We start from the raw sequence: 46,634 nt of genomic DNA, 5'->3' as shown, positions 1-46,634 counted from the left end.
CCGAGCAATCTCTACCGACTTTAAGCAGGGGCCGCCGAGCCAGACTTTAGCAATGCCGCCCGGTGCCAAACCTATCCCTATATCGGCTCGGTAGTCGGTGATCCATTTACCGTCAGCTCTGCAAAAGGCCTTCTCAGGTTTGCGCATGATTTCCCGCGCTGATTCGGGAATGACGATGTAAGCCTCGTAGGTTTGAGGTTCTGCCAATGACTGCCAGCGCACGTAAATCAGACGAGGCAGGTCCGCGCCAAGTACGTCACGACCGGCACCTCGGCCGGGACTTTTGGGCCAGCCAGCGGGCTCCCCCTTGTTGTCTTTTGGCGTTAGTACGGATGCGATCCCAGAGCCAGCGCGACGAAACACACGCTCGCGGATATCCACAACGTCCGCTGTTTCAATCCAGACTTCCATGTAATCCGGCGCCCCGAAGCCTAGAGACCAAGGCTCGTCGTGCCTTGATTGCGCAAAACTTTGTATGTTGGCGATCAGCAGCAAACCTAAAAGTAGGCCGGCGTTGATTTTTGTGTGACGTAGGAAATTACTCATAAGGATGCACCACACGTTTTCCGCCATTGGCAGGCCGGTTGATAAACATGATGTTCATATCGCTGCTATCAAAGTCTCTAGCTGCGTTCCAGCAAGCGGAAAGGTGGATGTAGCGACTGCGTAACATCGATCTTTCTTCAACCGTCAGTCCTTCGACCTGTGTGTCGCCAAGGGCGTACGCCTGTAGCTTTTTGTGGATAGATACCAAATCTAAAGGTAGGGCTAGTTTCGGGTCATTGGCATCGATGACGTCAAACGGAACACGGTGTCTAACTGCCAACTCGCGCATGATCCGCAAATACACCAACGAAAGTTCGCCACGAACCGGGCGTTCGATGGAGGCAGCTGCAAAAACCTTTTTCTGTTGTTCTGTATTTGTTCCATTTGACTCCTTTGAATAAGGCAGCAGCCTTTCCCAATACGCCACTTTGATATTGTTGCGCGGACCTTCGACGTCAACGACACCTTTTCCATACCAGGCGAATGCCTCTTTTTCAGCGGAAAGGTAAGCGGCGGTTCGGGTTGCCGCCATGCTCTCACTCACGGTGCTAGTTGTAGGTTTACCTAGCAGGAGTTTTTCATGGGCTATTGGCAAATAACCACCGCCAAGGTCTGAGTGCACGCCGGGCAAAACCAGATCTGTACTACCTAGGCTGTTGAGGGCGAAATTTTCGCGGACTTCGTCTCGCGCGACCAAGTGCACTATCTTTTCAGCACAGCCGTCAGGGAGTCTTAGATTGACTCCAGGGTTTTTGCCATTGGCGACCGTAAAGTCAAAAAAACCAGGCTTGGCGATGGCCGCAACAGTGTCGAACAGGCCAATAAAGTTGATGGCAACTCCTGCTTTTATTCGCCAGTTAAAGCTTCGAGAAAAGATCGGTGATGCGGCGGGTATTGCTTGCGCTAAAACACCTTTCTCACCGTTAAGTACTTCGTTCGCGAAATGCCGAGCCGCTGCAGCACCTCGACTGAAACCAAAAATGTCGAACTCGATTTTTTCTACAACTACGTTCGGGTTTCCTTCTTGGAACAACCGTATTTGCTTCAGAATTTTTGCCGGGGTCTGTTCAACACGGGCAACTACGCCAGTTTCGCCCCTACCCGTGATCAGGCCGTGGTACGAGTCTTCGCCGTTGCTTTTAGTGCCGATACCTTCCACATAGATGCGCAAAAATGCTTTTTCCTCGTCCACGGGAATAGGTTTGGATGAGTGATCTGCATACAAGTCGTAGAGCCTCGCGATATTGCTCACATCATTCCCATAACTATTGTCTGGCGAGCTCCCGTTGCCGTCATACCCATAAGCAGCGCAATACTTCTGTACCTCCTCTGCTGCCTCCTCCAGTTTGGCATCCGGTGCATAACACGCTGCCACGGTCTCGCTGTTAGCTTTGTTGTTACCCGTGCCATCGAAGAACACCCCGATTCGCAACGTAATCCCTTCCTCTTCAACTTCCTCCTCTTCTTCCTCCAGCTCATCCTCTTCCAACGGCGCAGGCACAACAGCCGCCAACAACCCCGCCACCGTCCCCGGCAACAACGCATGCGCCGCCATCCCCGCCACCGGTGAGCCACCGACCTCAACCTCGCTACTGCTGAACACCCCACCCGCATCGATCACGACGTGGTGACCACCGGCCTTCAACGTAATACTGGCGCCCGCGTCCAGCACCAGATTGGCGCCAGCCTTGATATGAACGTGCTCACCAGCCTCAACCACCAACGCTTCGCCAATCCGGTTGTGGCTACTCCCGGCAATTTGCAGATAGTCGCTGGCCTTGAGTTGAACCTTGCGATCCGCCGTGACCGTGCGATGTTCTTCAGCGCCGAGCACCGCGATGCTGTTTCCCTTGATGGTTTCCTGGCGTTCATTCCCCACGTCCAGGCGGCTGTCGTTCCCGACCTTCTGTTCCATATCCCGCTGAGCACGCAGGTAGATCAACTCCTGCCCGGCGCGGTCTTCAATCGACAGTTCGTTGTAGCCACCGGTTTGCGGTGAGCTGTGGCTGCGCAGTACCGTTCGGGTTTTGTTTTCGGGCAAGGGGTAGGGCGCCGGCGTGACCTTGTTGATCAGGCAACCGGTGATCAGCGGGTTGTCAGGATTGCCTTCGAGGTAGGTGACGAGGACTTCCATGCCGATGCGCGGAATAGTCACCGCGCCGAAATGATCCCCCGCCCAACTCGACGCCACCCGCAACCAACAGCTGCTTTTCTCGGTGTTGTGCTCCGCGCGGTCCCAGTGGAATTCGACTTTGACGCGGCCATATTCATCGCAGTAAATCTCTTCGCCGAGGGGCCCGGTGACGCGCGCGGTCTGGCAGACCAGCGCTGGACGTGGTGCCGGCAGTGGAGGCCGATAAAACACGTCCCAGGGAATCGCGCTGAAACTATTGCGGTAGCCCTGGGTAAAACCGTCCTCAGCGTCGGTGATTGACTCTTCAAGCACCTGAGGTTGTTTTCCAGAATGAATGACGCTGAGCAGCAGCCAGAGATCGTTGTACGTTTCACGTGGGTGATCCGTCAGGCTGAAAAAGTGACCACTGCGCAGGCACGGCTGATCGCTTTTGCCCTCCGCTAATTGATAGTCGGTGCGGTGCCGCTCCAGCGCTTGCCGAGCGAGCTGTTTGCCGAGTTTTTCATTCTCGAAAAACAGTGGGTAACGATAGTCCTCAAGCTCGGGGCTGAACTCGGCGATGAAGCGACTTTCCAGCAGCGCGCTTGGGCGTTTCGGGTCGTAGTTTCGGCGAGTGACTTTGCTGGGACGGGTGCTGTAACGCATGGAAAACTGGCTGATGACCGGATGCTCCGCCACCATGCCGGCGTCTTGCAGATAAGGCGTTTCACCCAATTTTGGAAAGGCGGTCTGGTCATCGCTGAACACCAGCACATGACCTTCCCGGGAATGCTGGTGATGCCATGCAATGCCATCCTCGGCGCACAGTCGCCGTACGAACTCAAAATCACTTTCCCCGTATTGGGTGCAGTACTCGCGCTCGGGACTCGTTCTGACGTGAAAGGAAAACGCATCGGCCTGAATGCCGTGCCCCTTGAGTACCCGAGCGATGATTTGCGGCGCCGTCTGGCCCTGGAAAATCCGATGATCATGACTGAACTGCAGGTCGTGTAGCGCTGGTACCAGGTTCATGCGATAGCGCGTCAGGCGTTTGCCGACATCGCCTACGAAAACCCCGTCGATATGGCCATGAATGCCTTCGCCGTTGAGGCCGAACTGGAGAAATGCGGGTTGGTTTAGCAAGCTCTCCAGATCGAAATCCGGGTACTCACTGACCAGTTCGATGTGAATCGAGTACAAGGCGCTGATGGTTTCAGTGCCTTCAAATGCCAGCACTTTAAAATCGTTGCGAACCGTCGGGATCGTAAGGGTGAATTGCGCGGCATTGGCGGGTGCGAACATGCGCTTATCCTTTTGCTTCCGAGTGGCTCGTCCTTAAGCCAAGAGAGAAAAACGCGACGACCGAACCATGTCCGGCTTGAGGAAGTCGTCAAAATGCCGGGCACGCTAACAAGGCCTCCAAAGTATTGATGTAGGAGGGATCCTGAAGCGAAGTATGAAATTTCCGTGATACTGAAAGTTCCATTCTGGAACTTTGTGTTAATTATAAAATGCCATCATTATGATGGCACTTTTCTTGTCGACTGTTGTCACTCATCGATTTATTCATTGCGATCAGTAACATTTCAGAAGGCTCCTACATTCTTCCTTTTATATTTTTGGCATGCTTCACGTCCGCCTCAGGGAGTGCATAGGCAATGAATACGGGATTTATTCAGGATGAGAGGCTGGATGGCTCTATCTCAACGGTTTTCGGCCTGTTGGCCGAACAATAAACAGTTGAGCCGATCTCAGGGATTCCCTTGCTATATATAGGGAAATCTCCTAGGAGTGATAAACACACTTTGTCTTATTGTTTACTCGGGTGCTTGCTAGTGGCCATCATCGTGAGTACGATGCGCCCACTTTGTAAGAGCACGATCTCAATTGGATGAGACTCTTCGCAGCTCTTCGTTACCGTCCCTCGCCGTTGGAATTCCAATGGGCGTATGACCGTAATCCAAACTAAAGGCCATGGATGTCCTACTCAAGCAAACTTTCTGCTCATTACTTTGAACTCGCAAAAGTCTCTGTTTCCAAAGAGAATTTCGCGGGCGAGGATGTTCGCTTCTCGAGCGAATATGAAGCACTGGAAAGTGAGCTGGCCAAAGCCTCGTCCATGCACGAAAGCGGTCAGATCGACTGGCTGAAAATCCGTGAAAACAGCGAAAACCTGCTGCGTACCCAATCCAAGGATTTGCGCGTCGGCGCCTGGCTGACCTGGGCGCTGTACCAGCGCGAATCCTTTCAAGGCCTGCTCGCCGGCCTCGGTTTGCTGCACTACCTGTGCGAAAGCCACTGGGCCGACGTCCACCCGAACAAGGCCCGCACGCGCTCCGCTGCGATCAGTTGGCTGGTGCCGCGTCTTGAGCAGGTGCTGACCGAAAATATCGCGATCAAAGAGCAGTTGCCGATGTTCCGGCGGCTGGTCGAACACCTTGAGGGCCTCGACGCCGCGTGCACCGAGCATCTGGGCGATGACGCGCCGTTGCTGCTGCCGATCTCCCGCCGCCTGAAAAACATGGTGCAACGCGCCGCCGACAACCAGCCGGAGCCCGGCGTGGTCGGTGCTGCGGTGGCTCAGGTCAAACAAGTCGCGACACAACTGTTAACGCCCGGCGCGCCGATCGACAACGAAAAAGAAGCCCACAAGGCCCTGCGCGCCCAGCAGGAAAGCGCCCGTCCGTTGTGTGCCTGGTGGCTCAAGCAAAAAGCCACCGACCTGCGCGCCCTGCGCCTCAATCGCACGTTGCTGTGGTTGCCCATCGACGCCGTCCCTGAACGCAACGCTGAACAGATCACCGTGCTGCGCGGTTTGCCGGCCGACAAGCTCAAGGCCTATCAGGACCGTTACGATCAGGGCAAATACGCCGACCTGCTGGTGGAACTGGAGGCGAGCCTGGCGAAGGCACCGTTCTGGTTCGATGGCCAGCGAATGGTCTGGGAATGTCTCCAGGCATTGAACGCCGACATGGCAATGCGCGAAGTGGAAATCCACTTCGCGCTTTTGGTTCAGCGCCTGCCTGGCATCGTCGAGTTGCGTTTCCATGACGGTGCTCCGTTCGCCGATCCGGCCACCCGTGCCTGGGTCAGCGCCAATGTCATGCCGCACCTGCAAAGCGCCAGTGCGCCGCACAAGGTCGAAGTCGCCGACACCCAGCCGGCCTGGGAACTGGCCCTGGAAGAAGTCCTGCCGATTCTGCGCAAGGACGGCCTCAAGGCTGCCGTGCAAATCCTCAAGCAGGGCCTGCAAAGTGCCCACGGCGGGCGCGTCCGATTCTTCTGGCAGTTCGCCCTCGCGCGGTTGTGCTTCATGGCCAAGAAATACGAACTGGCCAAGACCCAACTCGAAACCCTCGACCAAACATTACAGGACTCAGGCCTGCACGCCTGGGAGCCCGATCTTGCGCTGGAAGTGCTGCATTTACTGCATAGCTGCTGCGAGTTGTTGCCGCAGAACCATGCCGTACGTGAACGCAAGGAAGAGATTTATCGCAGGCTGTGCCACCTCGATCTCGAAGTGGTACTCGAATAGGCCCCAGGGCCACAACCGCAAGGAGAAAAGCCATGGCCAAAGAAGGCTCGGTAGCCCCCAAGGAACGCATCAACGTCACCTTCAAACCTGCCACCGGTGGTGCCCAGGAAGAGATTGAACTGCCGTTGAAACTACTGGCAATCGGTGACTACACCCACCGCAAGGACGAACGCAAGGTCGAAGATCGCAAGCCGATCAGCATCGACAAAATGACTTTCGACGAAGTGCTGGCCAAGCAAGAGCTGAGCCTGACGCTGAGCGTGCCAAATCGTCTTCAGGAAGAAGGCGACACTGAAGAACTGGCCGTGAAACTGCGCGTCAACTCGATGAAGGACTTCAACCCGGCCTCGCTGGTCGAGCAAGTGCCCGAGCTGAAAAAACTGATGGAACTGCGCGACGCACTGGTGGCCCTCAAAGGCCCGCTGGGTAACGCGCCTGCGTTCCGCAAAGCCATCGAAGGCGTACTCGCCGACGACGAATCCCGCGGTCGCGTACTGGGTGAGCTGGGCCTGAACGCCGCAGCCCAGGACGCCTGAGTCTCCATCAGCCAAGGAAGCCAACATGAGCACGAGTGCAGCGCAGCAAAAGAGTAACGAGAACGGCGAATACAGCATTCTCGACAGCATCATCGCCGAAACCCGCCTGACGCCGGACGACGAAGCCTACGACATCGCCAAGCGCGGTGTGTCGGCCTTCATCGAAGAGCTGCTCAAGCCGCAGAACAACGGTGAGCCGGTCAAGAAAGCCATGGTTGACCGCATGATCGCCGAGATCGATGCCAAGCTCAGCCGTCAGATGGACGAGATCCTCCACCACCCGGACTTCCAGTCCCTGGAATCGTCGTGGCGTGGTCTGCAGTTGCTGGTCGACCGCACCAACTTCCGCGAAAACATCAAGATCGAAATCCTCAACGTCTCCAAAGAAGACCTGCTGGACGATTTCGAAGATTCGCCGGAAGTGATGCAGGCCGGCCTGTACAAGCACATCTACACCGCTGAATACGGCCAGTTCGGTGGCCAGCCTGTGGGCGCGATCATCGCTAACTACTTCATGTCCCCAAGCTCGCCAGACGTGAAGCTGATGCAGTACGTGTCCAGCGTTGCCTGCATGTCCCACGCGCCGTTCATTGCCGCGGCCGGCCCGAAATTCTTCGGCCTGGAAAGCTTCACCGGCCTGCCGGACCTGAAGGATCTGAAAGATCACTTCGAAGGCCCGCAATTCGCCAAATGGCAGAGCTTCCGCCAATCGGAAGACTCCCGTTACGTTGGCCTGACCGTGCCGCGTTTCCTGCTGCGTAACCCGTACGACCCGGAAGAAAACCCGGTCAAATCGTTCGTGTACAAAGAAACCGTCGCCAACAGCCACGAGCACTACCTGTGGGGCAACACCGCCTACGCGTTCGGCACCAAGCTGACCGACAGCTTCGCCAAATTCCGCTGGTGCCCGAACATCATCGGCCCGCAGAGCGGTGGTGCGGTTGAAGACCTGCCGTTGCACCACTTCGAAAGCATGGGCGAAATCGAAACCAAGATTCCTACCGAGGTTCTGGTTTCCGACCGTCGTGAATACGAACTGGCCGAGGAAGGCTTCATCTCCCTGACCATGCGCAAAGGCTCCGACAACGCGGCGTTCTTCTCCGCCAGCTCGGTGCAGAAGCCGAAGTTCTTCGGCATCAGCGCAGAAGGCAAGGCCGCAGAGCTTAACTACAAGCTCGGCACCCAACTGCCGTACATGATGATCGTCAACCGCCTGGCTCACTACTTGAAAGTGCTGCAGCGCGAGCAACTCGGTTCGTGGAAAGAACGTACCGACCTCGAGCTGGAACTGAACAAGTGGATCCGCCAGTACGTGGCCGACCAGGAAAACCCAAGCGCCGAAGTCCGTGGCCGTCGTCCGCTGCGCGCTGCCCAGATCATCGTCAGCGATGTCGAAGGCGAGCCTGGCTGGTACCGCGTCAGCCTGAACGTGCGCCCGCACTTCAAGTACATGGGTGCCGATTTCACCCTGTCGCTGGTTGGCAAGCTGGACAAAGAGTAAGCGGAGCCTAACTCATGACTGGATACGGCAGCCTTTTCGAACGCCTGGGTGGCGACGCGGACAAACGCGTCGGCTGGAGCCGCGAGGTCTCCGCCATGGCGTCCGTGGCTGCCCATCTGGCCAAGATGCTCAGCACCCGTGCGGGCAGCGTGCAAACGCTGTCCGACTACGGGCTACCCGATCTCAATGACATGCGTCTGAGCCTGCACGACTCCCTGAGTCAGGCCCGTTTGGCCATCGAAAATTTCATCGAAGCCTACGAGCCACGCCTGAGCAATGTGCGTGTCATCTCCCTGCCGCGTGATCACGATCAGCTTCGCCTGTCCTTCAGCATCGAAGGCCTGCTGGAAGTTGATGGTTTCAAGCGCCAGGTCAGTTTCGCCGCGCGCCTGGATGGCAGCGGTCAAGTCAAGGTCAACTAAGGAGATTCGTATGTCCGGCAAACCAGCAGCACGCGTATCCGACCCCACCGCTTGCCCGCTCCCCGGCCACGGCACCAACCCGATCGCCGCCGGTTCCGGCGATGTGTTCTTCGACGGCCTCGCGGCCGCCCGCCAAGGCGATGCCTCGGCGTGTGGTGGTGCGATGTCGGGCGGGTTGGCGACGACGGTTTTGATTAACGGCAAACCGGCGGCAACGGTGGATTCCGTCGGGACTCATGGCAACAAGGTTACGGCGGGTTCCGGGACGGTGATTATCGGGAATTCGCATTCGCCGGTGCCGTTTGTGGCGCCGTTGCCGGTGGAGATTCAGTGGCCGTTTAACGAGCACTACGTGATCAATTGCCAGGACACCGGGAAGCCGTTGGCTGGAGTTGCATACAGTTTCAAAACAGCCTCGGGAAAAATAATCAGTGGTGTCACAGGCGCCGACGGCAAGACGCAGAAAATTTCGTCATCGGAAGCTGAGACGTATGAGTTGATTATTGAGCAGCAATCCGAAGTTGTAATTGGATAAAACGAGTGAGGGTTTTTGATATGGCGGATACAACAATAGCTTCAAGTCTGACACCAGCGAGTAATCAGGCTGGTAAGTCAGCAGTTGTTCGTCAATTCAAAATCACAGATATACCTGGCGCGATGGATAAGATGAAGTGGCCGGTTGCTGCGAAGCTCATGCGCCATTGGTTCAATGGCAAGCCATGGCCAACCACAGACGGCGCTATGAGCAAAGAGGTCAAAGACCACGCCGCTCTTGCAGACGTCAATTATGTAGAAGATACCATCGTGAAAATGGCTTGGCTGATGCGGTTTGAACCTGCCAAGGCTGTAATTGAAGAGTTGAAGTCTGTTTGGGATAATCCTGCTGGACGAAAAAATATAAGCAAGAAAGTCAAAGATAAGTATCTTGGCTCGACTCCAGGCGTTTACCCTTTCAAGTTTGAAAGTGCAAGAAAGGTTGAAGAGTTCGGATACAGTAATAATCGAGCGGTCAAATTCGGCTTGATAGAGAAAACCGATGAGCTCCGGGCTGCGCTGGCAAATTTTAACCTTCGCGTATTTCCAGAAGGGAAGTTAGTCGTCTCTGTAGATAGCATTCAACTATTTGTTGAGCGTATCGGCTTTTATGCTGAGGATGCCTACGACTTCAATGACGCACCGGAAGATAATTTCAGTCAACCACTGGGTTTTTGGAATTTTGATGGGGTAGCCAACCCTGCCTATGCAGCCACTGCAAATGCCGGCGCGGCGCAGATGAGGTCAGACATCGCGTCGAATCCGTATCTCAGTGCCGAAGACTCTCAAGCTATGTTTAAGGAAATAGACAGTGCGCGCTATTTTTATATTACGAACTCCCACTTTGTGAAGTATCGGGCTGAGTTCGGTAAGGGTGGCGACTTTCAGGTTTTATCTGACGTGCACTATCAGGGTATTCCATTAACAGTTATTAACGTTTGGAATAAATAATGCGCACATTTGGCGTTGGTGTGGTTGCGGAAAATGTGGGTGTTAAAAAATGATCACGTTTAGCAAGAGGTGGTTGTGGTCTATCAGTCTCTCGTTGGTGCTGTTGTTTGCATTGCTTGTTTATTGCGTAAACGCAATGCTTGGATTTCCTGCAAGTACAACTAAGGCCAGCCCTTCAGGAGATTACGTAATTGAGAATGTGCGTGTCGGCAGAATTTTCATGCTTGGCGGTATGGCGTACTTAAGAATTATTGATTCGAAGGATTCAGCCAAAGTATATCGAAGCCCGTTGTACGATACTCAATCGCTAGATATGCGTGCGTACGAGGATGATAACGAGGTCGGTATTACTTGGATCGACTTCAACAAGAAAAGCAAAGTGTTCACGGTTTCCATGCCGCAATGGGAAGAAAGTTGGCTGAATGTCTTTATCAGTAATACGCCGTATGAGGTTATTCCTAATTGAGGCGGATGAATCCCTCTCGATGACTACTTTGGCGCGAATTAAGCTCACTAAGTGAACGACGGCTTATGTCAGCGTGGGAATTTACTCTAAATTATGATCAGGCAACCACACGATGTCCTTTAACCACTACTACCAAAGCGAACTCACCGCACTGCGCCAGTTAGGTCGTCGTTTCGCCGAGCGTAGCCCGGCGTTGGCGCCTTTCCTGGGTCAGGCCGGGCGGGATCCGGACGTGGAGCGGTTGCTGGAAGGTTTTGCATTCCTGACCGGTCGCCTGCGCCAGAAGCTCGACGATGAACTGCCGGAGCTCAGCCACTCCCTGATGCACCTGCTGTGGCCCAACTACATGCGGCCGCTGCCGGCGTTCAGCATTTTGCAGTTCGATCCGTTGAAGCGTTCCGGGCCTGCGTTGATGGTCGAGCGCGACACGCCAGTCGAGAGCGTGCCGATCGATGACGTGCGTTGCCGCTTCCGCACCTGCTACCCGACCGAGGTCTTGCCGCTGGATCTGGCCGCACTGAATTACTCGGTGAAAGGCGACGGTTCGCTGTTGAGTCTGCGCCTGGAGATGAGCGCAGATGGTCACTTGGGCGAGCTGGAGCTGAGTCGTCTGCGTCTGCACTTCGCCGGCGAGCGCTACATCAGCCAGATGCTTTACCTGAGCCTGTTGCGCAACCTGGAAGGCATCGAGCTGATCCCGCTGGACGGCGCCGGCAAGCCCATCAACGGCGTCAACGGCACGCCAATGGCGTTCAAAATGCCCGGCGACCGCGTGCAGCCGGTGGGGTTTGCCGAAGAAGAAGCGTTGATCCCGTATCCGCTGAACACTTTCCGCGGCTATCGCTACTTGCAGGAATACTTCGCCTTCCAGGACAAATTCCTCTTCGTTGATATCAACGGTCTGGACCTGCTCAAAGCCTTGCCGGAAGACACGCTCAAGCAAATGCGCGGCCTCGAATTGCGCTTTGACATTCGCAAGAGCGGCATCATGCGGATGCGTCCGACCCTGGACAACGTGAAGCTTTATTGCACGCCAATCGTCAACCTGTTCAAGCACGACGCCTTGCCGATTCGCCTCGACGGCAAGCAAGACGAATACCTGCTGCTGCCGGCCGAATTCGATTTGCAAAACTGCGGCGTGTTCTCGGTGGAAACCGTGACCGGCTGGAAACCCGGCGGCCTCGGTTATCAGGAGTACGTGCCGTTCGAGTCCTTCGAGCACGACCCGAGTTTCGACGTGCCCAACAGCCGCCCGCATTACAGCATTCGCCAGCGTTCGTCCTCGTTGCACGACGGCCTCGACACTTACCTGAGCTTCGGCATCCGTCACACCGAAGCCCACGAAACCCTGTCGATCGAGCTGATGTGCACCAACCAGAATCTGCCCAAAAAGCTCAAGCTCGGTGACATCAGCATGGCATGCGAGGACACGCCGGAGTTCCTGAGCTTCCGCAACATCACCCCGGCCACGTCGAGCTTCGCGCCGCCGCTGAACCGCGACTTCCTCTGGAAGCTGATCAGCAACATGTCGCTTAACTATCTGTCGCTGGCCGACGTCAATGCGTTGAAGGTGATTCTCGAAACCTACGACCTGCCGCGCTATTACGACCAGCACGCGGAGAAAGTCAGCAAACGCCTGCTCGGCGGGCTCAAGTCGATCAAGCACCAGCATGTCGATCGACTGCACCGAGGGTTGCCGGTTCGCGGGTTGCGCACCGAGCTGACCATCGATCCGGAAGGGTATATCGGCGAGGGCGACCTGTTCGTGTTCGCTTCGGTTCTCAACGAGTTTTTCGCGCTTTACGCCAGTCTCAATTCGTACCACGAGCTGCGGGTAAAAAGTACACAAGGAGAGGTGTACCAATGGACACCACGTATGGGCCTTCAGCCGCTTCTTTAAGCGGACTGACCCGAGGAATACGCGAGTACTCGCTGTTTCAGGCCGTGCTGCTGGTGGTTGACCGGCTGCGCGAGGCCCACCCGCACCTGAGCGAAGACGACCTGTACGACCAGCTGGAATTCCAGGCCAACCCGAGCCTGGGTTTCCCCGGCAGCGACGTCGATCGTGTGGAGTTTTTCCACGAGCAGGGGCAGATGCGCGCGCGCCTGCGCTTCAACCTGATCGGCCTGGTCGGCTCCGGTTCGCCGCTGCCGGCGTTCTACGGCGAGCAGGCGTTAGGCGACAGCGAAGACGGCAACCCGACCCGCCACTTCCTCGACCTGTTTCACCATCGCCTGCAACGGCTGATGCTGCCGATCTGGCGCAAGTACCGCTACCGCGCCAGCTTCCAGAGCGGCGCGCTCGATCCATTTTCGGCGCAGCTGTTTGCCTTGATCGGCCTCGGCGGCGAAGAGATCCGCAAGGCCCAGGAACTCAACTGGAAACGCCTGCTGCCGTACCTCGGTCTGCTCAGTTTGCGGGCGCACTCGGCGGCGCTGATCGAAGCGGTGCTGCGTTACTACTTCAAGCACGCCGAACTGACCATCGAGCAGTGCATCGAGCGTCGTGTGGAAATTCTCGACGAGCAGCGCAATCGGCTGGGCCGCGCCAACAGCCTGCTCGGCGAAGACCTGGTGCTGGGCGAACACGTACGCGACCGCAGCGGCAAATTCCGTATCCACATCCGCGAGCTCGACTGGCAGCGCTTTCACGAATTCCTACCGATCGGTTTCGGCTACCAGCCGCTGTGCGCGCTGGTGCGGTTCACCCTGCGTGACCCACTCGATTACGACATTCGCCTGGTATTGCGCCAGGAAGAAATCCGCGAACTGCGCATCGGTGAGCAGAACGCCTGTCGCCTGGGATGGACCAGTTGGCTGGGCCGCGAAAAAGCGGACGGCGTGGTGACCCTGGGCAGCAAAATTCATTAAGGACAGATGACCAATGATCAACGTAGACCTGCAACAACTTATCCAGGCGCTGGACGCCGAAACCCGTCGTGATCTGGAAAGTTCTGCCGAGCGTTGCGTCGCCCGTGGCGGCAGCAAGATCCTCGTCGAAGACTTGCTGCTGGGCCTGCTGGAGCGCCCGCAAGGCCTGCTCGCACGCGCGCTGCAAGACGCCGAAGTGGATGCCGGTGAGCTGAGCGCCGCCCTGCAATCGCGGGTCGAGCACAGCGCTTCGCGCAACCCGGTGTTCGCCCCGGAACTGGTGCAGTGGCTGCAGGATGCGTTGCTGGTGGCCAACCTTGAACTGGGCCAAAGCCAGGTCGAGCAAGCCGCGTTGATCCTCGCGCTGTTGCGCAACCCGATGCGCTACGCCGGCAGCCGCTACCAGTCGTTGCTGTCCAAACTGAACATCGAGCGCCTGAAAGAATTCGCCCTGTCGCAGAAAGAACAACCGGCGACGGGCAAACCCGCTGTACCCGGCGAATCGCTGCTGCAGCGCTTCACCCACAACCTGACCCAGCAAGCCCGCGACGGCAAACTCGACCCGGTGTTGTGCCGCGATGGCGCGATCCGGCAGATGGTCGACATCCTCGCCCGTCGCCGCAAGAACAACCCGATTGTGGTCGGTGAAGCCGGCGTCGGTAAAACCGCGATCGTCGAAGGCCTGGCTTCGCGCATCGCCGCTGGTGAAGTGCCGCAAGTGTTGAAAGGCGTGGAGTTGCTGTCGCTGGACATGGGCCTGTTGCAGGCCGGCGCCAGCGTCAAAGGTGAATTCGAACGTCGCCTCAAAGGCGTCATCGATGAAGTCAAAGCGTCGCCGAAACCGATCATCCTGTTCATCGACGAAGCCCACACGCTGATCGGCGCGGGCGGCAATGCCGGCGGTTCCGACGCGGCCAACCTGCTCAAGCCAGCCTTGGCCCGTGGCGAGTTGCGCACCATCGCTGCCACCACGTGGGCGGAGTACAAGAAGTACTTCGAAAAAGACCCGGCCCTGGCCCGTCGTTTCCAACCGGTGCAACTGCACGAACCGACCGTCAGCGAAGCGGTGACCATCCTCCGTGGCCTGGCTCAGGTTTACGAGAAGAGCCACGGCATTTACCTGCGCGATGACGCGGTGGTGGCGGCGGCCGAATTGTCCGCCCGTTACCTCGCCGGTCGGCAGCTGCCGGACAAGGCTGTCGACGTGCTCGACACCGCGTGCGCCCGCGTACGCATCAGCCTCGCCGCTGCGCCGGAAAGCCTTGAGCGCCTGCGCGGCGAACTGGCTGAAGGGGGGCGTCAACGTCAGGCGCTGCGTCGTGATGCCGAAGCCGGTCTGCTGATCGATCACGAAGCGTTGGGCGCTCTGGAAGATCGCCTGGCCGAGGCCGAAGACGAAATGGTCGCCCTCGAAACGCTGTGGACCGAACAGAAAGAACTGGCCGAGCGTTTGCTGGATCTGCGCCAGCAACTGGCCAAGGCCCGCGAAACCGCAGCCGTCGAGCCTGCTGTCACGGTTGAAGAAGATGCCGAAGGCACCGTCATCGAAACACTGCCGGTGGACGCAGCGCAAAGCGTCGAAACTCTGGAAACCGCGCTCAACGAAACTCACAAAGCCTTGACTGAGCTGCAGGTCAAAGAACGTCTGGTGAGCTTCGAAGTGTGCCCGCGCCTGGTCGCCGAAGTGATCAGCGCCTGGACCGGCGTACCGCTGGCGCAACTGGCCCGTGAGCACAACGCCAAGGTCGCGAGCTTCGCCACCGACCTGCGCACCCGCATCCGTGGTCAGGAACAAGCTGTTCACGCACTGGACCGCTCGATGCGCGCCACCGCTGCCGGCCTGAACAAACCCGATGCACCGGTCGGCGTGTTCCTGCTGGTCGGCCCGAGCGGCGTCGGCAAGACCGAAACCGCGCTGGCCCTTGCCGACTTGCTGTACGGCGGTGATCGTTTCATCACCACCATCAACATGTCCGAGTTCCAGGAGAAACACACCGTCTCGCGCCTGATCGGTGCGCCACCGGGCTATGTCGGTTACGGCGAGGGCGGCATGCTCACCGAAGCCGTGCGTCAGAAGCCGTACTCCGTTGTGCTGCTCGATGAGGTCGAAAAGGCCGACCCGGACGTACTGAACCTGTTCTACCAAATCTTCGACAAGGGCGTGGCCAACGACGGCGAAGGGCGCGAGATCGACTTCCGCAACACGCTGATCCTGATGACTTCGAACCTGGGCAGCGACCGCATCAGCGAGCTCTGCGAAAACGGCGCACGACCCACCGCCGAACTGCTCGAAGAAACCATTCGCCCGGTGCTCAGCAAACACTTCAAACCGGCGCTGCTGGCGCGTATGCGCGTCGTGCCGTACTACCCGGTCGGCGGTCCGGTGTTGCGCGAGCTGATCGAAATCAAACTCGGTCGTTTGGGCGAGCGCCTGAACCGTCGTCAGCTGGATTTCACTTACTCGCAAGACCTCGTCGATCACCTGGCGGAGCGGTGCACCCAAAGCGACAGCGGCGCACGCCTGATCGATCACTTGCTGGACCTGCATGTGCTGCCGCTGGTGGCCGACCGCTTGCTCGATGCGATGGCCACCGGGGAAAGCCTCAAGCGTGTCCATGCGACGCTCGACGGCGGCGCCAGCGTGACCTGCGAGTTCGCCTGAGGTGGGTGTGATGTTCACTCAAGTGCCGCAGCCGCTGGTGTATGCCGAAGCCTTGCTGGCGCAGTTCGCCAGCCTGTCGCGGGCGGCGGACGGCGCTGCGCTGCTGGGTGACTTCGTGCGCGGGGTGGCGGAGCTGAGCGGGTGCGAGTTGACGCAGCTGTACTTGCTGGACGCGACCCACACCTGCTTGGGGATGAACGCCGAGTGCCTGAACGGCATCCTGCAACCACGCGAATCGGCGAGCCTTCCGGCGGATTACAACGGTGAACAACTGCTGCAATTCGCCCTGTGCCAGAACCGTGTGGTGAGCCTCGGTGAACTGAGCGGCAGCCTGCACGAAACCAGCTTCCTGCCGCCGCAGGCCACGCCGTGGCAGTCGCTGCTGTGCGTGCCGCTGGTCAATCAGCAGAAGGCGGTCGAAGGTTTGCTGCTGTGCGCCAGCCGCCGGCACATCGACCTGCAAGGCTTTGCCGATTCCCTCGGTCAACTGGGTTCGTTTGTGCTCGGCCAACTGCATTTGCTGCACCGTCTGCGTCAGCCGACCGGTGATGCACGACCGCTCAAGGCCAGCGTCCCGAGTGCCAGTGGTTACGGCCTGATCGGCAAGAGCAAGGCCATGCGCGAGACCTATTCGCTGATCAGCAAAGTCCTGCACAGCCCTTACACCGTGCTGTTGCGCGGCGAAACCGGCACCGGCAAGGAAGTGGTCGCCCGCGCCATCCACGACTGCGGCCCGCGTCGGTCCCAGGCGTTCATTGTGCAGAACTGCGCGGCGTTCCCCGAGAACCTGCTGGAAAGCGAGCTGTTCGGCTACCGCAAGGGCGCGTTCACCGGTGCTGATCGCGACCGCGCCGGGCTGTTCGACGCGGCCAATGGCGGCACCTTGTTGCTCGATGAAATCGGCGACATGCCGTTGTCGCTGCAAGCCAAGTTGTTGCGCGTGTTGCAGGAAGGCGAGATCCGCCCGCTGGGTTCCAACGACACCCACAAGATTGACGTGCGCATCATCGCCGCGACGCACCGGGATTTGTCGGTGCTGGTGAGTGAAGGCAAATTCCGCGAGGACTTGTATTACCGTCTCGCGCAATTTCCGATCGAACTGCCGGCCCTGCGTCAGCGTGAAGGCGACATCCTCGATCTGGCCCGGCATTTCGCCGACAAGGCGTGTGCGTTTTTGCAGCGCGACGCGGTGCGTTGGTCCGATGCGGCGCTGGATCACCTGTCCGGTTATACCTTCCCCGGCAATGTGCGCGAACTCAAAGGCCTGGTCGAACGCGCCGTTTTGCTGTGTGAGGGCGGTGAATTGCTGGCCGAGCATTTTTCCCTGCGCATGGAAGCCATGCCGGAAGACAACAGCTTGAACCTGCGCGAACGCCTGGAGCAGGTCGAACGCAGCCTGCTGCTCGATTGCCTGCGCAAAAACGACGGCAACCAGACCCTCGCCGCCCGCGAACTCGGCCTGCCACGCCGCACGCTGCTGTACCGCCTCGGGCGCCTGAATATCAATTTGGGTGATTTCGATGGCTGAGCCCATTTTCTACCCACCAACAACTCTGGCTGGAATGCTTGCTGAGGCCAGCACATTCCAAGTGGCGAGGGAGCTTGCTCCCGCTGGGCTGCGCAGCAGCCCAAAAACCATGCGCCGCGGTGCCTCAGTCAAACCGCATTCGTTGATTTACGACAGCTGCGCAGCCGAGCGGGAGCAAGCTCCCTCGCCACGGGGGATCGGCTCTAACCACCGTATTAGAGCCCCACGACCCATTTCATTTGCTTTCGATAGCGCCGCCCAACCGGGCCGGCGCTTTGTGCTTTGTCTACCCCTGGAGACCCTCTGATGTCTGTTCGTCACTGGCAAGCCGTCCTGCTGACCCTCGTCGTTCTATGCGGCCTCGGCGGCTGTAGCGGCAATTACAAATTCAACGACAACACCTATCGCCCATTGGGTGATCCGCAGGCGGTCAATCGCGGCAAGTGACCGCAAGGAGTATCACCATGGAACTGGTTTTCGAAATGCTCAACACCAAGCAGTTCGTGCCCACGGAACTGTGCCAGAAGACCTTCAAACAGGCCGGTGGCGTGATTGGCCGGGGCGAGGATTGCGACTGGATCATCCCGGATCGCAAGCGTCATCTGTCCAATCACCATGTGGACATCAGCTTTCGCGAAGGGACGTTCTTCCTGACCGACACCAGCAGCAACGGTGTCCAGGATGGCGAAAGCGGCGCGCGCCTGCGCAAGGGCGAACCGATGCGCATCGAGCATGGCAGCACCTACGTGCTGGGTGATTTCGAGATCCGTGCACGGCTGGTGCGCGACCCGGCGACGTTCGACGTGGAAGTCGGCCGCCCGCAAGCCGCGGGCAGCATCATTCCGGACGACGCGTTCCTCGACCTCGACCCGTTGAACGCCCTTGATCAGCAAGAGCGCGTGTACTCGGAAATCGACGAGCTGATCTCCCCGAGCAACGCCATCGAGGACACCCGTCAACGCGCCGACTATGCGCGCATCGACATGGAAAGCCTGATGGTGCCCGAGCTGATCGACGCCCCGGCCGAACCTGCGCCCGCCCCGGTGCCGAAAGCGCGTGAGCGTCAGAGCGAAGATTTCTGGGAGCACTTCGGCGCCGCGCTGGGCGTGGACCTCAAAGGCCTCGACCACGACGCCCGCGAAGCCCTGGCGCTGAACGCTGCGCGCTTGCTCAAGCAGAGCGTCGGCGGTTTGCAGCAGAGCCTGCGCACCCGCAGCGAACTGAAAAACGAACTGCGTCTGGCCCAGACCACCGTGCAGGGCACCCACAAAAACCCGCTGAAGTTCGCCGTCGATGCCGGTGAAGCGCTGGGCATTCTGTTGCAGCCGAACAAGCCCGGCCAGTTGCCGGCGGAGCAGTCGATTTCTCGCGCGTTCCGCGATTTGCAGGCGCACCAGGTTGCGCTGCTGACCGCCAGCCGCGCCGCCGTTCGCGGCACGCTGGAGCATTTCTCGCCGCAGCAATTGACCCTGCGGTTCGAGCGCGACAACAAGCCGTTGCTGGCCACGTCCGGCAGTCGCTGGAGAGCCTACGGTCGTTATCACCAGGCTCTGCGTCAGGACGATGACTGGAGCGAGCGTCTGCTGGCCCGCGACTTCGCTCAGGCGTACGAAGAACAGATCCGCCTGATTTCCACCCTTCACACCGACCACCAAGGATGATGCGCATGTCTCGCTGCTCGACCGCTTTTTTCAAGATGCTGACCGTGCTCATGGCCGTGGTGCTGCTGGCCGGCTGCTCGTCGCTGTCGCCGTATTCCAAAGTGACCAAAGTCAACCTGAAGCTCACCGGCAGCGATCAGCTGAACCCGGACCTCAACGGGCGTCCCTCGCCAATCGTCGTGCGTCTGTTCGAGCTCAAGCACCCGGTGACCTTTGAAAACGCCGATTTCTTCAGCCTGTACGAGCGCGCCAAGGAATCCCTGGCCCCGGACCTGGTGGCCAGCGAAGAACTCGAACTGCGTCCGGGTGAAACCATCGAACTCAAGCTCAGCGTGGAAGAGGGCAGCCGTTACGTCGGGATCCTCGCGGCCTACCGCGACCTGCCGGAAACCAAATGGCGCTACACGGTGCAAGTCACGCCGGTGGAAGTCACCGAGGCTGACCTGACCCTCGATCAGGCCGGTATTCGCAACAGCAACGAAACGCTCGCCAAGGCGGATGACTGATCATGAATTCCCATAAAGTCATTTGGCAGGAAGGCATGCTGCTGCGCCCGCAGCACTTCCAGCACAACGATCGCTACTACGACCACCAGATGAAGACCCGCACCCAGTTGCTGGGCAGCTACACTTGGGGCTTCCTGAATCTCGACATCGATTTGCAGTTCCTCAACATGGGCAAACTGGTGATCAGCCAGGCCTCGGGGATCCTGCCGGACGGCAGCCTGTTCGAACTGGGCGGCAACACCGAGCCGCTGGCGCTGGACGTGCCGCCGAACACCGGCAACACACCGATCTACCTCGCGTTGCCACTGGTGACCGGTAACCACATCGAGTCCCGCCGTCCGGAGCAATCCGACGTGCTGGCGCGCTACACCGCGTACGAAGCCGAAGTCGCCGACTCCAACGCCGGCGACGATTCCGCCAGCCAGGTCAGCTGTGGCCGCCCGGACTTCAAACTGTTGCTCGGCGAGCAGCAGAGCGATCAGGCCTATGTGAAGCTGAAGATCTGCGACGTGCTGGATACCACGCCCGACGGCGTGATCAGCCTCGATCCGGATTTCGTGCCGACCTACATTCAGGCGCATTCCTCCAGCTACCTGCTGTCGTGCCTGAAAGAAGTGATCAGCATGCTCGGTCACCGGGGCGACACCATTGCCGAGCGCATCCGCTCCAACGGCAAGGTCGGTGGCGCGGAAGTCGGCGACTTCATGATGCTGCAACTGATCAACCGCACCGAGCTGCTGCTGCGTCACTACCTCGGCCTGGAGCAGGTTCACCCGGAAGAGTTGTACCGCACGCTGCTGACCATGCTCGGCGATCTGGCGACCTTCTCCAGCGACAGCAAACGTCCGCGCCTGGACAGCCGTTACCAGCACAGCGACCAGGGCGCGAGCTTCCGCAAACTGATGGAAGCGATTCGTCAGGTGCTGTCGATGGTGCTCGAACAGCACGCCATCGAGCTGGTCCTGCAAGCGCGTCAGTACGGGATCATCGTCTCGCCGTTGCACGACCACAAACTGCTGGGCTCGGCGTCGTTCGTGCTCGCGGCCAGTGCCAACTGCGATTCCGAAGAACTGCGCCATCGTTTGCCGGCGCACCTCAAGGTCGGCCCGGTGGAGCGGATCCGCCAACTGGTCAACCTGCATCTGCCGGGCATCAAGGTCAAACCGTTGCCGGTGGCCCCGCGGCAGATCGCGTTCCACTCCAACAAAACCTATTTCATCCTCGAACTCAGTTCCGAAGACCTGGCACAACTCGAGCGCTCCGGCGGCTTCGCGTTCCACGTGTCCGGCGAATTCGCCGAGCTTGAACTGAAATTCTGGGCCATCAGGAACTGACCGACATGATCAAGGACATGGAACACCATCAGGACGATAAAACCGTCTTGCTCGACCGCCAGGGCCACGGCCCGGCGCAAAGTCCGCTGACTGACTTCGCTGCACCGCCGCGTTTCGAACAGCTCGAAGAACGGATGATCTACGCCGCACGCCTGCGTCCGGCGGAGTCCTTCAACATCAGCCTCAATTCGCTGGTGGCCGCCGGTTCCGACCTGTTGTCGGAAGTGGTGCGCCTCAAACACAGCGACACCCGCGAAGACATGTACGCGCTCAATGAGCGCCTGACTGCCGGGTTGAAATTGTTTGAAGTGCGCGCACTGCACAACGGCGCCGAAAGCAGCCAGGTGATGGCCGCCCGTTACGTGCTCTGCACCGTGGTCGACGAAGCCGTCGTGACCACGCCGTGGGGCAACGAAAGCGAGTGGTCGCAGATGAGCCTGCTCAGCAGCTTCCACAACGAAACCTTCGGTGGCGAGAAGTTCTTCCAGTTGCTGGATCGCTTGTCGAAAAACCCGGTCAAGCACCTGCCGATGCTGGAGCTGATGTACCTGTGCCTGTCCCTCGGTTTCGAAGGCAAGTACCGCGTGCAGGCGCGCGGCATGCTCGAACTCGAAGGCATCCGCGATGCCTTGTATCGGCAGATTCGTCAGCTGCGCGGCGACGTGCCTCGCGAACTGTCGCCGCATTGGGAAGGCTTGAACGATCAGCGCCGCAGCCTGGTGCGCATCGTGCCGGCGTGGATGGTGGTGTTGTTCACCGTGGTCTGCCTGGTGGTGATGTATTCGGGTTTCGCCTGGGTCTTGGGCGAGCAGCGCGACACCGTTCTGCAACCTTATCAGCCGCTGGATTCCGCCGCGGTCCAGCCGCAGTCGCAGCCGTAAACAGGGACGTGTGATGAAAAAGTTTTTCAAGAAAGTCGGCGCCTTCGTGCGTCAGACCTGGGTCTGGACCTTGCTGCTGGTGCTGTTCGTCGCGCTGCTGGTGTGGTTCGTCGGGCCGCTGCTGGCGGTCAATGACTACAAGTTCTGGGAAGGCTCGACCTCCCGCCTGCTGACCATCAGTGTGCTGTTCCTGATCTGGGGCCTGACCATGGTCTTCGTCAGCTGGCGCGCCGGTGTGCGCAAGAAAGCGGTCGAAGACACTGAAGACGGTCAGGACCGTATCCGCCGCGAAGAGAAGATCGACGAAGAGCAGAAGGAGTTGAAGGAGCGTTTCAAGGACGCCCTGAAAACCCTGAAGACCTCGAGCCTGTATCGCGGCCGCAGCGAACGCTGGCGCAGTGATTTGCCGTGGTACTTGCTGATCGGCCCGCAGGGCAGCGGCAAGACCAGCCTGCTGGACTTCTCGGGCCTTGAGTTTCCGATCAACAAGATCGACCGCAAACTGACCCGCGACACCCTCGGCACCCGTCATTGCGACTGGTATTTCGCCGACCACGGTGTGCTGATCGACACCGCCGGGCGTTACCTGACCCAGCCGGATGCCGAAGTCGACGGCAGCGCCTGGAGCACCTTGCTCGACCTGCTGCGCAAGCGTCGCCGCAACCGTCCGTTGAACGGCGTGCTGGTGACCATTCCGGTGGAAATGCTGCTGGGCGACACCGAGCAGGATCTGGACACCTTGGCTCGCCAAGTGCGTGCGCGCCTGCAAGACGTGCATCAGAAACTGCACGTCGATGTGCCGATTTATCTGGTGCTGAGCAAGGCTGACCAGTTGCTCGGTTTCGACGAGTTCTTCGATCAGTTGACCCGCGAAGAAAGCGATCAGGTGCTCGGCACCAGCTTCCGCAAAGAGCAGAGCGGCACCGACGTCACCGTCCTGCGCGCCGAGTTCGAAGAGCTGCTGCGTCGCCTGAACAGTCAGGTGATCATGCGCATGCACCAGGAGCGAGACACCCAGCGCCGTGGCCGCATCCTCGATTTCCCGCATCAACTGGGGCAGATCGGCGAGCGCCTGTGCCTGTTCGTCGACATGGCGTTCACTGGCAACCGCTATCAGCGTGTCAGCCAGTTGCGCGGTTTCTACCTGACCAGCGCACCGCACCTGACCCAGGAAATGGACCAGACCACCGCCGGCATCGGCGCGAATCTGGGGATCAACTCCGGCGTGTTGCCAACCCTGCGCAGTGGCCGCTCGCGGTTCATTCATCACTTGCTCAGCCGGGTGATCTTCCCCGAGGCCGATCTGGCCGGTCTGGACAAGCGCGAACGCAGTCGCATCCATTGGGGCCAGCGTGCGTTGTACGTCGGTGCTTTGGCGGCGTTGGGCCTGTTTGGTCTGCTGTGGGCAGGCGGTTTCTCGGCGAACTATGAGCGTCTGGAAAACCTGCGCAACCTGGCGCAAACCTGGACGCAACAACGCTCGGCGCTGACCGCGCGTGATGATTCCATGGCCGTACTGAAGCCCCTCGACACCAGCTACGCGGCGACTCAGGTTTTCCCGAAAAAGGGCGACGTGTCGTACCACGAACGCGGCGGTCTGTATCAGGGCGAAGACGTCAATCCGGTGGTCAAGGCAGCTTACGAGCGCGAGCTCGAAACGCAGTTGCTGCCGAAGGTCGCGACCCTGCTGGAAGGGCAGATCCGCGCCAACATGAAGGACCGCGAACGCCTGCTCAACAGCCTGCGTGCGTACCTGATGCTGAACATGGAAGACCGTCGTGACAGCCCGTGGCTCAAGGATTGGGTCGCCACCGAATGGTCCCAGCGTTACGCCGGGAACACCGCGGTGCAGAACGGTCTGAACACCCACTTCGAGCGTTTGCTGAAGCAGCCGTTTATCTACCCGCTGAACGATCAACTGGTGGCGCAGGCGCGTCAGGTCTTGCGCAGCGAATCGCTGGCCAACGTGGTTTACCGGATGCTGCGCGAGCAGGCCCGCAACCTGCCGGAATACCGTTTGAGCCAACACCTGGGCCCGCAGGGTGCGCTGTTTGTCGGCACCGAATACGTGATCCCGGGCTTCTACACCCAACAGGGTTATCAGCAGTATTTCTCGGTCCAGGGCTCCGCGCTGGTCACCGACATCCTGCGTGACAACTGGGTGCTGGGCGAAGGCTCGGGCATCAGCGGCATGGACTTGCGTCGCCTGATGGTCGAACTGGAGCAACTGTACTTCCGCGACTACGCCAACTTCTGGAGCGAAGCCGTGGGCCAGGTTGCACTGCCCGCGATCAGCGACTTCAGCGAGGGCGCCGAGCAACTGGCGGGCCTGACTTCGGCCAACTCGCCGGTGCTGCAACTGCTGGTGGAAGTGCGTGAGAACACCCGGTTCCCGGTGGAAGCCGAGGCGGTCGATCAAGCGGCTGATGCCGCCGCCGCACTGGGCGAGCAGAAAGGCAAGTTGGGCAAGCTGGGCAAACTGGCGTCTGCCGCAGCGGACAAAGCCTCGGACATGGCAGCGGTCAAAAACCTGCCGGACACGGCGAAGAAATCCCTGCAACGCCGCTTCGAACCGCTGCACCGTTTGCTGGATGACAACAACGGCCCGGCCGCTGATTTGACCCCGGCACTGAATGCGCTCAACGACCTGCAAATGCAACTGGCGAGCCTGGCGCGTGCCAGTGCGCCGGAGCAGGCTGCATTCGAAATGGCCAAGACCCGCATGAGCGGCCAGCGTGATGCGCTGAGCAACCTGCGCAATGCGTCAAACCGTCTGCCGCGCCCGGTCAGCGTGTGGTTCAACGTGCTGGCCGAAGATACCTGGCGTCTGGTGCTCAACGATTCCTACCAGTACCTGAACCAGCGTTATCAGAGCGAGCTGTACAGCTTCTACGGCAAGGCGATCAACAAGCGTTATCCGTTCAGCGCCCACAGCACCAGCGACGTGGCGATCAGCGACTTCCGCGAGTTCTTCAAGGCGCAGGGCATTGCCGATCGCTTCTTTGATACCTACATGCGTCCGTTCGTGAGCGGCGATCCAGGCAACTACCGTCTGCGCAGCATCGACGGTCACAGCATGCCGATCTCCAAGCTCTACCTCGACCAGATGGCCGCGGCACAAGTGATTCGCCAGAGCTTCTTCTCGATCAACCCGGCCGAGCCGCAAGTGCAGTTCAAACTGGAGCCGTACACCCTCGACCCGGCGGTCAGCCGTTCCGAGTTCAAGTTCGGCGACAAGACCATCGAATACCGCCACGGCCCGATCGTGCCGGTGTCGTTCAAATGGCCGACCGATGCTGAAGACGGTCGCACCAGCCTGGTCCTCGACAAAATGGCCGGCCGCCCGATCGGCATCGAGAAGAACACCGGCCCGTGGTCGCTGTTCCGCCTGTTCGACCTGATGCAGACCGAGTACCTGAGCGGTCGTGATGTGCTGGTGCTGAAAGCTGACGTGGGTGGCCTGCGCGCCAACTACTTGCTGTCGAGCCAGCGCACGCCAAACCCGTTCGACATGGGTGTGCTGCGCACCTTCCGTATGCCGGTGCAGCTCTGATGCTGGTTGCCAGTCCCTGGCGCAGCGCTGCGCGTACCGATGCCGGCAAGGTTCGGGCGCGCAACGAAGATGCTTTTCTCGACTGTCCACAGCAGGGGCTGTGGGTGGTCGCGGATGGCATGGGCGGTCATCAGGGTGGCGATGTTGCCAGCCAGTTGATCGTCGCCAGCCTGGCGGAATTGCCGGCGCAGGATGACTTCGACGAACGACTCAAAGGCATTCGCCAGTGCCTGCACTGGCTCAATCGCCGCCTGGGTCAGGAGTTGACCGTCACCGCCGGGCGCCACGACAGCATCATGGGCAGCACCGTGGTGGCGCTGCTGGTGGACGGCAATCGCGCGGCCTGCATCTGGGCCGGCGACAGCCGTTGCTACCTGTGGCGCGGCCAGCGTTTGTATCAGCTGTCCAAGGACCATTCACTGCAACAGCAACTCATCGACGAGCAACACATGAGTCTCGAAGACGCCCGTGCGCATCCTTCCGCCCACGCCTTGACCCGTGCGGTCGGGGCGGCCGAGCAGTTGACGCTGGACGTGCTGGAACTCGAGGTCTATCCCGGCGATGCGTTTCTGTTGTGCAGCGATGGTTTGTACAACGGGCTGAGCACTGATGCCTTGGGCAATGCCCTGAGCCTGACCGCGCCACACGTCGCGCTGGAGCGTCTGTTCGACGGCGCTCTGCGTGGCTCGGCCCGCGACAACCTGACTGCCGTGGTGATCCGCCAATGACTCAACCCATGCTGCCGCTCGACGACCTGCTGGTGAGCGAAGAGCAAGACAGTAACCTGACTTACTTTGCGTTTGCTAAATCGCATAAAGCAGAGCCCGCGCTGGCGCCTACAAAGGCCAGTGTCGGCGAAATGCCCGACGTGCTCGCAGGCCGTTACCGCATCGAGCGCCTGCTCGGTGCCGGCGGCATGGGCGCGGTTTACCGCGCACGGGACTTGCTGAGCGAACAGTTCGGCGATCCCGACCCTTACATCGCGCTGAAAATCCTCAGCGAAGAATTTGCCGAATCGCCGGACGCCAGCGCCTTGCTCTACAGCGAGTTCGCCCTGACCCGACGACTGCGCCACGACAACGTGCTGCGACCGCACACCTTTGAAGTGGACACCGATTGCCAGCGCGCCTTCATCACCATGGAACTCATGCGTGGGCTGACCCTGGACAAACTGCTCTGCGAGCGGCCCCTGGGCCTGCCGTGGAAAGAACTGCGCGACATCGCGCTGCCGCTGCTCGACGCCCTGGCCTACGCCCACGCGCGCGGCGTACTGCACGGCGACATGAAACCGAGCAACGTGATGCTCAGCGAAGAGGGCGTGCGCCTGTTCGACTTCGGCCTGGGCCAGGCCGAGGAGGGCATCCTCCCTGGCTTGCCACACCTGAGCCGCGATCGCTTCAACGCCTGGACCCCGGGCTACGCCGCCCCCGAACTGCTCGAAGGCCAGCCGTTGTCAGCCAGCGCCGACGTCTACGGTGTGGCCTGCGTGCTCTACGAACTGGCGGGCGGCAAACACCCGTTCCGGCGCTTGCCTTCGACCGAGGCCCGCGACGCGCACCTCGACCGCGAACTGCACGCGCCTCGGAATCTACCGAAACACTGCTGGCCAGCCCTGCGAACGGCGCTGGCATTCGACGCGGCCGATCGAACGATCACCGCCGCCCAATTGCGTGACGCCATGGGCGCCACTTCGTCTTTGCTGCAACGTCTGCGACTTCGGGCGTAACGGATGACTACCGAACAGGGAGCAAGCAATGTTCAACTCAGCTAACGAAACCCACTTCAGCCTGACTGTCGAAGACTACGTGGGCGACCTGCAAGTGCTGTCGTTCACCGGCACCGAAGGCATCAGCCAGCCGTATCGCTTCGACATTGAACTGGTCAGCGAAAACCCTGATCTGGACCTGGAAAAACTCCTGCACAAGCAGGCGTTCCTCGCATTCGATCCGCAGGGTTCCGGCATCCACGGCCAGATCTACCGCGTCGCCCAAGGTGATGCCGGCAAACGCCTGACCCGCTACAAAATCTCGCTGGTGCCGCACCTGCAATACCTGCATCACCGAACCAACCAGCGCATTTACCAGCAGATGTCCGCGCCCAAAATCATCGCGCTGATCCTCGAAGAACACGGCATCAAGGGCAACGCCTACAACTTTCAGCTCAGCCAACCGTGCCCGGATCGCGACTACTGCGTGCAGTACGACGAAACCGACCTGCACTTCGTCCAGCGCCTGTGCGAAGAAGAAGGCATTCACTACCACTTCCAGCACAGCGCAAAAGCTCACTTGTTGGTGTTCGGCGACGACCAGACCGTGTTCCCGAAACTCGGCCAGCCCACCGCCTATGTGCAAGGCAGCGGCATGGTCGCCGACGAACCGGTGATCAAAGGCTTCAAACTGCGCCTGGAAACCCGCACCAGCCGCACCACGCGCCGCGACTACGATTTCGAAAAACCACGCCTGCAACTCGAAGCCGCCTACAAACCTGATGTTCAGAGCGACGAACCCGACCTCGAAGACTACGACTACCCCGGCCGCTTCCTCGACCGCGCGCGCGGCAAATTCCTCAGCCAGCGCGCCCTCGAACGCCACCGCGCCGACTACCAGCAAGCCGAAGGCAAGGGCGACCAGACCCGCCTGATCAGCGGCCACTTCCTGGAAATGTCCGACCACCCGCGCACCGAGTGGAACGACCTCTGGCTGCTCACCGAAATCGTCCACGAAGGCAAACAGCCGCAAGTCCTCGAAGAATCGGTGACCAGCGACACCACCGACAACAAAGACGACTTCCACCAGGGCTACCGCAACCGCTTCCTCGCCACCCCGTGGGACGTGTTCTACCGCCCGGCGCTGGAACATCCAAAGCCTCGCGTACTCGGCAGCCAGACCGCCAAAGTCACCGGCCCCGCCGGCGAAGAAATCCACTGCGACCAATACGGCCGCATCAAAGTGCAATTCCACTGGGACCGCGAAGGCCAGGCCGACGACAAAACCAGCTGCTGGATGCGCGTCTCCTCAAGTTGGGCCGGCGACCGCTACGGCGCCATCGTCATCCCGCGCATCGGCATGGAAGTCCTCGTCACCTTCCTCGAAGGCGACCCCGATCAGCCGTTGGTAACCGGTTGCCTGTACCACAAGGAAAACCAGGTTCCCTATGACCTGCCGGCGAACAAAACCCGCAGCGTCTTCAAAACGCTCAGCTCACCGGGGGGCGGCGGGTTCAATGAACTGCGGATTGAAGACAAGAAAGGGGCGGAGCAGATCTTTATTCATGCCCAGCGGGATTGGGATGAAAACATTGAGCATGATCAGAAGATTCGCGTGGGTAACGAACGCCACGACACGGTGGTGAAGAACACCTACACCGAGCTCAAGGCTGAAGAGCACCGCACCACGATTGCTGATCGCAAGGTTGAGACGCGGGTGGATGATCACCTGACGATTGGGCAGAACCAGCATGTGAAGCTCGGCACCGCTCAACTGACCAGCGTTGGGAAAGAGATTCACCTGAAGGCTGGGGCGAAGATTGTTATCGAGGCAGGGTCGGAGCTGACCATCTTGGGTGGTGGCAGCTTTATCAAGCTGGATGGCGGTGGCGTGACGGTTGTTGGGCCGATTGTGAAGATCAATGCCGGTGGGGCGGCGGGATCGGGGACGGGGATTGGGATCAAGCCGCCTGTGTTGCCGGGGGCTGCGGATAAGGATAAGGCGGGGAGTTTGATGGATCAGGCGTTGGGGAATGCTCCGCCTGAGAAGGTTAAACCGAAGGCTTTTTTTGTGTTTTCTGAGTGATCGACATGAATGGTGTTTTGAAGAAGAGCAATGGCTTCGCGGTAGCGGTTTTCGCCGCGTCACTGCTGAACCTGTTTCATGGCAGCGTTTATGCGGATGAGTGCCCGTCTGAGGATTTTTCCCAATTCCTTCCGGCGTTCTCTGCGAATGCTGAAACCCAGCAGCGGTTGACTGCGATGACGGTGAAGTCGCTGGTTTTGAAACCGGTGGGAGAACATGGGGTTTTTGAGCCGCAAACGACGGGAGTCAACAGTTCCAATTTGGCGTTTCCGCTAATGGCGCCCGTAGCCACAGACAAGACAGAAGGTGTCGAAGTCGAAGCGATCGACGAGAGTCACTTCAATGTATTGGATAAGCGAGCGGGTAACAGCAACATCAAGATCTTCAATTTTTCTCGGCAGGCGTGTTGGGTCTTGGAGGGAGTTGAGGATTGGTCGATTAGTGAGAAACATCTCGTAGTGGCGAGCAATCCTCACATGAGCGAGGCAGAGAGCTTTTGCTTTCAACGTGGGGAAGCCTTTAGAGGTTTGGGGGGGCTGGAGCAGTACCGACTCACGGGGGAGTTGTTTGAAGCTTCTCTGGAAAACTATCTATGCGCTGCAGCTTCCGGCGATCCTCAAGCCAGTTTGAATGCTGCAAGTTTGAGTCTTTCCGGTATGGCGCCGCAGTTAAAAAACGAGAAGGTTGAGCAGCTATTCAAGGCAGCAGCAACCACCTTGCCGGAGGGTGCAATGAGTCTTTCGTTATTTTATTGCGTTGGTAACAACATTTCCTCTGACGGCCCTTGCCAGCATCCTGCACAGGCTGAAGAAGCGCTGACGCAAGCTGCCCGTATGGGAAGTGCCTTTGCGACAAATGCACTCGGTAGAGCCTTTGAAACTGGAGAGTTGGTTACAAAGGACATGTCCAGGGCAGTTGCTTGCTACCAACTTGCTGCCAAACACGGCAGTAAAGGGTCTATTGCACATTTGGAACGTTTGAATAAGCAGCCAGCTGGAGTTGTTAAAGCCAGTTTTTGCTATTGATTATTGCAGGAAGCAGAAATGACAGAGCCACTTGACTTATCGAGCAACTATACCAGCGCTAATTATAGATATAAGGAGGGCGGAGACGGCTTTGCCGTAGAGAATGGTAAAAAAGTTGTCGACTGTTCTCATATGGTTAACTTGTTGCTTAAAGGTGCCGGCTACGAAGTTCCTTACCAGAATACAGCGGGTCTCAATAGTGGAGCTGCACTTCAGTACTATGATGTAATTAGTCCTGCTAATGTAAGGCGTGGAGATATCGTCCTCTGGATTAACGCAACTTCCAATCATGAAAATAAGACGTTAAATCATACGGGGATTGTCGAGTTTTATGACAGCACATTAGACTCTGAGTTTGGCAAGTTCTTTGGGGCACAAAGTTCTGGTCCAGCCACTGCACCATTCGGTGCTTTGGGGAAGGCCTGGTATTGGCCAGTTCCTACAAAATTTTTGAGAGTTAAAGAGTCGACAAGGACGGGGGGGGATCCAACTCCGACACCTGCCCCTGCACCCGCCCCTGTTCCAGCGGCATTGCCGTTAATGAACTTCCAATATCCTTTTAGAAAGGCTGACGGAAAACAGTTCACTGATGCTGAGGAAGTCTACAAAGCTCTCGAAAATGAAAAGTCAGGCCATTACCTATTGGGTAGCAATAAGTTTTGGCATGGCGGCATCCACATCAGCGATGCAAGTGCCCCCCAGTGCGTCCTGACTGAGCCGATACGCTGCATGGCCGACGGCGAAGTCGTTGCTTATCGCCTTAATGAGGACTATCTGGAGTCGACTTTTGGTAACAACGAGAAAAAACTGAAGTATTCCAATTCTTTCTGCCTGGTGCGCCACGAGTACAAATCGGCGCCCAACCCAGAAGAAGGTCCAAATAAAGGCAAGCAAAACAAGCTGAACTTCTACAGTCTGTATATGCATCTGCTGCCTTATGAGCGCTATCCATTATCTGAGGAAGAAACACCAAAATCAAAAGTGACCATGAAGGTAAATGATTTCAAGGCATATGATGAGTTTCCCGAAACAAGTAGCGTTCAGTCACCCGGAAAACTGGCTATGGGCACCAAGCTTGAGGTGCTGGAGCAGAGAAGCGTCGGTAACGTCACCTATGCCAAAGGAAAAATTCTTTCTGGCAGTGTAAAGAACGGGTCGCACAAGGTTCGTGAAGCAGGGAGAGAGGTCTGGTTTGCCTATTTGAAGAATGATGCACCTTACCAAAACTCCCAACCTAAACGTATTTGGCTCGCGGACGATGTTCCAGAACGTGCGAAGCCAAAGTATTGGCAAGGGAAAGTAAAAGCTAGGACGTGCAAACGCTTGGCGATGTATGCCGCACCAGCGAGCCCTACGAATGGGCAACCTGCAGGTGCGCGTATAGAAGAAAGTCGAGAGATAACGGTCAGCAGCACTATTGCGTTCGATAGCAAAGATGTTGTGAGCCTGGTTCTCGACAACAAATTGCGGCGAATGGCCCCATGTACACCGGTGGTAGCGAGCATATGGACAGGCACGGGGAACGTACCAGCAAATTTCTGGGCCATTGTCGAAAACGATCCGGATAGCCAGTACGTGCAGTGGGAGACGCTCACGCCTACAGAGTTTGAGGTTGTGACGACTAGCATTGGAATCAAGGCTGGCGACCCGATCGGTTACTTGGGTAAAACTGAAAATCTCGTCGACGAACAGGGCATGACGGACAGTAAATTCCAAGTTCATGTTGAGATGTTCAGCGCCGAAGCCGACGTTAATGATTTCCTTGATAACGTCGCCGGTTTGAAAATTGGTAGGCAGTACCTGCATTTACCGGTAGGTGCGCAGCTTAAGAAAAAATTGCCCGCTACCGGGACGAGTGATCCTTCCAAGAATGAGCATGCTATCGACTTGGGTAAGGTGCCAGTTGTCAAGGAGGGCAACGAGGATTGGTATGAAGTCTCCGTCATTGAGGACGATCAACCGATTTCCGGATTGATAAAAAAATCTGACGCGAAAATGATCACTCCACACGATTGGAAGAAAATGGGCTTTCAAATTGTGGAGGAAAGTAACCCGAAAGCCGATGGCTTTCTTGATCCTGAGGATATGCCCCAGTTCTTTAAGGATCTTTTCAAGAAAATAGACAAAAACGGTGATGGTGAAGTAGAACCTACTGAGCTTGCTGAGGCATTGAAGGGTGCTGCCACAAGAGACCAATGGGCAAAGCTAGTAGCCCACCATCCTACAGAGTGGAAAGAAGAGTCGGGATCTGAAAAATGGAAAAGACTAGACTCACTTTTGGAGGTTTCAAAGAAACTTCTGGCACATGAGAAAGAAAGAATAGATGGTTATGTTTTTTGGGATAAATTGTCTGATAAGTCTCCGGTTGCTTCTGGGTTGATTTATCACTTTCATCCCGTCGGGTTTGTTGCCAATTTTCTAGCCATGGAAGATGACAACGATTTGAAGTGGCTTAAAGTCGATAAAGGTCAATTAACATTTGATGCGGAGGGAAATGATCTGGAAGATTCCGCGAACCCTTTGCACCAGTATTTCAGTCGGAAAGTGCATTGGCCAGGTGGTGCGTCCGGTATTACGATTGGCAGGGGATATGACCTTGGTCAAAAGTCGGATCCACAGGGTGATCTTGCAGCGGTAGGCATTTCTGAGCCATTACTAGGTTGGTTGATAGGATCGAAGGGCTTAAGCGGTACTGCCGCTAGAGATTATCTTAATAATGCCAGTCCTGAGATTCGGAAAATCTTTATTACGCGTAAGCAGCAGTACAAATTGTTTACTTCTGTTTATGACGATATGAAAAATAAAGTTATTACAATATCAGGGCAGGCTTTTAATATTGGCGAGTACGGTGCGTTGAATTGGGATGCCATTGATCCAAAAATTCAAGACATGATTGTGGATCTGAGGTATCGAGGGGATTATACGCCGACATCAAGGATATTGGTTCAGCGGCCTTTTGTTCAAAACAATAGGGCTGAGTTGAAGTCTGTTATGTCCAATCAAAATAATTGGTCAAATGTTCCGTTAGATCGCTTTACTAGGCGTAAAAATTATCTATAAGGTGAGAAATGAAAAACTTAATGCTGTTGGTAGGTTTGGCTTTTTCCTGCTGCGCCTTGGCAGTGGATGAAAAAGATCCAGTTGTAAATATATATAAAGCCGATACGGCTGTCATTTCTGGTAAGTTGGTTCGCTACTATCAGTTGCTGGGCAGTCCTTGCATAAAAATTCAGGTCCTAAAGCCAGGTGGCAAAGGTGCTGCCAGTAACTCAATGGATTTTTGCAGTATTTCTGGAAAAAGCTTCAACACTGATTTCTCGGAGGTTGTGCTGGAAAAAGGAGAGTTTTCCAATAATGAACTTTTATTCACTCTAACTCTTATGTCTCTAACACAGGGCGCAGACATTACTGAGGTATGTAAGTTTAAGGTTGACGGTGAAGCGCTCAGTGGGCCGAGCTGTGATACGCACTAATGCGCTTAACAGGCGTAAAGGGGTGTGAAGGGGACGGATTTATTTGTGAGATGAATTTGACTTTTGATAAATAAATCTGCCCCCATTTGTTCATGCTATTTCTCTATCAGAGTTGGTCTCTTTCCTTTGATCGCTTATCATAAGAGATCGTTATAATGAAAGTGTTGTTCATGTTGTTTGGTGGCTTGTCTTTCATTACGCTTTCGTCGGTGGCTCAGACCGAGTCTCTGGATATGTGTGGAGTTGTAATTCCGGAGATTCCTGGTTTTAAATTGAACGTGAGAGCTGAGAATGGGGTTTGCTATGGGGACTTGGTCTCGAACGTTAATTTAAATCCGGATATACTGACTGAGGAGAACGTTTTTATTGTAGAGCCGGTTGAGTTTGATAAGAGTTTGAGTATGTCCGGACGTTTTGATTGTCATGGTAAGTATATATACAACTATGCCGTTGACGAGGTATTGTATCAAGAGTCTGAGACGGGCTCGGTAGATCTTGTTCATCCCTCTGCATCGGGTTCTGCTGCCGTCCGAGTAATAATGTCTCCTTTTATGATTTGGAACTCTGATGGAGACGTCGCTGCTGCCAAGAATAGATTTTCGTTAGACAAAACAGGCCTGTGGTTCGACTGTTTCTATGGGTTGAAGGGTGTGAAAGATACCACGGTTAAATTTTCTGCATGTATACCTAGGTCTAACCTGAGAAGTGATCCTAAGTTATCTGATATAAAGGCGTCATTTGAGGCCATTACGCCTAGCAAAAATTAGTTTTTACAACGAGGAGAGGCAAAAAGGACGATGCGTAAATTTTGTTTTGTATTATTGGTATTTATCTTCTGTAGGGTTTCCGTGGCGCAGGATGATAGCCTCTATCTGCGGGGAGCGGTAATAGATGGCCCCTATAAAACAACTGTTGTCGAAAATGCGGAATTATTGGTTTTGGAAACGGGAGATGCAGAGTATCCCGTGTCTCTAGTCCTCGATGTGAAAAATAACGATGGAGTATCGGCTAGACAGTTGGTTGATAAATATGATGTTGCTGGTTCGCCGCCTAAGGTCGAGTCGATATTTTTTTATCCGGTTCAGGATGTAAAGAATGTCTTTGTTTTGGTTTCTTGGGAAATTAACCATAGAGGCATGGGGGCCTACGGTACGCTGTATCAAGTTTATGCCTATGCGCGACATAGCAATGGTAAGTTGATCCCCAATCAGTTGATTCAGGCTAATAGGTACTTAAGCGGGATTGACGGCTTTAGTGACGGTCGGAAAAGCCCTCTGGGTTGCCGACGCCGTACCCACCGCCCCGCGCGCAACAAGTCTGGTGGCTCGCTCTATTCGGCGCCACGCTGCAAAGCTATTCCCTCTACATGCTCGGCAGGATTTCTCGATTTGAATGGCGGGTTATTTCAAGGGATTTGAAGTGAAAAGATTGCTGCTGTTGGTGATTGGCGTGTTGCCGTTGACGGCTCACTGCGAGGTTGTGTCGGAGAATCTGTGTTTTGAAATGGGTGACGGGAGCCCTGTGAAATTCGAGCTTCGAACCTACTACGACACTACGAACAAGTTGGAGGGTGGCTTTGTTAAGTACGCGTCATCCGGTGTTCCGATACCTCTGGTTTTAACCGACAGCCAATCTGAAGAAGTGAGCCCGGATAGGCCAGGGGAGCTCACAAGAACATGGTCTGAAGTGCTTGAGGGAAAGGTGACGGGTACATACGAAATGGTGAGTCAGGGGGGGATGATCGTTTCGATGAGCTACACGAATAAGTCGAGCGGAAAGGAATACGGTTTTTTTTATACAGCCACCGAAGTCTCTTTGGAGAAAGGCTGCCAATGGGAATAATCGGTTTGCTCAGGAGTTACAACATGAAAGGACTGTCGATTTTATTGGGTTGCATCCTGACCGGTGCAGCCTCTTTATCTTTCGCCGCCGATCCATCCTTCACGGACGTCACCGTCACCGAAGTGTTTGCTGGTCCAAACCAAGCCCTGGCGCCCCAGGAAAACAGCAACCAATGGATGGATCAAGCGCGAGCACAAGCCCTCGCCGGCAAGGTCAATTTCGCCGGGCACTACGTTCTGCACAGGGTGGGCTGTGGTGGCAGCACGATGTGTGTCGAGGTGCTGGACGCGCAGACCGGCGAGGTCGCGACGGGTCTGCCCAATGCCTACGACGGCAACTTGCTGACGCTGTCTTACCAGCCCGACAGCAACTTGATCATCGTCTCCGGCATCACCGCCAATACCGAAAAAGATATGAAGGGTAAACGGCTGAAGAACCGCGACCGAACTCGCTATTACGAGTTTGTGAACAACGAATTCCGGCTGTTGAAAATCACCGATTCATAAGCGATTTGGCAAAGGGAGTTGTCTTTGAAAAAGTTAGTGATGCTGATGTTATTGGCCTTCCCCGCATTCGCTCACAGCGAAGTGGAAACGGAAATTTCCTGTTTTCGATCCCAGGAGGGCAAGGACATAAAGTTGGAGTTCAGGGCCTACAGTGATCATGCCGCCAAGTGGAGCGGGGCGGGGGCCAAGTATGCGACGTCCAAAGAGTCGATCCCGCTGGTTTATAAAAGTACCGAGCAAGAAGAAATGTCCGACGGCCGACCTTTTCAATCCACCACTACCACCACGTGGGTCGAGGTCGTTGGCGGCGCAGTCACGGGCGAATATGTCATGGTCCGTCAAGGGGCGCTGATTTACGGCATGGCGTACACCAATGCCAAAAGCAAGAAACACTATGGGTTTGAGCATCACCCGCAGATTGAGTTTTCTCCCGAGAAGGGGTGTCAGTGGTGAAGCTGCATACCTTGAAGATTTCAATGTACCTGATGGCGCTGTTGAGTTTTGGCGCTGGCGCCGCTGAGTTTGTTCTTCCACACGCAACGATCTGTGAGCCTTACGGCAAGACGCCCGGCAGTTGTTCCGTCGCTTTGAATGCAGACGGCTATATTTTAGATGCCAACTCAGGAAAGCGATTGTTCGATGCCCCGGAAGACACTGGCGCGATGTTTACCAACGCGCTGTATCGATCCGGCAGACAGTACATCCTGGACAGTGAGAATTACTCTTCGGCCAAATCGCGCCGTTGGGTGGTTTTCAGCTATGACGGTAAAGAGATCGTCCTGAACCATATCTATATTTTTTCCTTGGATATCTCTACACAGATTGGCCCGTACTGGCATGGCTATGACTGCCGTCCGGCCAATGCGAAGTTGGTTGCTGGAGCGGGGCAGGGGCTTCTGGATTCCGCCATCAACACCCTTTGCAAGGACGTTGAAGCCAGCGTGGTAACGGTTGCGGATCAACCCCCTGCATCTTCGGCCACCGGTTCGTTGGCGGTCAGTGTCCCGGTGTACAGCGACGGGCAACGCAATGGCGCGTCAACTTATGTGTTCGAGGGGACTGACGAGCCTGAGTTTCTGAAGATGGCGTGTGATTCCGGCTGCGCGCTTCCCTTGAAAGAAACAGTTTCGCTGAGTACGGGTGAGGTCGTGCAGCCGAGTTCCAGCGCCCATCAGCCAACGGTGATCAAACAGCAACAGGCCAGTTTATTGGGTGATGCGTCCCGTCAAAACGTGTCTGTGCTGTCCGGTGATGCTGGGGCAGACTTCCGCCGTCTGCAGATCACACCTGAACACGGCACCGGTGACGACATCCTGCTGGATACCTCCAAGGCATTGCCGTTGATCGAGAGCCAATACTCGACGGCCATGAGCGATGTCTTCAGCGTCAGCGTAATAAACAACCCGGCAGGCGTGCTGAAGGTCATCGATATGCAAGGCGAGTCCGTGTCGGTCAAGCAGTCTTCTGCCGAAGCCGGAAACGCCCTTGTGCTGGTCAGCAGCGAAGAAGATAACGCCGTTTATAACTTCAACCTGGTGTTTCGCTACAACAAAAGTTCCAGGCAGTTCGAGCTGAAAAATGTATTACAGGTCGTCAATAACGAGTCCTGTGATCACTCGGTTGTCAGTGTTGAAGAAGTACCCGAAAGCCTGATCGGTGAAATGTCTTTGGCATCTTTCGATGGGCGCAAGGTGTTTGAGCAGCTCTCTGGCTTGCGCATTAAATCTGCCGGTGACAACAAAAAACTGATGATGACTGACGTCGCGGAACAGCTCGACAAGGCGTTGGCGCTGTATCGAAAAGGGCAGACCGAGGCCGTTTCGACGGTGATGGCGAATTTCCTGATGGATGGAGGCAGCGGTCACTGTTATCCGCACAGCTACATCGCGCAAAAGTATGACTTCGCTCAATCGCCAGGCTGGTCTAACGACGTCGGTTTTCTATTGGGTGAGTCCGGCTATTACGATGAGTCCATTGTGTTGTTGAGCGCGGTTATTGCCAGAAACCCCGGCAGAACAGTGACCTATCTGAACCTCGCGGATAGTTACTGGGGCGTGAAAGATAAAGTGCGGGCGGCGCAGGCTTACAAGCGGTATGCCTTGTTGATGACCAGCGCGGCCAAGAGGTCGAAGATTCCTGATCGAGTGGCTGAGCGCAGTAAGGGAACGGTGGAGTAGTAAGCGAGCAGGCTGTTGCGAATCAAAAAACTGAAGCTTGGCATTAGATTTGTTTCAAAAAAGGCGAAAGCACAGGGGCGGTTGAAAGATGAAAGCGGCTACTAATATTTTGATGTTTGCTGTTGCAGTGCTTTTTGCCAGTATTTCAATGGCTCAAAACAGTTTGGCGCTTTACGTTTCCGATTCAGGAAGTGCAGCTTTAACGGAGGTGCAAGGACGAACTTCGTTGCTAGTTCTTGCTGGGGGAAACGATAATGGGCAGGCTACGTCAGGTAGTTGCGTAATCGCAGCAAGTTTAACAGCTGTAGAAGGAGGCTTTAAAGGTAACCTCTTTCCAGTCAGCACGGGCATAAACAGTTATAGTGAAGAACAAGCGCAGGGGAAAAAAATAAACGTTGAGAGTGATTCCGCGGCGATAGTTATAACTGATGTGGATGATGTGGGTATTTGTGCATTAGATAATAGTCTGGTTAATCGCTATGGAAAGATTCTGCTCAATGACAAGAAACATAAAATTGTTTATTCGGAAATGATTGGTCTCGCTCACGCCAATGCTCTGTCGTTGTTTAAAAGAGGAAAAAAAGAGGAGGCGATCATCGGGCTTTCTGCTTATGCGGAAAATTATAAGTCTGCTTGGCTGGCTGACAAAGAATTGGCTGATGTAGTTGTATCAGCGATAAATGATTATGCCTATTTTCTACAGGAGAATAATCAAGCAGCGGAATCGATCCCGCTTCTAAAAGATATCGTAACTGCTCAGCCAAATAGAGCGGTTGCTTGGTTGAATTTGGCGGATTCAAACTGGGCGGTTGGCAATAAAAATGATGCCGTAAAACAATATTCTGAATATAAAAAACTCATGCTGTCGGTAAACAAAAAGTCGAAAATTCCATCGCGAGTATTTGAGCGCTCTGAAGCTTCTTCTAGTCTTTAACGAAAAAGGGAAAAGGGAATGGATTTGTTTAGTTGCGCTCGGCACTTTGTGGTGCGGTCGCCGATAAATAAATCTGTCCCATTTTTCTTAATTTATTAAGAGGCAGAGACAGTGATTAAAGTCGCCGCTTTGTATTTATTGTCCTCGTTTTTTCTGGCGAACGCTGGAGAGAATCTTGTTGTTGAAAGCAATGGTTGTGTGATGAAGGTAAAAGATTTCGCTGGTTTCTCATCTGGGAAAACAAGTGAGGGCGAGACTATTGTTAAATACAAATATAAAGACGGTAGGGTGCGGGATATTAAGGTCGGCTGCGAAGATATGACTCTGGCGGACGCAATAGCTGGCGATTATGCGCAAGAGAAAGATGGATTGAAAGTTGGGAATGGATCGCATCCGCTATCAAAAGCAAACCTCTACTCTGGTAGCAATTGGTCTGGAGTAGAGGGCGTATACTTTTTAGGTTCCGTTTGTTTTACCACATCATTTGAGGCAGGCAGGAATCATGTTTTTTTTATAGAGACATGTGGCGAGGAAAAGGAAACTAATGAGTTGAGGAGAAGCTTTCTGTCGTTGCTTAAGCACGCTGAGACTTATTACGTTGAACCTGGTGATAAATAACAGTTAGTCGGAGGGGTGAATTTGGTTTTGTAGTTGGGGATAAAATAAGTCTGTCCCACATTTTTAAAGGTGGCAGTAAATGTTTAATAAGTGCTGTGTGATCACATGTTTGGTGTTTTTGCTCACTGATACGAGTTATGGAAATACAGCGCCGTTGAAAATTGTTGGTTTTAAAGGTGGTTCTTTAAGCTTTAAATATTATGAAGAGAAGTATGGGGGGTGGAATGATGTGCAATATCAAGGCTCCACAGATGGGTTCAGCATATACTCGCTCCCAACTCAATTGGCGGGTTATGAGAATGGAGTCGTTGCAAGCTCAGATATAGGTCTTGTCTCTGGCGATAAAAAATATGTGATAGTGCAGCGAACAAATACCGGAGAAGTAGTCGATGGGGAAGGGAGTGAAATAGTTTCCTCTCCGGTATACTGCGATATGGTTTCGCTGGAAACTGGCTGTGTCGAAAATGTGGGTTCAGTTCAGCAATGTGACGGCGCATGGCTGGACAACAAATGGAAAAGTGCGGAAGGAGGGGTTTTCGAATTTTCTAATGGGGGAATTTCTCCGAAGCAACTAATCTCTGATGTGGTTGGCGTGTCTGAGAATGAGTCGCGCGCTAGTGCATTAAGAGACTCTGTTTTCATGGGAATTGCCTCCTATATGGCGTGCTATCCACCTGAAAAAAATATATCTGAATATAATGACATTGCGTTCTACTTTGCCCAAGGTGGCGAGCACCTTTTGGCAATGCAAATTTATAATCGTTTGTTGGCTGTTGCGGCGGATAGAGTGCCCTTGAAACTTAATGTTGCTGATTCTCTCTGGGTACTTGGAAAGCATGATGAGGCGAAGCCGTACTATGCTGAATATCGAAAGGCGATGAGGAAGAAAGGTGTTGCAAGTAAGGTTCCTAAGAGAGTTGAGGAACGTTTGAATTAGTAAGGGTGGCGTTATTTATATACAGTCTCTCGGGAGACTGCGTTCCTTTGTCGCGGGAATTTCAACTGATTGAATTATGGAATTGAAGACAGTGAAACGCTTTTTTTTGTGCTTTGTTTGCGCGTTAGTCTGCTATGTCACTCTGCTGCTTTCGCCTGCGCTCGCTACTCCGCAGGTTATCAGGAAGATTCCGGTCAGTTTAATGGGTGATGCATCACGTCAAAACGTGTTTGTGCTGACTGGTGATACCGATGAAGCTTATCACCGACTGCTGATCGCGCCTGAGCCTGGGGCCAGCGACGACATTCTGCTGGATACATCCAAAGCGATACCGTTAATCAAAAGCCAATACTCGGCGGCCATGAGTGAAGGCTTCAGTATCAACGTGATCAACAGTCCGGCAGGTGTGCTTACGGTTGTCGATATGCAAGGGGAGCCCGTGTCAGTCAAGCAGTCTTCCGCTGAAGCAGGGGACGCGCTTGTGCTGGTCAGTAACGAAGAAGATAACGGCGTTTACAACTTCAATCTGGTGTTCCGCTACAACAAAAACTCAAAACAGTTTGAGCTGAGTAGCCTAGTGCAGGTAACCAACAACGAGTCCTGTGATCGCTCGGTAGTCAGTGTTGAAGAAGTACCCAAAAGCATGATCGGCGAAACCTCGTTGTCGTCGTTCGATGGGCGCAAGGTGTTTGAGCAGTTGCATGACCTGCACGTTAAGCGACCCGCCGAGGGCTACAAAAAACTGATGATGTCGGATATCGCGTACCAGCTCGACCAAGCGCTGGTGCTGTATCGAAAAGGGCAGAAAGAGGCCGTTTCGACGGTGATGGCGAATTTTCTGATGGATGGGGGCGAAGGCCACTGCTATCCGCACAGTTACATCGCGCAAAAGTATGACTTCGTTCAATCGCCAAGCTGGTCTAACGACGTCGGTTTTCTATTGGGCGAGTCCGGCTATTACGAAGAATCCATTGAGTTGTTGAACGCGGTTATTGCCAGAAACCCCGGCAGAACAGTTGCCTATCTGAATCTCGCGGATAGTTACTGGGGCGTGAAAGATAAGGTGCGGGCGGCGCAGGCTTACAAGCAATATGCCTCGTTGATGACCAGCGCGGGCAAGGGGTCGAAGATTCCTGATCGAGTGGCTGAGCGCAGTAAAGGAGCGGTGGAGTAATGGGCGAGCAGGCTGTGGCGAATCAGAAACTGGAGCTTGGCAGTAGCGTAGGGGCCCAGCAGTGAGCACAACACTTAAGAGGCTTGCGATGGCGTTGACGGGCTTCGTTTTAGCGGCGTCGATGATCTCGGCGAATGCTCAGGAAACCTGCAACCACGACAGCTTCACCAATCCCGATTTGATCACTTGCGGTCAGCAAAGCCTCGAGAAAGTCGATGCCGTCTTGAATGAGCAATACAAGAAAGCAATGGCCAGTTTGGCTCCCGCAGACAAGAAGCAACTGACCGACGTGCAAAGAAAGTGGGTGCGTTTCAAAGAAACGTATTGCGAAGATATCTATCAGTCCGCTTTACCGGGAGCTGAGGCGCCAATCGAGAAGCTTGCGTGTTTGGCGCGTGCAACCAATGCCCGGTTGGGCGAACTCATTTATCTACAGACAGGGATGCCGAATGATGGCTTTTACAAAGCTGCATCGCTGATGGCAGGGCCGGATCGAGAAAACGGCCTAAAGGCCTCGATCAACCTGCTAGGCGGAGTTGAATTCGACGATCCGGTTTGGAAGCAATACGCCGATGCGCAGTGCGACATGAGTTTCCGCATGTTGCGCGAAGACCTCGCCTATTGCGCTGTACGAATGCGTTTTCAGTTACCCATGAACCGCTAAAAAAATGACAGGTTTGAACTCGCTGCCCGAGACAGGCTGTCGAGTTAGGGATTATCGAGAAAGGGGACGCCAAGTCCCCTTTTTTACGTCGATTGATGCGCCGCCATCGCCAGCAAGCCGGCTCCTACAGGTCAGCTGACTCGGCTTTGTTGCTTGGCGAAAATCGCCGCCATTTCCGGTTCATCCAGATGATCCAGCGCTCGCTCAACCAGCAAATGCACCCCGTCGGCCATGCGGCTGAGCGCCAGGGCTACGGAGCGGCGTGAGCCTTCCACGCCGTCGGCCAGGTCGGCGGCGATGGCGCTGATGGACAAGAGGTCTTCCGAGGCGTTGGCGAGGAGGGTTTCAGTGTTGATGTCGGGGCAGACGCTGAAGAGGTCGCCATTGCGACGTTTGGATTTTTTATCAGGATGTGTTCCGAGGTGATGGTCGAGGGCGCGCTCGGCGGCTTCGTGGAGTTTTTTGGAATCGAAGGATTCGTAGGGGGATGTGGTCTCGTATTCGGGAACATTGGGCGTCGGATTGGTCATTGGTGTAAATCCTTGGAGTTAATGAAATTTTTCTCCGGTTTCGGACTTGCACATCCGGTCGCCGATTTCGCGGCAACGAGCAAAGGTTATCGATGAAGATTAGAGATGCCTAGTTCATGAACAGCGCCACGTGTTGAAGGAAATGTCCGATAGAACCGAGCGTAGAAAGATCAAAAGTCCTCGGCTTTTAAACATCGACGTTTAGTCAATGACTTGGTAGTCATCAGCGTCAAAAATACCGGCATCTTCTTCTAACACTGCACAACAGTGGCGTTCCTGCTCGAAGCCGCTACACTGCGCCGGCCGTTCATTTTTCTCTTGAGGCTGCACGTATGAAATTTCGTTTTCTTCTGTGGATGCTGGGTTTGTTGATGGGTAAGGCCAGTCGGACTAATCCTGCGTTTCAGCAGCAGTTGGGTGACAAGGAATTGGTGTTCCAGCTACAGACCCTGGACGGGAAAGTGGCGCGGCATTTCTTTGTGAAGGATCAGCGCATTACCAGCAAGTCGGGTGTGTATGCCGAACCGGCGTTTGCGATTGCGTTCAAGGATGCAGCGTATGGCTTTGCCACGATGCAGGCGAAGAACAAGCAGTTGGCGTTTATGACGGGGATTCAGGACAAGTCGATTCAGATCAAGGGCAACCCGGTGTTGGTGATCTGGTTTCAGGGGTTGACCAAGTATTTGAAGCCGCGGAAGGCGAAGGCTAAGGCTTGAGAACCTTGATCAAGACTGGGTGAGGGGGCTTTTGTGGCGAGGGAGCTTGCTCCCGCTGGGCTGCGGAGCGGCCCTAAAGCCTGAGACCTTGGTTGTATTTGGCACACCGCGTTGGCTGGGGTTGCGACTGCTGCGCAGTCGAGCGGGAGCAAGCTCCCTCGCCACAGGGGGTGTGGTGGTTCAGTTGGATTGGGGGGATTCTTCGCGGGCAAGCCTTGCTCCTACAGGGATCACCAAAATCCTGTAGGAGCGAGGCTTGCTCGCGATGCTTTTAGGCTTGGGTGAATTGCGACGCGAGTTCACGCAGCAGCACTTCAGCTTCGAGGACTTTGCTGACGACGTCGTTGGCTTTGTCGCGGGTCAAACCTACGCGTTCAAGCAAGGCATCCGGGATGTCTTCATCCGGGCCGGAGCCGATGCCGCGACTACGCAGCAAGCGCACCGCCAGGCACACGAGGTTCGGATATTCAGCGTAGGCGCCGTCGTAGCTCGGATCGTGCTGGAAGCGCAACGCAGTGGCCAGTTCGTCCGGCATGTCCCAGTAGCGCATCAGCCATGAGCCGATCTGTTCACGACTAATGCCCAGCAGGTGTTGCTCCACAAAGCTGTGGCACAGGTGCGGGTTGACCTCCAGGTGGCGGCAGATCAGCGAGAAGTGCGGCGGGAAGACGTGCGCGAGCAGCAAGTAGCCGAAGTTGTGCAGCAGGCCGGCAAGGTAGGTCAGGCCGGCTTCCGGGCGCTGGGCACGGGGCATGGCGCGGGTCAGGCCTTCGATGACGGCGGCGGTGTAGATCGATTGCTGCCAGTACGGCGTGGTGTGTTGCGGGTGGTCTTTGGGCAGGCTGAGGGTTTTGCCCAGGGCCAGTCCCAGCGCCAGGTTGATCACCAGGTCGAAACCCAGCACGCGGACGATCGCATCTTCTACTGAACGAATCTTGCCCGGCGACGCGTAGTACGGCGATGCCGCCCAGCTCACCACTTGTGCGGCCAGGGCCGGGTCGGTTTCGACGACGCCAGTGATATCGTCGATGGTGGCGTTGGGGTCGACGCGCAGTTTGATGATTTTCTGTGCGGTCTCGGCCAGCGGCGGAATTTCGATGGTGGCTTCCAGGCGTTGCTGGATGCGCCGAGCGGTGAACGCCTGGACGGCCTGGGTGATTTCCTCGCGGTCATCGTCGGGGCGGTCGAGGTTCGGGCGGATGCTGGTCAGGTTTTCGCCGAAGTTGGCGGCGCTGGCCTTGGTCAGCATGGTCTTGAAGGCTTCGCTGGTGATTTCCAGCAATACGCCCGGCTCGCCCGAGTTGATCAGCAACTTCGGTTCGCGCAGCAGGCTTTCTTCGTACAGGCACGGCGAGCTGGTCAGTGCCGGCAGGCCGGGCAGCAGGCTCAGGCTGTGTTTGCCGAGCATTTTTTCCAGGCGCTCGGTCGACACGGCAGCGAGGCGGCGACCGGTCAGTTCGGCGAGACGATTGAGGTCGAGCAACTGGCTCTGCGGAAACAGCACCATCAGCGCGCCGACGGCGTCGTCGAGCAATACCGCCTGCACTTTGCGCGAGGCGTTCAGGCCGTGGTGGTCGAGGACTTCTTCGTAGGCGATGCCCAGTTTGGCAAGCAGCAGCCGAATAACAGACGGAGCGTGCGGGGTTTCGGGGACGAGGGCAGCTTCAGTCATGGTCTGTATCCGTATTCAAACAATTGCAGGAGTATAACCAGCTTGTTTAAAGGCATCGTCCAGAATCTGCGACGGTGCTCACACTTGGCCGTATTGCTGCCCATGGCGCAGCCAGCGGTCGAGCAGCGGGCTGACGTGATCCGGCCAGCGCTCCAGCAATGCCTGGGCGGCGTCGCGCACGGCGGGAAGAAGATCGGCGTCGCGCATCAGGTCGGCGACCTTGAATTGCAGCAGGCCGGTCTGACGCGTGCCGAGCATTTCGCCGGGGCCGCGCAGTTCGAGGTCTTTTTCCGCGATGACAAACCCGTCGTTGGTCTCGCGCATGATGCCCAAACGCTGACGGCCAATCTGCGACAGCGGCGGATGGTAGAGCAGCACGCAATGGCTGGCGGCGCTGCCTCGGCCGACGCGGCCGCGCAACTGGTGCAGTTGCGCAAGGCCGAGGCGTTCGGGGTTTTCGATGATCATCAGGCTGGCGTTCGGCACGTCGACGCCGACTTCGATCACGGTGGTGGCGACCAGCAGTTGCAGGTTGCCGGCCTTGAATTCGGCCATCACGGCGGCTTTTTCGACGGGCTTCATGCGCCCGTGGATCAGTCCGACCTTCAACTCGCCGAGGGCGGCGGTGAGGTCCTCAAAGGTGGTTTCCGCCGCTTGGCAGGTCAGCTCTTCCGACTCTTCGATCAGCGTGCACACCCAATAGGCCTGACGCCCTTCGGCACAGGCGCCGCGCACCCGTTCGATGACTTCGACGCGCCGGGTGTCGGTGACCAGCACCGTGTTCACCGGCGTTCGGCCGGGCGGCAGTTCGTCGAGGATCGAAGTGTCGAGGTCGGCGTAGGCACTCATGGCCAGCGTTCGAGGAATCGGCGTGGCGGTCATGATCAGCTGATGTGGGCACATCCGCCCGCCGACGCCTTTCTGTCGCAATGCCAGGCGTTGCTGCACGCCGAAGCGGTGTTGTTCGTCGATGAT

General features: G+C 56.3%; 39 protein-coding genes and 1 pseudogene (1 of these 40 cut by a window edge). 35 read left to right on the top strand and 5 right to left on the bottom strand.

The window, feature by feature from the left end:
• Nucleotides 1–546, bottom strand: a 546-nt coding sequence (locus ACM6IQ_RS02055) for a DUF2931 family protein (protein WP_414877972.1), incomplete at its 3' end; no start/stop codon positions are given.
• Entirely contained in the window at nucleotides 539–3,961 is a 3,423-nt protein-coding gene (gene tssI, locus ACM6IQ_RS02050; RefSeq protein WP_414877971.1) for a type VI secretion system tip protein TssI/VgrG, read from the bottom strand. The genes ACM6IQ_RS02055 and tssI (ACM6IQ_RS02050), both read right to left, overlap by 8 nt.
• A 676-nt stretch (nucleotides 3,962–4,637) precedes the next feature.
• Here tssI (ACM6IQ_RS02050) and tssA point away from each other — a divergent pair.
• The 34 genes and pseudogenes from tssA to ACM6IQ_RS01880 all read left to right on the top strand — a co-directional run bounded on the left by tssA (nucleotide 4,638) and on the right by ACM6IQ_RS01880 (nucleotide 42,741).
• Nucleotides 4,638–6,194: a type VI secretion system protein TssA gene (gene tssA / locus ACM6IQ_RS02045; protein WP_414877970.1), complete on the top strand. Its 1,557-nt coding sequence runs from the start codon at nucleotides 4,638–4,640 to the stop codon at nucleotides 6,192–6,194.
• A gap of 32 nt (nucleotides 6,195–6,226) precedes the next feature.
• Nucleotides 6,227–6,730 carry a type VI secretion system contractile sheath small subunit gene (gene tssB, locus ACM6IQ_RS02040; protein ID WP_010465292.1) on the top strand — a complete coding sequence of 168 codons (504 nt, stop codon included), beginning with the start codon at nucleotides 6,227–6,229 and terminating at the stop codon, nucleotides 6,728–6,730.
• A gap of 25 nt (nucleotides 6,731–6,755) precedes the next feature.
• Complete coding sequence (tssC, locus tag ACM6IQ_RS02035; RefSeq protein ID WP_017341541.1) at nucleotides 6,756–8,231, top strand: type VI secretion system contractile sheath large subunit; 1,476 nt, start codon at nucleotides 6,756–6,758, stop codon at nucleotides 8,229–8,231.
• A 14-nt stretch (nucleotides 8,232–8,245) separates the two neighbouring features.
• Nucleotides 8,246–8,653, top strand: a complete 408-nt coding sequence (tssE, locus tag ACM6IQ_RS02030; RefSeq protein ID WP_008150080.1) for a type VI secretion system baseplate subunit TssE — start codon at nucleotides 8,246–8,248, stop codon at nucleotides 8,651–8,653.
• 10 nt (nucleotides 8,654–8,663) lie between these two features.
• Entirely contained in the window at nucleotides 8,664–9,188 is a 525-nt protein-coding gene (locus tag ACM6IQ_RS02025; RefSeq protein ID WP_259154065.1) for a PAAR domain-containing protein, read from the top strand.
• A gap of 20 nt (nucleotides 9,189–9,208) precedes the next feature.
• A complete protein-coding gene (locus tag ACM6IQ_RS02020; RefSeq protein ID WP_414877969.1) occupies nucleotides 9,209–10,138 on the top strand; it encodes a DUF6402 family protein in 930 nt (309 codons plus the stop codon).
• A gap of 49 nt (nucleotides 10,139–10,187) precedes the next feature.
• Nucleotides 10,188–10,604 carry a hypothetical protein gene (locus tag ACM6IQ_RS02015; protein WP_414877968.1) on the top strand — a complete coding sequence of 139 codons (417 nt, stop codon included), beginning with the start codon at nucleotides 10,188–10,190 and terminating at the stop codon, nucleotides 10,602–10,604.
• Between the two features lie 112 nt (nucleotides 10,605–10,716).
• Nucleotides 10,717–12,504: a type VI secretion system baseplate subunit TssF gene (tssF, locus tag ACM6IQ_RS02010; RefSeq protein WP_017341536.1), complete on the top strand. Its 1,788-nt coding sequence runs from the start codon at nucleotides 10,717–10,719 to the stop codon at nucleotides 12,502–12,504.
• Entirely contained in the window at nucleotides 12,468–13,475 is a 1,008-nt protein-coding gene (gene tssG, locus ACM6IQ_RS02005; protein WP_031319179.1) for a type VI secretion system baseplate subunit TssG, read from the top strand. The genes tssF and tssG overlap by 37 nt, the downstream gene beginning before the upstream one ends.
• A 13-nt stretch (nucleotides 13,476–13,488) precedes the next feature.
• On the top strand, nucleotides 13,489–16,137 hold the full coding sequence (tssH, locus tag ACM6IQ_RS02000; protein ID WP_414877967.1) for a type VI secretion system ATPase TssH: 2,649 nt from the start codon (nucleotides 13,489–13,491) through the stop codon (nucleotides 16,135–16,137).
• Nucleotides 16,138–16,147: 10 nt separating this feature from the next.
• Nucleotides 16,148–17,665 (top strand): sigma-54 interaction domain-containing protein, encoded by a 1,518-nt coding sequence (locus ACM6IQ_RS01995; RefSeq protein WP_414877966.1) that lies wholly within the window; start codon nucleotides 16,148–16,150, stop codon nucleotides 17,663–17,665.
• Nucleotides 17,666–17,971: 306 nt separating this feature from the next.
• Nucleotides 17,972–18,112, top strand: coding sequence for a hypothetical protein (locus ACM6IQ_RS01990; protein WP_008030659.1), 141 nt, complete (start codon nucleotides 17,972–17,974; stop codon nucleotides 18,110–18,112).
• Nucleotides 18,113–18,129: 17 nt separating this feature from the next.
• Complete coding sequence (tagH, locus tag ACM6IQ_RS01985) at nucleotides 18,130–19,326, top strand: type VI secretion system-associated FHA domain protein TagH (protein ID WP_017341532.1); 1,197 nt, start codon at nucleotides 18,130–18,132, stop codon at nucleotides 19,324–19,326.
• Between the two features lie 5 nt (nucleotides 19,327–19,331).
• Complete coding sequence (gene tssJ / locus ACM6IQ_RS01980) at nucleotides 19,332–19,832, top strand: type VI secretion system lipoprotein TssJ (RefSeq protein ID WP_017341531.1); 501 nt, start codon at nucleotides 19,332–19,334, stop codon at nucleotides 19,830–19,832.
• Between the two features lie 2 nt (nucleotides 19,833–19,834).
• Nucleotides 19,835–21,166, top strand: a complete 1,332-nt coding sequence (tssK, locus tag ACM6IQ_RS01975) for a type VI secretion system baseplate subunit TssK (RefSeq protein ID WP_008030656.1) — start codon at nucleotides 19,835–19,837, stop codon at nucleotides 21,164–21,166.
• 5 nt (nucleotides 21,167–21,171) lie between these two features.
• Nucleotides 21,172–22,047 carry a type IVB secretion system protein IcmH/DotU gene (gene icmH / locus ACM6IQ_RS01970; protein ID WP_017341530.1) on the top strand — a complete coding sequence of 292 codons (876 nt, stop codon included), beginning with the start codon at nucleotides 21,172–21,174 and terminating at the stop codon, nucleotides 22,045–22,047.
• 13 nt (nucleotides 22,048–22,060) lie between these two features.
• Complete coding sequence (tssM, locus tag ACM6IQ_RS01965) at nucleotides 22,061–25,600, top strand: type VI secretion system membrane subunit TssM (RefSeq protein ID WP_017341529.1); 3,540 nt, start codon at nucleotides 22,061–22,063, stop codon at nucleotides 25,598–25,600.
• On the top strand, nucleotides 25,600–26,328 hold the full coding sequence (locus tag ACM6IQ_RS01960; protein WP_017341528.1) for a PP2C family protein-serine/threonine phosphatase: 729 nt from the start codon (nucleotides 25,600–25,602) through the stop codon (nucleotides 26,326–26,328). Before tssM ends, ACM6IQ_RS01960 begins: the two co-directional genes overlap by 1 nt.
• Nucleotides 26,325–27,326 carry a serine/threonine-protein kinase gene (locus tag ACM6IQ_RS01955; protein WP_414877965.1) on the top strand — a complete coding sequence of 334 codons (1,002 nt, stop codon included), beginning with the start codon at nucleotides 26,325–26,327 and terminating at the stop codon, nucleotides 27,324–27,326. The genes ACM6IQ_RS01960 and ACM6IQ_RS01955 overlap by 4 nt, the downstream gene beginning before the upstream one ends.
• A gap of 28 nt (nucleotides 27,327–27,354) precedes the next feature.
• Nucleotides 27,355–29,391 carry a type VI secretion system tip protein TssI/VgrG gene (gene tssI, locus ACM6IQ_RS01950; protein WP_414877964.1) on the top strand — a complete coding sequence of 679 codons (2,037 nt, stop codon included), beginning with the start codon at nucleotides 27,355–27,357 and terminating at the stop codon, nucleotides 29,389–29,391.
• A gap of 5 nt (nucleotides 29,392–29,396) precedes the next feature.
• Entirely contained in the window at nucleotides 29,397–30,416 is a 1,020-nt protein-coding gene (locus ACM6IQ_RS01945) for a tetratricopeptide repeat protein (RefSeq protein ID WP_414877963.1), read from the top strand.
• 18 nt (nucleotides 30,417–30,434) lie between these two features.
• Entirely contained in the window at nucleotides 30,435–33,476 is a 3,042-nt protein-coding gene (locus tag ACM6IQ_RS01940; RefSeq protein ID WP_414877962.1) for a hypothetical protein, read from the top strand.
• Between the two features lie 8 nt (nucleotides 33,477–33,484).
• A complete protein-coding gene (locus tag ACM6IQ_RS01935) occupies nucleotides 33,485–33,889 on the top strand; it encodes a hypothetical protein (protein WP_414877961.1) in 405 nt (134 codons plus the stop codon).
• A 155-nt stretch (nucleotides 33,890–34,044) separates the two neighbouring features.
• Complete coding sequence (locus ACM6IQ_RS01930) at nucleotides 34,045–34,656, top strand: hypothetical protein (protein ID WP_414877960.1); 612 nt, start codon at nucleotides 34,045–34,047, stop codon at nucleotides 34,654–34,656.
• Nucleotides 34,657–35,170: 514 nt separating this feature from the next.
• Nucleotides 35,171–35,270, top strand: a pseudogene (locus tag ACM6IQ_RS01925) (cell division protein); the annotation flags it as partial.
• Between the two features lie 11 nt (nucleotides 35,271–35,281).
• Nucleotides 35,282–35,731: a hypothetical protein gene (locus tag ACM6IQ_RS01920; RefSeq protein WP_017341509.1), complete on the top strand. Its 450-nt coding sequence runs from the start codon at nucleotides 35,282–35,284 to the stop codon at nucleotides 35,729–35,731.
• Between the two features lie 23 nt (nucleotides 35,732–35,754).
• Nucleotides 35,755–36,237, top strand: coding sequence for a hypothetical protein (locus tag ACM6IQ_RS01915; protein WP_017341508.1), 483 nt, complete (start codon nucleotides 35,755–35,757; stop codon nucleotides 36,235–36,237).
• 24 nt (nucleotides 36,238–36,261) lie between these two features.
• Nucleotides 36,262–36,690 (top strand): hypothetical protein, encoded by a 429-nt coding sequence (locus ACM6IQ_RS01910; protein ID WP_414877959.1) that lies wholly within the window; start codon nucleotides 36,262–36,264, stop codon nucleotides 36,688–36,690.
• Nucleotides 36,687–38,414 (top strand): tetratricopeptide repeat protein, encoded by a 1,728-nt coding sequence (locus ACM6IQ_RS01905; RefSeq protein ID WP_238588306.1) that lies wholly within the window; start codon nucleotides 36,687–36,689, stop codon nucleotides 38,412–38,414. Before ACM6IQ_RS01910 ends, ACM6IQ_RS01905 begins: the two co-directional genes overlap by 4 nt.
• An 88-nt stretch (nucleotides 38,415–38,502) precedes the next feature.
• Nucleotides 38,503–39,348 carry a tetratricopeptide repeat protein gene (locus ACM6IQ_RS01900; protein WP_017341505.1) on the top strand — a complete coding sequence of 282 codons (846 nt, stop codon included), beginning with the start codon at nucleotides 38,503–38,505 and terminating at the stop codon, nucleotides 39,346–39,348.
• 111 nt (nucleotides 39,349–39,459) lie between these two features.
• Complete coding sequence (locus tag ACM6IQ_RS01895; protein WP_414877958.1) at nucleotides 39,460–39,966, top strand: hypothetical protein; 507 nt, start codon at nucleotides 39,460–39,462, stop codon at nucleotides 39,964–39,966.
• Between the two features lie 79 nt (nucleotides 39,967–40,045).
• Nucleotides 40,046–40,903: a tetratricopeptide repeat protein gene (locus tag ACM6IQ_RS01890; protein WP_414877957.1), complete on the top strand. Its 858-nt coding sequence runs from the start codon at nucleotides 40,046–40,048 to the stop codon at nucleotides 40,901–40,903.
• Between the two features lie 76 nt (nucleotides 40,904–40,979).
• On the top strand, nucleotides 40,980–42,077 hold the full coding sequence (locus ACM6IQ_RS01885; protein ID WP_050558267.1) for a tetratricopeptide repeat protein: 1,098 nt from the start codon (nucleotides 40,980–40,982) through the stop codon (nucleotides 42,075–42,077).
• 88 nt (nucleotides 42,078–42,165) lie between these two features.
• The gene (locus ACM6IQ_RS01880) at nucleotides 42,166–42,741 is read left to right on the top strand and encodes a lysozyme inhibitor LprI family protein (protein ID WP_017341501.1); all 576 of its coding nucleotides are present in this window, start codon (nucleotides 42,166–42,168) and stop codon (nucleotides 42,739–42,741) included.
• A 131-nt stretch (nucleotides 42,742–42,872) separates the two neighbouring features.
• Here the strand turns inward: ACM6IQ_RS01880 and ACM6IQ_RS01875 are convergent, their stop codons facing one another.
• Nucleotides 42,873–43,271 carry a DUF6124 family protein gene (locus ACM6IQ_RS01875; protein WP_017341500.1) on the bottom strand — a complete coding sequence of 133 codons (399 nt, stop codon included), beginning with the start codon at nucleotides 43,269–43,271 and terminating at the stop codon, nucleotides 42,873–42,875.
• 332 nt (nucleotides 43,272–43,603) lie between these two features.
• Here ACM6IQ_RS01875 and ACM6IQ_RS01870 point away from each other — a divergent pair, with 332 nt between their 5' ends.
• Nucleotides 43,604–43,987, top strand: a complete 384-nt coding sequence (locus ACM6IQ_RS01870; protein ID WP_414877956.1) for a helicase — start codon at nucleotides 43,604–43,606, stop codon at nucleotides 43,985–43,987.
• Nucleotides 43,988–44,258: 271 nt separating this feature from the next.
• Here the strand turns inward: ACM6IQ_RS01870 and ACM6IQ_RS01865 are convergent, their stop codons facing one another.
• Together ACM6IQ_RS01865 and recG are read right to left on the bottom strand one after the other, a co-directional pair.
• Nucleotides 44,259–45,659 (bottom strand): aminoacyl-tRNA deacylase and HDOD domain-containing protein, encoded by a 1,401-nt coding sequence (locus ACM6IQ_RS01865; protein WP_017341498.1) that lies wholly within the window; start codon nucleotides 45,657–45,659, stop codon nucleotides 44,259–44,261.
• A gap of 78 nt (nucleotides 45,660–45,737) precedes the next feature.
• Nucleotides 45,738–46,634 carry the final stretch of an ATP-dependent DNA helicase RecG gene (gene recG, locus ACM6IQ_RS01860; protein ID WP_017341497.1) on the bottom strand. Its footprint extends 1,179 nt past the window's final position, so 897 of the gene's 2,076 nt are visible here — the last part of the coding sequence; its start codon lies beyond the right edge, outside the window; the stop codon is at nucleotides 45,738–45,740.

This window comes from Pseudomonas sp. IT-P100 (assembly GCF_949767185.1).
Taxonomy (GTDB): domain Bacteria; phylum Pseudomonadota; class Gammaproteobacteria; order Pseudomonadales; family Pseudomonadaceae; genus Aquipseudomonas; species Aquipseudomonas fluorescens_B.
Note: the sequence above shows the minus strand (reverse complement) of the source record. Positions and strands in the feature narration are given on the sequence as shown.

What these genes read in the sequence shown, in the direction of transcription:
- tssI (WP_414877971.1), bottom strand. Translation starts at nt 3,961, where the DNA reads ATGTTCGCACCCGCCAATGCCGCGCAATTCACCCTTACGATCCCGACG.
- tssA (WP_414877970.1), top strand. Translation starts at nt 4,638, where the DNA reads ATGTCCTACTCAAGCAAACTTTCTGCTCATTACTTTGAACTCGCAAAA.
- tssB (WP_010465292.1), top strand. Translation starts at nt 6,227, where the DNA reads ATGGCCAAAGAAGGCTCGGTAGCCCCCAAGGAACGCATCAACGTCACC.
- tssC (WP_017341541.1), top strand. Translation starts at nt 6,756, where the DNA reads ATGAGCACGAGTGCAGCGCAGCAAAAGAGTAACGAGAACGGCGAATAC.
- tssE (WP_008150080.1), top strand. Translation starts at nt 8,246, where the DNA reads ATGACTGGATACGGCAGCCTTTTCGAACGCCTGGGTGGCGACGCGGAC.
- ACM6IQ_RS02025 (WP_259154065.1), top strand. Translation starts at nt 8,664, where the DNA reads ATGTCCGGCAAACCAGCAGCACGCGTATCCGACCCCACCGCTTGCCCG.
- ACM6IQ_RS02020 (WP_414877969.1), top strand. Translation starts at nt 9,209, where the DNA reads ATGGCGGATACAACAATAGCTTCAAGTCTGACACCAGCGAGTAATCAG.
- ACM6IQ_RS02015 (WP_414877968.1), top strand. Translation starts at nt 10,188, where the DNA reads ATGATCACGTTTAGCAAGAGGTGGTTGTGGTCTATCAGTCTCTCGTTG.
- tssF (WP_017341536.1), top strand. Translation starts at nt 10,717, where the DNA reads ATGTCCTTTAACCACTACTACCAAAGCGAACTCACCGCACTGCGCCAG.
- tssG (WP_031319179.1), top strand. Translation starts at nt 12,468, where the DNA reads ATGGACACCACGTATGGGCCTTCAGCCGCTTCTTTAAGCGGACTGACC.
- tssH (WP_414877967.1), top strand. Translation starts at nt 13,489, where the DNA reads ATGATCAACGTAGACCTGCAACAACTTATCCAGGCGCTGGACGCCGAA.
- ACM6IQ_RS01995 (WP_414877966.1), top strand. Translation starts at nt 16,148, where the DNA reads ATGTTCACTCAAGTGCCGCAGCCGCTGGTGTATGCCGAAGCCTTGCTG.
- ACM6IQ_RS01990 (WP_008030659.1), top strand. Translation starts at nt 17,972, where the DNA reads ATGTCTGTTCGTCACTGGCAAGCCGTCCTGCTGACCCTCGTCGTTCTA.
- tagH (WP_017341532.1), top strand. Translation starts at nt 18,130, where the DNA reads ATGGAACTGGTTTTCGAAATGCTCAACACCAAGCAGTTCGTGCCCACG.
- tssJ (WP_017341531.1), top strand. Translation starts at nt 19,332, where the DNA reads ATGTCTCGCTGCTCGACCGCTTTTTTCAAGATGCTGACCGTGCTCATG.
- tssK (WP_008030656.1), top strand. Translation starts at nt 19,835, where the DNA reads ATGAATTCCCATAAAGTCATTTGGCAGGAAGGCATGCTGCTGCGCCCG.
- icmH (WP_017341530.1), top strand. Translation starts at nt 21,172, where the DNA reads ATGATCAAGGACATGGAACACCATCAGGACGATAAAACCGTCTTGCTC.
- tssM (WP_017341529.1), top strand. Translation starts at nt 22,061, where the DNA reads ATGAAAAAGTTTTTCAAGAAAGTCGGCGCCTTCGTGCGTCAGACCTGG.
- ACM6IQ_RS01960 (WP_017341528.1), top strand. Translation starts at nt 25,600, where the DNA reads ATGCTGGTTGCCAGTCCCTGGCGCAGCGCTGCGCGTACCGATGCCGGC.
- ACM6IQ_RS01955 (WP_414877965.1), top strand. Translation starts at nt 26,325, where the DNA reads ATGACTCAACCCATGCTGCCGCTCGACGACCTGCTGGTGAGCGAAGAG.
- tssI (WP_414877964.1), top strand. Translation starts at nt 27,355, where the DNA reads ATGTTCAACTCAGCTAACGAAACCCACTTCAGCCTGACTGTCGAAGAC.
- ACM6IQ_RS01945 (WP_414877963.1), top strand. Translation starts at nt 29,397, where the DNA reads ATGAATGGTGTTTTGAAGAAGAGCAATGGCTTCGCGGTAGCGGTTTTC.
- ACM6IQ_RS01940 (WP_414877962.1), top strand. Translation starts at nt 30,435, where the DNA reads ATGACAGAGCCACTTGACTTATCGAGCAACTATACCAGCGCTAATTAT.
- ACM6IQ_RS01935 (WP_414877961.1), top strand. Translation starts at nt 33,485, where the DNA reads ATGAAAAACTTAATGCTGTTGGTAGGTTTGGCTTTTTCCTGCTGCGCC.
- ACM6IQ_RS01930 (WP_414877960.1), top strand. Translation starts at nt 34,045, where the DNA reads ATGAAAGTGTTGTTCATGTTGTTTGGTGGCTTGTCTTTCATTACGCTT.
- ACM6IQ_RS01920 (WP_017341509.1), top strand. Translation starts at nt 35,282, where the DNA reads ATGGCGGGTTATTTCAAGGGATTTGAAGTGAAAAGATTGCTGCTGTTG.
- ACM6IQ_RS01915 (WP_017341508.1), top strand. Translation starts at nt 35,755, where the DNA reads ATGAAAGGACTGTCGATTTTATTGGGTTGCATCCTGACCGGTGCAGCC.
- ACM6IQ_RS01900 (WP_017341505.1), top strand. Translation starts at nt 38,503, where the DNA reads ATGAAAGCGGCTACTAATATTTTGATGTTTGCTGTTGCAGTGCTTTTT.
- ACM6IQ_RS01890 (WP_414877957.1), top strand. Translation starts at nt 40,046, where the DNA reads ATGTTTAATAAGTGCTGTGTGATCACATGTTTGGTGTTTTTGCTCACT.
- ACM6IQ_RS01885 (WP_050558267.1), top strand. Translation starts at nt 40,980, where the DNA reads ATGGAATTGAAGACAGTGAAACGCTTTTTTTTGTGCTTTGTTTGCGCG.
- ACM6IQ_RS01880 (WP_017341501.1), top strand. Translation starts at nt 42,166, where the DNA reads ATGGCGTTGACGGGCTTCGTTTTAGCGGCGTCGATGATCTCGGCGAAT.
- ACM6IQ_RS01875 (WP_017341500.1), bottom strand. Translation starts at nt 43,271, where the DNA reads ATGACCAATCCGACGCCCAATGTTCCCGAATACGAGACCACATCCCCC.
- ACM6IQ_RS01870 (WP_414877956.1), top strand. Translation starts at nt 43,604, where the DNA reads ATGAAATTTCGTTTTCTTCTGTGGATGCTGGGTTTGTTGATGGGTAAG.
- ACM6IQ_RS01865 (WP_017341498.1), bottom strand. Translation starts at nt 45,659, where the DNA reads ATGACTGAAGCTGCCCTCGTCCCCGAAACCCCGCACGCTCCGTCTGTT.